This is a genomic window from Burkholderia ambifaria AMMD, from assembly GCF_000203915.1.
Lineage (GTDB): Bacteria > Pseudomonadota > Gammaproteobacteria > Burkholderiales > Burkholderiaceae > Burkholderia > Burkholderia ambifaria.
The window spans coordinates 400984-458654 of the sequence record NC_008390.1 but is presented as its reverse complement, the minus strand read 5'-3'; the positions used below and the strand labels follow the sequence as shown (position 1 = coordinate 458654).

At 63.7% G+C, this 57671-nt stretch carries 50 protein-coding genes, 1 tRNA gene and 2 pseudogenes (2 of these 53 only partly in view); 13 read left to right on the top strand and 40 right to left on the bottom strand.

The window, feature by feature from the left end:
* Positions 1–126 carry the 3' portion of a cold-shock protein gene (locus tag BAMB_RS02070; RefSeq protein WP_006477070.1) on the top strand. The gene continues 78 nt to the left of window position 1, outside the view, so 126 of the gene's 204 nt are visible here — the last part of the coding sequence; the start codon falls outside the window, past its left edge; the stop codon is at positions 124–126.
* A gap of 102 nt (positions 127–228) precedes the next feature.
* Here BAMB_RS02070 and BAMB_RS02065 read toward each other — a convergent pair whose 3' ends face one another.
* The 3 genes from BAMB_RS02065 to BAMB_RS02055 all read right to left on the bottom strand — a co-directional run bounded on the left by BAMB_RS02065 (position 229) and on the right by BAMB_RS02055 (position 3815).
* Entirely contained in the window at positions 229–1479 is a 1251-nt protein-coding gene (locus tag BAMB_RS02065) for an Hsp70 family protein (RefSeq protein ID WP_041491314.1), read from the bottom strand.
* Positions 1480–1679: 200 nt separating this feature from the next.
* Positions 1680–2285 (bottom strand): nitroreductase family protein, encoded by a 606-nt coding sequence (locus tag BAMB_RS02060; RefSeq protein WP_011655845.1) that lies wholly within the window; start codon positions 2283–2285, stop codon positions 1680–1682.
* Positions 2286–2531: 246 nt separating this feature from the next.
* A complete protein-coding gene (locus BAMB_RS02055) occupies positions 2532–3815 on the bottom strand; it encodes an MFS transporter (protein WP_011655844.1) in 1284 nt (427 codons plus the stop codon).
* 217 nt (positions 3816–4032) lie between these two features.
* Between BAMB_RS02055 and BAMB_RS02050 the strand changes: the two genes are divergently transcribed.
* Together BAMB_RS02050 and BAMB_RS02045 are read left to right on the top strand one after the other, a co-directional pair.
* Positions 4033–4656 (top strand): TetR/AcrR family transcriptional regulator, encoded by a 624-nt coding sequence (locus BAMB_RS02050; RefSeq protein WP_011655843.1) that lies wholly within the window; start codon positions 4033–4035, stop codon positions 4654–4656.
* An 82-nt stretch (positions 4657–4738) separates the two neighbouring features.
* Positions 4739–5311: a DUF1415 domain-containing protein gene (locus BAMB_RS02045; protein WP_041491078.1), complete on the top strand. Its 573-nt coding sequence runs from the start codon at positions 4739–4741 to the stop codon at positions 5309–5311.
* A gap of 67 nt (positions 5312–5378) precedes the next feature.
* On the opposite strand, the gene BAMB_RS02040 is transcribed toward BAMB_RS02045, so the two are convergent.
* The 4 genes from BAMB_RS02040 to BAMB_RS02025 all read right to left on the bottom strand — a co-directional run bounded on the left by BAMB_RS02040 (position 5379) and on the right by BAMB_RS02025 (position 8608).
* Complete coding sequence (locus BAMB_RS02040) at positions 5379–6269, bottom strand: class I SAM-dependent methyltransferase (RefSeq protein ID WP_041491313.1); 891 nt, start codon at positions 6267–6269, stop codon at positions 5379–5381.
* An 89-nt stretch (positions 6270–6358) separates the two neighbouring features.
* Entirely contained in the window at positions 6359–7492 is a 1134-nt protein-coding gene (locus tag BAMB_RS02035) for a methyltransferase (RefSeq protein ID WP_011655840.1), read from the bottom strand.
* Between the two features lie 139 nt (positions 7493–7631).
* Positions 7632–7964, bottom strand: coding sequence for a YegP family protein (locus tag BAMB_RS02030; protein WP_011655839.1), 333 nt, complete (start codon positions 7962–7964; stop codon positions 7632–7634).
* A 149-nt stretch (positions 7965–8113) separates the two neighbouring features.
* Positions 8114–8608 (bottom strand): LEA/WHy family protein, encoded by a 495-nt coding sequence (locus BAMB_RS02025; RefSeq protein WP_011655838.1) that lies wholly within the window; start codon positions 8606–8608, stop codon positions 8114–8116.
* Between the two features lie 644 nt (positions 8609–9252).
* Between BAMB_RS02025 and BAMB_RS02020 the strand changes: the two genes are divergently transcribed.
* Entirely contained in the window at positions 9253–11421 is a 2169-nt protein-coding gene (locus tag BAMB_RS02020) for a M1 family metallopeptidase (RefSeq protein ID WP_011655836.1), read from the top strand.
* Positions 11422–11554: 133 nt separating this feature from the next.
* Here BAMB_RS02020 and BAMB_RS02015 read toward each other — a convergent pair whose 3' ends face one another.
* Positions 11555–12583 (bottom strand): transporter, encoded by a 1029-nt coding sequence (locus BAMB_RS02015; RefSeq protein ID WP_011655835.1) that lies wholly within the window; start codon positions 12581–12583, stop codon positions 11555–11557.
* A gap of 213 nt (positions 12584–12796) precedes the next feature.
* Positions 12797–13768, bottom strand: coding sequence for a hypothetical protein (locus BAMB_RS02010; protein ID WP_011655834.1), 972 nt, complete (start codon positions 13766–13768; stop codon positions 12797–12799).
* A 121-nt stretch (positions 13769–13889) separates the two neighbouring features.
* On the opposite strand from BAMB_RS02010, the gene BAMB_RS02005 reads away from it, so the two are divergent.
* The 5 genes from BAMB_RS02005 to BAMB_RS01985 all read left to right on the top strand — a co-directional run bounded on the left by BAMB_RS02005 (position 13890) and on the right by BAMB_RS01985 (position 21635).
* Positions 13890–14735 carry a M15 family metallopeptidase gene (locus BAMB_RS02005; protein ID WP_041491077.1) on the top strand — a complete coding sequence of 282 codons (846 nt, stop codon included), beginning with the start codon at positions 13890–13892 and terminating at the stop codon, positions 14733–14735.
* Positions 14736–15036: 301 nt separating this feature from the next.
* Positions 15037–18978 carry a type VI secretion system membrane subunit TssM gene (gene tssM / locus BAMB_RS02000; protein ID WP_011655832.1) on the top strand — a complete coding sequence of 1314 codons (3942 nt, stop codon included), beginning with the start codon at positions 15037–15039 and terminating at the stop codon, positions 18976–18978.
* The gene (gene tagF / locus BAMB_RS01995; protein ID WP_011655831.1) at positions 18975–19964 is read left to right on the top strand and encodes a type VI secretion system-associated protein TagF; all 990 of its coding nucleotides are present in this window, start codon (positions 18975–18977) and stop codon (positions 19962–19964) included. Before tssM ends, tagF begins: the two co-directional genes overlap by 4 nt.
* A gap of 4 nt (positions 19965–19968) precedes the next feature.
* On the top strand, positions 19969–20919 hold the full coding sequence (locus BAMB_RS01990; protein WP_011655830.1) for an OmpA family protein: 951 nt from the start codon (positions 19969–19971) through the stop codon (positions 20917–20919).
* Positions 20920–21059: 140 nt separating this feature from the next.
* Positions 21060–21635 (top strand): hypothetical protein, encoded by a 576-nt coding sequence (locus BAMB_RS01985; protein ID WP_041491076.1) that lies wholly within the window; start codon positions 21060–21062, stop codon positions 21633–21635.
* Between the two features lie 263 nt (positions 21636–21898).
* Here the strand turns inward: BAMB_RS01985 and BAMB_RS01980 are convergent, their stop codons facing one another.
* The 10 genes from BAMB_RS01980 to BAMB_RS01935 form a co-directional block, all read right to left on the bottom strand.
* Positions 21899–22777: a DUF3304 domain-containing protein gene (locus tag BAMB_RS01980; RefSeq protein ID WP_011655828.1), complete on the bottom strand. Its 879-nt coding sequence runs from the start codon at positions 22775–22777 to the stop codon at positions 21899–21901.
* A 50-nt stretch (positions 22778–22827) separates the two neighbouring features.
* The gene (gene tssA, locus BAMB_RS01975; protein ID WP_011655827.1) at positions 22828–23949 is read right to left on the bottom strand and encodes a type VI secretion system protein TssA; all 1122 of its coding nucleotides are present in this window, start codon (positions 23947–23949) and stop codon (positions 22828–22830) included.
* A gap of 39 nt (positions 23950–23988) precedes the next feature.
* Complete coding sequence (tssH, locus tag BAMB_RS01970; RefSeq protein WP_011655826.1) at positions 23989–26658, bottom strand: type VI secretion system ATPase TssH; 2670 nt, start codon at positions 26656–26658, stop codon at positions 23989–23991.
* A gap of 43 nt (positions 26659–26701) precedes the next feature.
* Positions 26702–27802 (bottom strand): type VI secretion system baseplate subunit TssG, encoded by a 1101-nt coding sequence (gene tssG, locus BAMB_RS01965; RefSeq protein ID WP_011655825.1) that lies wholly within the window; start codon positions 27800–27802, stop codon positions 26702–26704.
* The gene (gene tssF / locus BAMB_RS01960) at positions 27766–29601 is read right to left on the bottom strand and encodes a type VI secretion system baseplate subunit TssF (protein ID WP_011655824.1); all 1836 of its coding nucleotides are present in this window, start codon (positions 29599–29601) and stop codon (positions 27766–27768) included. Before tssF ends, tssG begins: the two co-directional genes overlap by 37 nt.
* Before the next feature lie 77 nt (positions 29602–29678).
* Complete coding sequence (gene tssE, locus BAMB_RS01955) at positions 29679–30164, bottom strand: type VI secretion system baseplate subunit TssE (RefSeq protein ID WP_011655823.1); 486 nt, start codon at positions 30162–30164, stop codon at positions 29679–29681.
* 62 nt (positions 30165–30226) lie between these two features.
* A complete protein-coding gene (locus tag BAMB_RS01950) occupies positions 30227–30730 on the bottom strand; it encodes an Hcp family type VI secretion system effector (RefSeq protein WP_006477093.1) in 504 nt (167 codons plus the stop codon).
* 70 nt (positions 30731–30800) lie between these two features.
* On the bottom strand, positions 30801–32291 hold the full coding sequence (gene tssC / locus BAMB_RS01945; RefSeq protein ID WP_006751237.1) for a type VI secretion system contractile sheath large subunit: 1491 nt from the start codon (positions 32289–32291) through the stop codon (positions 30801–30803).
* 15 nt (positions 32292–32306) lie between these two features.
* Entirely contained in the window at positions 32307–32822 is a 516-nt protein-coding gene (gene tssB, locus BAMB_RS01940; RefSeq protein ID WP_006751238.1) for a type VI secretion system contractile sheath small subunit, read from the bottom strand.
* 44 nt (positions 32823–32866) lie between these two features.
* A complete protein-coding gene (locus BAMB_RS01935; RefSeq protein WP_011655822.1) occupies positions 32867–33505 on the bottom strand; it encodes a tetratricopeptide repeat protein in 639 nt (212 codons plus the stop codon).
* A 375-nt stretch (positions 33506–33880) separates the two neighbouring features.
* Here BAMB_RS01935 and tssJ point away from each other — a divergent pair, with 375 nt between their 5' ends.
* The 3 genes from tssJ to icmH all read left to right on the top strand — a co-directional run bounded on the left by tssJ (position 33881) and on the right by icmH (position 36719).
* Positions 33881–34489 (top strand): type VI secretion system lipoprotein TssJ, encoded by a 609-nt coding sequence (tssJ, locus tag BAMB_RS01930; RefSeq protein WP_011655821.1) that lies wholly within the window; start codon positions 33881–33883, stop codon positions 34487–34489.
* Between the two features lie 104 nt (positions 34490–34593).
* The gene (gene tssK / locus BAMB_RS01925) at positions 34594–35940 is read left to right on the top strand and encodes a type VI secretion system baseplate subunit TssK (RefSeq protein WP_006751241.1); all 1347 of its coding nucleotides are present in this window, start codon (positions 34594–34596) and stop codon (positions 35938–35940) included.
* Entirely contained in the window at positions 35937–36719 is a 783-nt protein-coding gene (gene icmH / locus BAMB_RS01920; RefSeq protein ID WP_011655820.1) for a type IVB secretion system protein IcmH/DotU, read from the top strand. The genes tssK and icmH overlap by 4 nt, the downstream gene beginning before the upstream one ends.
* Positions 36720–36810: 91 nt before the next feature.
* Here icmH and BAMB_RS01915 read toward each other — a convergent pair whose 3' ends face one another.
* The 14 genes and pseudogenes from BAMB_RS01915 to BAMB_RS01885 all read right to left on the bottom strand — a co-directional run bounded on the left by BAMB_RS01915 (position 36811) and on the right by BAMB_RS01885 (position 51340).
* Positions 36811–37110, bottom strand: a complete 300-nt coding sequence (locus BAMB_RS01915; protein WP_041491075.1) for a DUF7716 domain-containing protein — start codon at positions 37108–37110, stop codon at positions 36811–36813.
* Between the two features lie 377 nt (positions 37111–37487).
* Entirely contained in the window at positions 37488–37736 is a 249-nt protein-coding gene (locus tag BAMB_RS33275) for a hypothetical protein (RefSeq protein WP_227739462.1), read from the bottom strand.
* Between the two features lie 16 nt (positions 37737–37752).
* The gene (locus tag BAMB_RS01910) at positions 37753–38061 is read right to left on the bottom strand and encodes a hypothetical protein (protein WP_011655817.1); all 309 of its coding nucleotides are present in this window, start codon (positions 38059–38061) and stop codon (positions 37753–37755) included.
* Between the two features lie 397 nt (positions 38062–38458).
* Positions 38459–38752 (bottom strand): DUF7716 domain-containing protein, encoded by a 294-nt coding sequence (locus BAMB_RS01905; RefSeq protein ID WP_011655816.1) that lies wholly within the window; start codon positions 38750–38752, stop codon positions 38459–38461.
* Positions 38753–38775: 23 nt separating this feature from the next.
* Positions 38776–39027, bottom strand: a complete 252-nt coding sequence (locus BAMB_RS33270; RefSeq protein WP_045554947.1) for a hypothetical protein — start codon at positions 39025–39027, stop codon at positions 38776–38778.
* 455 nt (positions 39028–39482) lie between these two features.
* A complete protein-coding gene (locus BAMB_RS33265) occupies positions 39483–40076 on the bottom strand; it encodes a hypothetical protein (protein ID WP_082089589.1) in 594 nt (197 codons plus the stop codon).
* 78 nt (positions 40077–40154) lie between these two features.
* Positions 40155–40550, bottom strand: a complete 396-nt coding sequence (locus BAMB_RS33260) for an immunity 50 family protein (RefSeq protein WP_011655815.1) — start codon at positions 40548–40550, stop codon at positions 40155–40157.
* Positions 40551–40711: 161 nt separating this feature from the next.
* A pseudogene (locus BAMB_RS01900) lies at positions 40712–41220 on the bottom strand (transposase); the annotation flags it as partial.
* A gap of 145 nt (positions 41221–41365) precedes the next feature.
* Positions 41366–41698: a hypothetical protein gene (locus BAMB_RS35120; protein WP_127456376.1), complete on the bottom strand. Its 333-nt coding sequence runs from the start codon at positions 41696–41698 to the stop codon at positions 41366–41368.
* Between the two features lie 376 nt (positions 41699–42074).
* A complete protein-coding gene (locus BAMB_RS33250) occupies positions 42075–42530 on the bottom strand; it encodes a hypothetical protein (RefSeq protein ID WP_011655814.1) in 456 nt (151 codons plus the stop codon).
* Positions 42531–42842: 312 nt separating this feature from the next.
* A pseudogene (locus BAMB_RS36240) lies at positions 42843–43071 on the bottom strand (RHS repeat-associated core domain-containing protein); the annotation flags it as partial.
* A 99-nt stretch (positions 43072–43170) separates the two neighbouring features.
* Entirely contained in the window at positions 43171–43554 is a 384-nt protein-coding gene (locus BAMB_RS01895; protein ID WP_011655813.1) for a DUF2750 domain-containing protein, read from the bottom strand.
* The gene (locus BAMB_RS01890) at positions 43554–48116 is read right to left on the bottom strand and encodes an RHS repeat-associated core domain-containing protein (RefSeq protein ID WP_011655812.1); all 4563 of its coding nucleotides are present in this window, start codon (positions 48114–48116) and stop codon (positions 43554–43556) included. Before BAMB_RS01890 ends, BAMB_RS01895 begins: the two co-directional genes overlap by 1 nt.
* 50 nt (positions 48117–48166) lie before the next feature.
* Positions 48167–51340 (bottom strand): type VI secretion system Vgr family protein, encoded by a 3174-nt coding sequence (locus tag BAMB_RS01885; RefSeq protein ID WP_011655811.1) that lies wholly within the window; start codon positions 51338–51340, stop codon positions 48167–48169.
* Between the two features lie 313 nt (positions 51341–51653).
* On the opposite strand from BAMB_RS01885, the gene BAMB_RS01880 reads away from it, so the two are divergent.
* The gene (locus BAMB_RS01880) at positions 51654–52454 is read left to right on the top strand and encodes a cystine ABC transporter substrate-binding protein (RefSeq protein ID WP_006751250.1); all 801 of its coding nucleotides are present in this window, start codon (positions 51654–51656) and stop codon (positions 52452–52454) included.
* A gap of 82 nt (positions 52455–52536) precedes the next feature.
* Here BAMB_RS01880 and BAMB_RS01875 read toward each other — a convergent pair whose 3' ends face one another.
* From BAMB_RS01875 to BAMB_RS01850, 7 genes are all read right to left on the bottom strand, one after another.
* Complete coding sequence (locus BAMB_RS01875) at positions 52537–52740, bottom strand: hypothetical protein (RefSeq protein WP_006757125.1); 204 nt, start codon at positions 52738–52740, stop codon at positions 52537–52539.
* Between the two features lie 673 nt (positions 52741–53413).
* Entirely contained in the window at positions 53414–54325 is a 912-nt protein-coding gene (locus BAMB_RS35115; protein ID WP_011655810.1) for a hypothetical protein, read from the bottom strand.
* An 896-nt stretch (positions 54326–55221) separates the two neighbouring features.
* Positions 55222–55297 (bottom strand) — tRNA-Thr (locus tag BAMB_RS01870).
* A gap of 19 nt (positions 55298–55316) precedes the next feature.
* The gene (locus BAMB_RS01865) at positions 55317–55838 is read right to left on the bottom strand and encodes a ClpXP protease specificity-enhancing factor (protein WP_011655809.1); all 522 of its coding nucleotides are present in this window, start codon (positions 55836–55838) and stop codon (positions 55317–55319) included.
* A gap of 71 nt (positions 55839–55909) precedes the next feature.
* Positions 55910–56521: a glutathione S-transferase N-terminal domain-containing protein gene (locus BAMB_RS01860; RefSeq protein ID WP_006400565.1), complete on the bottom strand. Its 612-nt coding sequence runs from the start codon at positions 56519–56521 to the stop codon at positions 55910–55912.
* Between the two features lie 94 nt (positions 56522–56615).
* Positions 56616–57374, bottom strand: coding sequence for a cytochrome c1 (locus tag BAMB_RS01855; RefSeq protein ID WP_011655808.1), 759 nt, complete (start codon positions 57372–57374; stop codon positions 56616–56618).
* A 21-nt stretch (positions 57375–57395) separates the two neighbouring features.
* Positions 57396–57671, bottom strand: the final stretch of a protein-coding gene (locus BAMB_RS01850) for a cytochrome b (protein ID WP_011655807.1). The gene runs 1107 nt beyond the window's last position; the window shows 276 of its 1383 coding nt (coding positions 1108–1383); its start codon lies off the right edge, out of view — the gene reads right to left on this strand; it ends in the stop codon at positions 57396–57398.

The window sequence follows — 57671 nt, the reverse complement described above, 5'->3', positions numbered from 1 at the left end:
CTGTTCGCGCACTTCTCGGAAATCCGCGTCGAAGGCTTCAAGACGCTGCAAGAAAACCAGAAGGTTGAATTCGAAGTGAAGACGGGCCCGAAGGGTCTGCAAGCTGCGAACATCCGTCCGGTCTAAGTTCGGCGCGATTAATTCGTGTAAAAAAGCCCCGCTTCGGCGGGGCTTTTTGTTTTATGGCGCGGCAGCGATTCGGCTGCCGCACGTTCGGCTTATCTTCGTTCAGCCGAACAGCCGCTGCGCGTGAATGCCGAGCCCCGTCGCGACGCTGGCGAGGCGATCGCCGAACACCGGCTGCGCGTCCGGAAATGCGCCGGCGAGCGCACCCGACAGAAACGCGAGCCCGGTCGAGCCGCCGGTGAAATACAGCGCGCCGAGGTCGCGCGGCGCAACGCCCGCGAGCCGCACCGTTTCGCGCGCGGCGTCGACGATGCGCGCGGTGTCGTCGACGCTCGCCTTGACGAGGCGTTCGGCGTCGAACGCGATCTGCAGATCCTCTTCCACGTCGTTCAGGTCGATCATCGTCTCCCCGCCCGCCGCCACGCCGATCTTCGCCTCTTCCGCGCGTGCCATCAGCGCATGCCCGAGCCGCTGCTCGACCACGCGGGTGAGCCGGTCGTACTGCCGCCCATCCTGGTACAGGTGCTTCATCAGCTTCAGCTCGCCCAGCCGCTTCGGCGTGTAGACCGTGTTGATCAGGTGCCAGGTCGCCAGGTCGAAGTAGATCCGGTTCGGCAGCTCGCGCCCCTCGGGATCGAGCGCGCGATAGCCGAACGCCGGCAGGATCGCCGCCAGTTCGACGCGGCGGTCGTAGTCGGTGCCGGCGACGTGCACGCCGTGGTGCGCGAGCACGTCGTCCTTGCGCTCGAGGCGCGCCATCCGCTGCGGCCCGACCCGCACGAGCGAGAAGTCCGACGTACCGCCGCCGATGTCGGCAACCAGCACGAGCCGTTCGGCCTGCTGGCGCGACTCGTAGTCGAACGCGGCCGCGATCGGTTCGTACTGGAAATGCACGTCGGTGAAACCGACCGACCGCGCGGCCGCTTCGAGCTGGTCCTGCGCGAGGCGGTCGGCGCGCGGATCCTCGTCGACGAAGAACACCGGCCGGCCGAGCACCGCACGGCCGATCGGCGCGCCCGCGCGTGCCTCGGCCTTGCGCTTCAGGTGCGTCAGGAAGCGCGCGATGATCTCCGTGTACGCCATCGCGCTGCCGTCGCCGAGATCGGTCGTGGTTTCCGCGAGCGGCGAGCCGAGGATGCTCTTCATCGAGCGCATCAGCCGGCCGTCGAAACCGTCGATATACGACGCGAGCGCGGCCCGGCCGTATTCGACCGTCTGCTCGTCGTTGTTGAAGAAGATCGCGGTGGGCAGCGTCAGGTGGTCGCCCTCGACGGGCGCGAGGCGCATTCCATCGCCGTCGGGCAGCGCCACGGCGGAATTGGACGTGCCGAAATCGATCGCGCAGTAAGTCATCGGAAGGTGCCGCAGCATGGCCGGCGCGGAAAACGGAAAGGACGGGCTTTTTAACATGAAGCCCGCCGGATCACAACCGGGGCCGGCCAGCGGTACGGTGCAACCGGCCCGGAGGGGCGGGGATGGGGCGCGCCGGCAGGCGCGTCAGGGGCGACAGGTGCGGTCGGAGGCCAAACGCACCCCGCCGCCTGCCCCGGGAATCAGGCTACCGCTTCGAAACCCTTCTTCCATGCGCCCGCATAGACGACCTCGCCGAGCGCGTGACGCGTGCGGGGCGCCTTTTCGCGGTCGCGCAGCACCGGATCGAGCTTGTCGACGTTGCCGTAGTGGCCGAGCGAGATGAGCGCCGGAATGGCGACGTCGGCCGGAATCTCGAACGCGTCGCGGAACGCCTTCGCGTCGAAGCCGCTCATCTGGTGCGCGGCAAGGCCCAGCGCGTGCGCCTGCAGCACCAGCGACATCGCCGCGGCGCCCGCGTCATACAGTGCGGTCGACGCCGGCTCGCCCTTCGGCGTGAGCGTGTGCGAAGTCACGGCGATCAGCACCGGCGCCGGCGCGTTCCAGGCCTGGTTGAACGGCACCAGTGTCGCGAATGCGCGCTTGAACGCTGCTTCGTCCTGCGTGCGATCGAAGACGATGAAGCGCCACGGCTGCGCGTTGTATGCGGACGGCGCCCAGCGCGCGGCTTCGAGCACCGCGTGCAGATCGGCGGCGCTGATCGGCTCGTCCGAATACGCGCGCGGGCTCCAGCGGCCCGCGATCAGTTCGTGAATCGAAACAGTGGTGGGAGCAGGTTTGACAGACATGCGGTTCCTCGCTGACATCGATGAAGGGGCGCGAACGCGCGCCGAACCGCAAGCATAACCGCTTGAGCCATCACGCGCCCGATCGTCCCGCGCAATGCAAATCAGCGATCCTGCATTGACCGGCCGCCCAACTTCCGTTCGGCCAGAGGAACTCCCGTCTGCCGTCCCGCCTCGGAACGACGGCTCGGCTTCCTCGACGCGGCCGCCCCGGCCGCGCAGCCGCGCACGGGCCGGCCGAAGCGCCGCTCAGGCGGCCTGCGCGGCGGCGCGGGACGGGCCGCGATTGATTCGCAGCACGATCAGCGCGCCGACGATGCAGAGCCCGCCCGAGATCATCGACGCGATCGTATAGGTGCCGAGGCTCGCACGCAGCAACCCTGCGCCGAGCGCCGCGAATGCCGCGCCGAGCTGGTGGCCGGCGACGATCCAGCCGAACACGACCGGCGCCGCGGCCTTGCCGAACACATCGGTGGCGAGCCGCACGGTCGGCGGCACGGTCGCGATCCAGTCGAGCCCGTAGAACATCGCGAACAGCGGCAGCCCGAAGAAATCGATGCCGAACGCATGCGGCAGGTAGATCAGCGACAGCCCGCGCAGCCCGTAATACCAGAACAGCAGCACGCGGTTGTCGTAGCGGTCGGACAGCCAGCCCGACAGCGTCGTGCCGAACAAGTCGAACACGCCCATCGCGGCGAGCAGCGACGCGCCCTGCACTTCGGTCATCCCGTAGTCGCTGCACATCGCGATCAGGTGCGTGCCGACATAGCCGTTGGTGCTCGCGCCGCAGATGAAGAAGCTGAAGAACAGCAGCCAGAAGTCGCGCGAGCGGCTCGCCATCAGCAGCGTGCGGAACGCGACCGCGAGCGGGTTCTCCTTCGTCGCGTCGGGCGCGGCCGGCGCATCGGCCGGCTCGCCGTACGGGCGCAACTGCACGTCCGCCGGCCGCTCGGGCAGCAGGAACGCGACCAGCGGAATCACGATCGCGGCCGCGACCGCAACGACGAGTACGACCGGCCGCCAGCCGTGGCGCTGCGCGATCGCCGCGAGCATCGGCAGGAACACGAGCTGGCCGGTTGCCGTGCTCGCGGTCAGGATGCCCATCACGAGCCCGCGCCTCGCATGGAACCAGCGCGTGACGAAGGTCGCGGACAGCGTCAACGCGACGACGCCCGTCGAGCAGCCGACCATCAGCCCCCAGATCACGACCATCTGCCAGCTCTGCGTCATCATCGACGACAGCGCGACGCCCGCGCCCATCGTCACCAGCGCAGTCAGGATCGTCGGCCGAAGCCCGAAACGCTGCATCGCCGCGGCCGCGAACGGGCCCGTCAGGCCGTACAGCGCGATGTTCACCGAAATCGCCAGCGAAATCGCCGCGCGGCTCCAGCCGAGTTCGCGCTCGAGCGGCACCATCAGCACGCTCGGCGTCGCGCGCGTGCCGGCCGCCGCCAGCAGGATCAGGAAAACCACCGCCGCCGCGAGCCATCCGTAGTGGAAGCGCCCGCCGATTCGTGTCACCGCCCAATTCATGTTGTCGCTCTCCAGTTGCCGGCCCGGCGCCCGCGCGCCCGCCCCGCCTCACCACCAGGCCACCTCCGCCGCACGCTGCGTCGGCTGACCTGGGCCGACACTGGCATTTGTCTGTTGATCCGCTCGGCATTGTTACCGCTCGGTCACAAGTGTGTTGCGATCGTAGTTACCAGTCGGTAACATGTCAAGCAATTCCATCACGCAGTCGAGGGTCATCATGTCGGGCATCGAGGCCGTCAACAAGCCGCCGGCACGCCGCACGCGCCGGCCGATCGCCGCGGCCGCGGCGCACGAACATCTGCTGCGCGCCGCCGAGGAGCTGTTTTACAAGGAAGGGGTGCGCGCGGTCGGTGTCGAGGCGGTCGTGGAACTCGCGGGCGTCAACAAGATGAGCTTGTACCGCCAGTTCTCGTCGAAGGACGAGCTGATCCTCGCGTATCTGGAGCGAATGGATGCGTGCTTCTTCGAGCGTTTCGATTCGAGCATCGCGAAGCATCCGGGCCAGCCGAAGGCGCAGTTGATCCAGTATTTCGTCGATCTCGCGGAGCGCGCGACGCAGAAGGACTATCGCGGCTGCCCGTTCGTCAACGTCGCGGCCGAATTCCCCGATGCTTCGCACCCGGCCCGCGAGCGCGTCGCGCAGAACAAGGAACAGCTGATGAAGCGGCTCGTCGCGTTGTGCGACAGCGCCGGCGCACGGCAGCCGCAAGCGCTCGCCGATGCGCTCGCGCTGGTGGTCGAAGGCATCTACGCGGCCAGCCAGACGTATCGGCACGGCGAAACGCCGATCGGCACCGCGCCCGCGCTGGTCACGCAGCTGATCGAAGCCGGCTGCGCGTGACGGGCGGCGCACGCCCGAACCCCGCCGGTCCGCTCCAGCTACAATGCGGCCCTCGCTGCCGCTTCGCCCGATTGCCTTCGCCATGACCGACACCCGCCCCGACTCGCACGACGACATCCTCGCCGCCACGCGGCACTGGCTCGCGCGCGCGGTGATCGGACTCAATCTGTGCCCGTTCGCGAAAAGCGTCTATGTGAAGGAACAGGTGCGCTATGCAATCAGCGAAGCGACGACGCTCGAGGACGCACTCGCCGACCTCGAAACCGAGCTGCGCGCGCTCGAGGCGGCGGATCCCCAGCAGGTCGACACGACGCTCGTGATCTATCCGCGCGCGTTCGCGGATTTCGTCGACTACAACGATGCGCTGTTCTTCGCCGAGCGGCTCGTGCAGCAATTGCGGCTCGACGGCGTGCTGCAGATCGCGAGCTTCCATCCCGAGTACCGGTTCGAAGGCAGCGAAGCCGACGACATCGAGAACTACACGAACCGCGCGCCGTATCCGATCCTGCACCTGCTGCGCGAGGACAGCATCGCGCGCGCGGTCGACGCGTTTCCGGACGCGTCCGCGATCTACGAGAAAAACCAGGAAACGCTGCGCCGCCTCGGTCACGACGGCTGGCGTGAATGGATGCGCCGGCCGGGCGGCGACGTCTGACGCGTCGCGCGACGGCCGGCCATCGCGCGGCCAACGGGCCGCGCGCGTCAGTCGACCGCAGTCGGCCTCAGTCGGCGGCCGGCTCGACGGCCTCGCCTTCCGCCGCCGCGGGCGCCGGCACGAAGAAGCGCTCGTTCAGTTCGGCGAGCCCGAACATGCCGAGGATCTCGTTCAGCCGTTCGCCGGGCTTGCGGCGCGGCAGGTTCTTGTACTGCGCGATGATCAGCTCGTTCTTCATCGAATGCTCCCAGCCGACCAGCTCGGTCACGCTGACCTGGTAGCCGTGCGCCTCGAGCTGCAGACAGCGCAGCACGTTGGTGATCTGGCTGCCGAATTCGCGCGTATGCAGCGGATGCCGCCACACTTCCGTCAGCGCATTCGCAAGCGACTTGCCCTTGTTCCTGCGCAGCACGCCCGCGACCTCCGCCTGGCAGCACGGCACCAGCACGATGTGCTGCGCGCGCTTCGCGAGCGCGAACCGGATCGCGTCGTCGGTCGCCGTGTCGCATGCATGCAGTGCGGTCACGACATCGACCGTTTCGGGCAGCTTCGGCGACGTGATCGAGTCGGCGACCGACAGGTTCAGGAACGACATCCCGCCGAATCCGAGTCGCGCGGCGAGCTCGGTGGAACGCGTGACGAGCTCTTCGCGCGTCTCGATGCCGTACACGTGCGACGCGAACGCCGGCGTGCCGTGCCCCGGCTGCTGCTTGAAGAACAGGTCGTACAGGATGAAGCCGAGATACGACTTGCCGGCGCCGTGATCGACGAGCGTGACGGCGCCCTTGTCGGCCTGCACGCTCGCGAGCAACGGTTCGATGAACTGGAACAGGTGATAGACCTGCTTCAGCTTGCGGCGGCTGTCCTGGTTCAGCTTGCCGTCGCGGGTCAGGATGTGCAGTTCCTTCAACAGCTCGACGGACTGCTCCGGACGGATTTCGTAGGTCTTGTTCGACATCGTGAAGCGGCGCCGGGCCATGGTCGGGTGACCACGGCCCGGCGGCGTGAATTCGTGAGGAATGGCGACAGTTTACCGAAAATGCGCGATCAGGCCCGCGCGCCGAGCCGCCAGAGCGACGTGAGCTCGGCGCGGCGTGCCGCGTGCAGCGGATCGTCCGCGTCGGTCGACTTCGGATGCGCGGGGCGGATGTCTTCGCGGCCGAGCACCACGAGACCGGCTTCATCGATCCATTGCAGCAACGTTTCACGCGGCCGCAGGCCGAGATGCTCGGCGAAATCGGACAGGATCAGCCAGCCTTCGCCGCGCGGTTCGAGATGGTCGGCGAGCCCGGCGAGGAAACCGCGCAGCATGCGGCTGTCGGGATCGTAGACCGCATATTCGATCGGCGCGCTCGGGCGGGCCGGCACCCACGGCGGGTTGCACACGACGAGCGGCGCGCGGCCGGCCGGAAACAGGTCGGCTTCGACGATGTCGACGCGATCGGCGTGGCCGAGCCGCGCGATGTTCTCGCGTGCACACGCAAGCGCGCGCGGATCCTGGTCGGTCGCGACGATACGCTCGACGCCGCGCGATGCGAGCACGGCCGCGAGCACGCCGGTGCCGGTGCCGATGTCGAACGCGAGCGACGTCGCCGGCAGCGGCGCGCGCGCGACGAGTTCGACGTATTCGCCGCGCACCGGCGAAAACACGCCGTAATGCGGATGGATCGGCGCGCCGCCGAGCGCCGGAATCGGCACGCCCTTCTTGCGCCATTCGTGCGCGCCGACGAGACCGAGCAGTTCGCGCAGCGACACGACCGACGGCGCGCCGCCCGGCCCGTACGCTTCCTCGCACGCGGCGCGCACGTCGGGCGCGCGGCGCAGCGGGATCCTGTAGTCGGCATCGAGCGGGATCAGCAGCATCCCGAGCGTGCGGGCGCGCTGCGATTGCGCGAGCCGATGCAGGTTGAATGCGTCGGCGCCGGCCGCGGCCTTCGCCTTCTTCGGCTTGCGTTCGACGCGGCGGGCCATCGCCTGCACGAGCTGGCGCGCATTCTGGAAGTCGCCCTGCCAGACGAGCGCGGTGCCCTCGCATGCGAGGCGGTACGCGGCATCGGCGGTGAGGCGGTCATCGGCCGGCACGGCGCGCTTCGGCGGCTGCACGCCGGCTTCGGAGCGCCAGCGCACGGCATGTTCGGCGCCGTCGGCGTCGGTCCAGTGGAAAACGGGGAAATCGGTCACGCGAGCTCGGCTACGGTTGGCTTCAGACAGGCGGCGAGAATTCACCGCGCGGACGACACCATACCGCGCTTTGTCCGGCCTCGCAAAAACGGGGGCCGCGGCGCCCGCCCGAAGGCGTTTGCCGCGGCACGATCGTCTATCAGGCGAGATCGAAAGTCTCTGCGACAGGCGCGTCGCGCTTGACGGCAGCAATACCGTTGTCGCGGCCTTGCGTGCTCTTGTACGTTTCACTCGTACCGATAACCTGGCGGTTTGCGGCCTTCAGGTTGAACATGTACTCGCCGTTGTGCGCGACCTTCCGCTCATAACGTTCGTCCAGCGGCGCATTCTCGCGGACGGAAGCGATGCCGGTTTGCGCGCCGCGCTTCTCCTCGTACCGCTCGCTCGCGAGGATGATCTCGCCATTCGCCGACTTCAAATGGAAGAAGTACTGACCGTTCGTCGCCTTTTTGATCTCGAACTTTGCAGCCATGTGGTTACTCTCCTAAAAGAACGTCCGACCCTCGGACATTGACCAGTGTAGGAGCCGCAACCACCACAATCCAACTTCCGCCAAGCAGACTGTTGAAGACTGTTAATTCGTCAACTTTTCGTGACATTTGGCCGACGTTGCCAGCACATCTACCCGCCCCATCCCGGCGTCGCCGGCATGCGCAACGTGCCCGCGTCGCGGAAATGCACGCTGCCGAGCACACCGCCCGCGAGCCGCCCGCGCAACGCGTACGGCAGCTCGCCGCTGGCCGCCGCGCCGGGCAGGTTCCACGCCTGCCGCGCGGCGGCGAACGCCGAGACCGAAACGGGCACGTCGATCACCGCCTCGCCGAAACGCGGCACGACGCCCGAGCGATCGCTGACGCCGCTCGCGAACGGCGTGCCGTTCAGGTCGAGCGCGACCGAAATGCCGTCGTATTCGATCGGCGTGTCATTCGGGTTCTGCACGCGCAGCTTCAGGCTGAAGCGCATCTCGAGGCCCTGCCCGACCAGCGGGTCGAGCCCGGCGACGGACACGCTCACGGGCTCGCGCGTGAAGCCCGCGCAACCGCCGAGCACGAAGGCGGCGGCGAACAGCAGCAGCACGGCGCGCAGCGGCGCGATAAGGAACAGGGCTCGTGGCATCGGCTGGCCTCCTTGCGGCAATCGATCGACAGGTTGTCGATGCATTGTACCGAGCGCGCCCCGCCACCCCGGAATTCGTAGTTTTCGCGTAGCGCCGAGATCGTTAATAGATTAAAACTACGGAAAGCGGGAGCTAAACGGAAAGTGAATTAATGCCTGCCTGCATTCAATGGCACACGAAAAACTCAATCGAGCCACTTTCTAATTTTTTCGTTTCCTTAACCCAAAACCATCAAGTATATTTACGCATCCTTCGAGCAGGCCGACAAACCTTGATGCCGCATGACGGCGATTTTACGGAACGGCGACACGCCGTCCTTCCGTCCGGCGGCCTGGTACGGCCAGCCCCGTGGGTCGTCGGTTCAAAGGGAATGCACGCCCGTGCAGGGCGGGCGGCCGCGTGTCGTGCGCGCGAAATCAATTCAGTACAACACGCGCACGGCCATTTTGAACCGGCAAGTTAACCGACATCCGGAAACACAGAGGGGGCAGTAAACGATGATTACCTTCACGTAGTCGACTGACCGTCTTTTCGAATAATCCGTCATTGGCATTTCTCATCGCCGCTGATTAACGGCGAGGGATTGTCTTTGCCGGCGTTTTCGCAGCACTGAACGATTCTTTCAACAATCGAGGTTTCAGTCATGTCGATCAACATTCACAAGATGCGTTATCTACCGCTGGTCGCCGCACTCGCACTCGCCGGTTGCGGCGGCGACGACGGCGGCGTGGGCTCGGCTTCCGCACTCAGCTCGGCCGGCGCGCCGCACTCGGGCTCGGCGCCCGCCGCCAACACGCCGCCGAGCGCGTCCAATGTCGACAAGAGCGTGTCGCCTGTCGAGCTGCCGGACACCGTGGTACCGGTCAACTACCGGCTGTGGTTCCGCCCGAACGACGCGCTGGACGCGTTCGACGGGCGCGCCGACGTCGAAATCAAGGTGCTGAAGCCGGTCAACAACATCGTGATCGCCGGCCACCGGATCAAGTTCACGAACGGCCGCATCACGCTGCAGCCGGGCAACATCCAGCTGATCGCGACGCCGCAGGACAAGGGCGACTTCTACCAGCTGCGCCCCGTGGCCGGCACGATCGCGCCGGGCAACTATTCGCTGCACATGGAGTGGTCGGGCATCATCAACTTCAAGTCGTACGACGATCCGGCCACGCAGACGGGCGGCAGTTGCGGCGACGATCCGTATCCGGGCTGCTCGGCCGCGGAAGGCGTGTTCCGCGTCGACCTGAAGGGCACCGACGGCAAGACGAGCGGCGCGATCCTCACGCAGGGCGAAACCAACCTGTCGCGCCAGTGGTTCCCGGGCTGGGACGAGCCGGCGTTCCGTCCGACCTATGAAGTGACGGCCGAAGTGCCGCAAAGCTGGCGCGTCGTGTCGAACGCGGCCGAGAAGCCGGCGACCAACGTCGGCGGCGGCTACAAGCTCGTGCAGTTCGAGAAGACCCCGCCGATGCCGTCGTACCTGCTGTTCTTCGGCGGCGGCATGTTCGACACCTACGAGGACGATTTCTCGAGCCCGCTGCCGGGCGGCAAGGGCGGCCTGCACCTGCGCGTGTTCACGCCGCCGGGCATGAGCGACTGGGCGAAGCCCGCGATGGACCGCACCAAGCAGGCGCTCGACTACTACTACCGCTACACGGGCATCCCGCTGCCGCTGACGAAGTTCGATACGGTCGCCGCGAACGACGCGTTCAAGGAGCAGAAGGACCTGAACTTCGGCGGGATGGAGAACTGGGGATCGATCCTCGAGTTCGCCGACGACATCCTGCCGCAGCCGGGCCAGCCGATGTCGCGTTACGGTAACGAGGTGCTCACGCACGAAGTCGCGCACCAGTGGTTCGGCGACCTCGTCACGACCGACTGGTGGGACAACGTCTGGCTCAACGAGTCGTTCGCGACGTTCTTCGAGACGAAGACCACGATCCAGTTCTTCCCCGACGAGTTCAGCTGGCTCGACCAGGTGAAGAACAAGTACCGCGTGATCAATCGCGACATCGGCCCGAACGCGTTCCCGGTCGCGCCGAACTTCAACGACTGGGCGTCGAACGACTTCGTGCTGAGCGCGAGCGCGTTCACGTACGACAAGGGCGGCCACGTGCTGAAGACGCTCGAGAACTATCTCGGCGAGCAGACGTTGCGCCAGGGCCTGCAGCAGTATCTGGTCGACTACTCGTTCGGCAACGGCACGCCGAAGCGCCTGTGGGATGCGCTGTCGAAGGCGAGCGGCCAGTCGGTCGGCCCGATCGGCGACAGCTACGTGCGCCAGACGGGCGTGCCCCTGATCTCGCTCGACACGCAGTGCGACATGACGAAGAACCAGACGATCGTCACGCTGAAACAGCAGCCGTTCCCGAACAAGAACGCGTATCCGGGCCTGCAATGGACGGTGCCGATCACGCTCGCGTACGGCCAGGGTCTCGCGAAACACACGACGCTCGCGCTGAAGGATACGCAGGCGCAGACGCGGATCGACGGCTGCACGGGCGTGGTCGCCGATCCGAGCGGCCTCGACTACTACGTCGTGAACTACAGCGACGCCGCGTGGAGCGGCCTGCTCACGCAGGTCAACGGCTCGACCGATCCGGTGCTGCTCGCGAACCTGAAGAGCGAGGCCGCGCTGCTCGTCGCGAACAACCTCGCGCCGGCTTCGCGTTCGACGTCGATCGGCTCGGTCGCTTCGCCGGCCGCGATGAAGCTGCGCCAGACGCCGAGCTTCGGCGGCATCGCGCCGACGGCGAAGGAACGTCCGTCGCTGCGCTATCAGGGCATGTTCAAGCCGCGCAAGACGCTGGTTCAGTAACGTTGTCCGGCCGGCCGGTGCCGCGCGGTTCGCGGCGCCGGCCGGCGTTCAAGTCCTCACGTCCTTCGGCAGGCCCCGCATGCGGGGCCTGTTTTTTTGTCGGTATCGTTCGCGCCGCACCGGCAAGGACTAGCTAGCGATCGTCGCGCCGACGAAACGCCCACCACGCGGCGAGCGCGGTAAAGCCCGCGACGAGCAGCACCATCAGCCAGAAGCCGTGCTTGTTCTCGGAGAACGGCACGCCGCCGACGTTCATCCCGAAGAAGCCCGCGACGATGTTGATCGGCAGCGCGATCACGGTCACGAGCGTCAGCGTGAACAGCGTCCGGTTGTTCTGCTCGTCGAGGCGTGAGCCGATCTCTTCCTGCAACAGCTTGATCCGCTCGTTGAGCCCGGACAGATCGGCGAGCACGAGCGAGAACTCCTCGGTCGACTCGCGCAGCTCCTGCACGTCTTCGGGATGCAGCCACGCGGGCGGTTTCGCGAGCAGCCGGAAGATCGAGCCGGGCTCGGGCGCCAGCATGCGCTGCAGGCGCGTCAACGTGCGGCGCATCGCGCCGAGTTCGACGCGATTCGACGTGAGCCGCTGCGACAGGAAGCGATCCTCGATGCGATCGACGTCGACGCTCGTGCGCCGCATGATCTGGATCAGCAGGTCGGCCTGGTCGTGCAGCAGGTGCACGAGCAGCTCGACCGGCGACCGGAACCGCTCGCCGTCGCGCACGCCTGCGCGCAGCGTGTCGACCGAGCGCAGCGGCTTGAGCCGCGCGGTGACCATGATGCGCCGTTCGACGTGCACGAACAGCGTCGCGATTTCCGACGGCGTCAGTTCGAGATTGAACATCACGTCGTTGACGATCGCACGCAGTGCGCCGTCCTCCTGCTCGATGCGCGTCGAACGCGACCCTTCGTGCAGGAATTCGAAGAAGCTGTCGGGCAATCCGAGGTGGGTGCGCATCCAGCGCTCGCTCGCGCCGTGCGCCAGATTGAAATGCAGCCAGACGAAATCGTCCGAGGCGCTCGCATCGCGCGCGCGGCACGTGCGCAGCCATGCCGCGGCCGCTTCGGCGTCGAGCATCACGCCCGCTCCGCCCGGGACGAAGCGGAATCCGCACACCATGCCGGACGTATCGGCACCGTAAGTCTGTACGATCAGGTCCATCGTGTCGAAGGTCGTGCGGCGCGCGCCGCGCCGCGCATCGCGCCTCGCGGCGCCACGCCGGGAAATGAAACGAAACGTATGCCCGACGGATGTGACGTTCTCGTGACACTGTCACATACGCACCGTCCCGGCCTCGTCAGCCTATCCCAAAAAGCAATGCGCCGCCCATTGGGCGGCGCATGTGCGATAAGCGAGCCGGCGCGAAGCCGAAGATTACTGCCGCGGCTCCGACTGCGCGGCGGTCGGGCAGGCCGGATCCTTGCCCCAGTGGCCGTCGCAGACGCGCCAGCGGCACAGCTGATCCTCGAAGAAACCGCGCTCCGAGCAATCCTTCACGCGCGATGCGAGCGAACCGCCCGTCGTGGCGGCCGTCTTGGTCGGCACGGCCTGCCCCTTCTGTGCGGCGGCCTTCTTGTCGGCCGGCTTCGTGCGGGCGACGAGCGCGGCGAGCAGATCCGCATCCGGATCGTCCTTGCCGGACGCCTTCGCGCTCGCGGTACGGGTCGTCGCTTCGCGACGCTTCTTCGCCTGCGCGAGCTCCGCCTGCTGTTCCTTGTGATGCTTGCGGGCATCCGCCTTCGTGTCGGCCTTCGCATCGGCCTTGCCGTGTGCGGCGACCTTGTCGCCCTTCGCGGTGTCGGCCTTCGCCGTTTTCGTCGCCGCTGCGGCGGCGGCCGTGGCAGCGCCTGCTGTGGCGGCGCCTGCCGTGGCTGCGCCCGATGCATCGTCGGCACCGCTCGCGAGCGCGCGCGACAAGCGGCTGCTGTCGGCGCCCGACGCAGGGGATGCGGACGCAACGGTCTGGGACGCGGCATCGTCATTGACAATCGTCGCGGGTTGCGCGGCGGGCGCGGCCGACGCTGCATTCTGCGCGACCTGCGGGGCGCCGCCGCTGGCCGTCTCGACCTTCGCCGGTGCCGGCACGGGCGCGGCGGCGACGACGGCCTGCTCGCCCGATTGCTGCTGCCAGCGCCACGCGCCCCAGCCGCCGACGGCGACCACGAGCGCGACGACGGCCGCGATCGGCCCCTTCAGCGAACGGCGCGGGGCCTCGGCTGGCGGCGTGACACGTCCTTCCAGATTCGCGAGAATGCGCGATTGCTGCGGCCCGCCCCCGCCTGCCGGTTTGGTATCGGACAGCAGGCTGGGCGGGGTTTTCGAATTTGAATTTTCCGGCGCACTCATTCAGCGTCTCATTGAATCCTGGTTTAATTCACCGCGATAATATAGCCCGGCCTCTCAAGGCAGCCTGATTCTAAGAGCAAGCATTGCAAAACACAATCAATTCCAATTTCCGGGGATTTCCTTGATTGCCGTCGCACTCGTCGCCTATTTCGCCCTTGCCGTCGCGGTCGCGGCCCTGTTGCTTTTACCGGGTATCCGGGCGACCGTTTTCGAATCGGTCGCCCAGTTTCACGGCCGCATGACGCGCCGCGCGAACGATCGCGCCGCACGCACGCGCAGTCAAATTGTTAAATCGGCAACCGCGACGCGCGGCGCATTAAGTGGCGTGCAAAATTTACTGGTTCGGCGGCGCTTGATGATTATGGTGTCGGCAGGTATTCTTGCGACGCCGCCATTGGTGGCCATTGCGTTACGCGGTCGGCAATTATTTCAGTACGACGACACGGCGCGCGTGCCAGACGAGAAGATCGCCGCGCTGCTGCAGGGCGAACAACTCGTGCCGCCGCCGCCGTTGCCGCCGGAAGTCTTTGCCACGAAGGAAGTCGAACAGGTGCGGCCGGCGCTGAAGGATGCGAGCCGCGACTGGAACCTGCTGGATCCCGATTTCCGTACGCGTTTGCTGCTGGTCTACAAGATCATGCACGAACAATATGGTTACGAGATGGCGCTGCTGGAAGGTTATCGGAGTCCGGAACGGCAGAACCGGCTCGCGCAGATGGGCACCAACGTGACCAATGCGGCGGCCTTCCAGAGTTACCACCAGTTCGGGCTCGCGACGGACAACGCGTTCCTGCGCGACGGCAAGCTGGTCATTTCCGAGAAAGATCCGTGGGCGATGCGCGGCTACCAGTTGTACGGCCAGGTTGCCGAGCAGGTCGGACTGACCTGGGGCGGCCGATGGAAGATGATGGATCTCGGGCACGTGGAATACCATAAACCCGGTTTTAAACTGGGACGCGGCAGCTAGTCACGGCTGCCGGACAAGAAATAATGAGGGCGGCATGGGGCTTTTTAATCACCCGGCAGGAAACGATTTGGGCGGCGCAATCGATCGGGCATTCCGGTGCGCGATTTTTTCAGGCCGCCGCATCCGTTTTAATTCTCACAGCGTCCTTTCGTTATTGCGCGCGCCTTCTCCGATGCCGCGGGCGCATTGATGCCAGCCCCCTTCATCCCGTTTGACAGCATGGCGACACATCGCAGCGCCACCCTTGCCGCTCGGCGCGCCTGCGTCGCCTCACTGAATCGCACCGGAACCTGAACGTCCTATGCAACGCATCCTCAACGTGCTGACTCATCCGCGTACGCTCTCGATTGTCGGGATCGTCGCGCTAGCGGCGATTCTCTTCATCGTCGCCGACATGCTGCAGCTGCCGCTCCTGTGGGCGGCGCTCGCCTTCGCGGCGATCCTCGTGCTGTGGCTCGGCGTCGCGTTGTGGCGCCGCTGGCGCGTGAAGCGCGCGAACCAGCAACTCGGCCAGGTGCTGGAGGAGCAGGCGGAAACCGGCAAGATCGCCGCGCCGGCCGCGGCCGCGCTCGCGCCCGACTCGAAGACCGCCGACCTCGACGTGCTGCGCACGCGCCTGTCCGACGCGGTGAAGACGATCAAGACGTCGAAGATCGGCCAGGTGTCGGGCGGCTCCGCGCTGTACGAACTGCCGTGGTACATCGTGATCGGCAACCCGGCCGCGGGCAAGAGCAGCGCCGTGCTGAACTCCGGCCTGCAGTTTCCGTTCGCGGACAAGAACAGCGCCGTGATCCACGGCATCGGCGGCACGCGCAACTGCGACTGGTTCTTCACGACCGAGGGGATCCTGCTCGACACGGCCGGCCGCTACTCGGTGCACGAGGAAGACCGCAGCGAATGGCTCGGCTTCCTCGGCCTGCTGAAACGCTACCGTCCGAAGGCGCCGATCAACGGCATCATCGTCACCGCGAGCATCGCCGAACTCACCGGCAACCGCCCCGAATTTGCGATCAACCTCGCGAAAAACCTCCGTCAGCGCGTTCAGGAGCTGACCGAAAAGCTCGAGGTGTTCGCGCCGGTCTACGTGATGTTCACGAAGGCCGACCTGATCACCGGCTTCACCGAATTCTTCAGCAGCAGCGACAAGCACGAGTACGACCGCGTGTGGGGCGCCACCCTGCCCTACGAGCCGGACGAGAAGCGCGACGTCGTCGCGCTGTTCGACGAGCGCTTCGAGGAGCTGTACGAAGGGCTGAAGGAGATCAGCGTCGCGCAGCTGTCGCTGTCGCGCGGCAACCAGCTGTCGCCGGGCCAGTTGAGCTTCCCGCTCGAATTTTCGACGATCAAGCCGTCGCTGCGCGCGTTCCTCGCGACGCTGTTCGAGAACAACCCGTTCCAGTACAAGCCGATCTTCCGCGGCTTCTACTTCACCAGCGCGCTGCAGGAAGGCGAAACCAACAGCGCCGCCGCGCAGCGCATCGCGCACCGCTTCGGCCTCGACGCGAACGCGCTGCCGAAGCCGCACAGCGCGTTCTCGAAGAACGGCTTCTTCCTGCGCGACCTGTTCTCCAAGGTGATCTTCGCGGACCGCCAGACCGTGCGCCAGTTCGCGAGCCCGACCAAGACCCGGCTGCGCTACGCGACCTTCTTCGGCTTCGTCGCGGCCCTCGCGCTCGCCCTCGGCGGCTGGACCTGGTCGACGATCGGCAACCAGCAGCTCGTCGCGAACGTACAGGCCGACCTCGACAACGTCACGCGCCTTCAGCAGGGCCGCAATGACCTGCAGTCGCGCCTGCAGGCGATGGACATCCTGGAAGACCGGATCGAACAGCTCGAGCAGTTCCGCCGCGACAAGCCGGTGTCGGTGTCGCTCGGCCTGTACCAGGGCGACCGTCTCGAGCAGCATCTGCTGACCGAGTACTACAACGGCGTGCGCCAGATCCTGCTCGCGCCGGTCTCGCAGAACCTGGCGTCGTTCATGAAGGACGTGAACGCGCACCCCGAACAGCTCGTGCCGATGACGCGCCCGCCCGAATCGGGTGCCGTGCAGGGCGGCGCGGTGCCGGTCTCGACCAACCCGCCGGGCGCCGCACCGCCGGCCGGCGCCGCGCAAGGCGCATCCGCCGCAGCGGCCGCCGCGCCGCAACAGCCGGCTGCGCCGCAGGGCGGGCTGTACAGCGACGCGTCGCCGACCAACGTGCAGGACGCGTACAACGCGCTGAAGACCTACCTGATGCTGTCCGACAAGCGTCATGTCGAACAGGCGCACCTGACCGACCAGCTCGCCCGCTTCTGGCGCGGCTGGCTCGAGACGAATCGCGGCAACATGCCGCGCGACGAGATGATCAAGAGCGCCGAGCGCATGATCTCGTTCTATCTATCGCGCGTGACCGACGACGACTGGCCGATGATCGACGCGAACCTCGCGCTCGTCGATCAGACTCGCGAGAACCTGCGCCGCGTCGTGCGCGGCATGCCGGCCCGCCAGCGCGTCTACGAGGAAATCAAGGCCCGCGCGTCGACCCGCTTCGCGCCGATGACCATCGCGCGCATCGTCGGCGACGGTAACCAGGGGCTGGTCGCCGGCAGCTACGCGATTCCGGGCACGTTCACGCGTGAAGCCTGGTTCGACTACGTGCAGCCGGCGATCCGCGACGCGGCGACCAAGGAGCTGCAGGCGAAGGACTGGGTGCTGAACACGTCGACGCAGGACGACCTGACGCTCGAAGGCAGCCCCGAGCAGATCCAGAAGACCCTCGTCGGGATGTACAAGACCGAATACGCACAGCACTGGCAGAAGTTCATGCAGGGCATCGCGGTGCAGGGCTTCAGCAGCTTCGGCCAGGCCGTCGACGGGATGAACCGCCTCGGCGATCCGCAGGATTCGCCGATCCGCAAGATCCTCGAGACCGCGTACGACCAGACGTCGTGGGACAACCCGTCGCTCGCAAACGTGACGATCAAGAAGGCGCAGACGGGTGTCGTGAACTGGGTCAAGCAACTGTTCACGCGCTCGCAGGCCGGCCAGATGGCGGCCGCGAACATCGACATCAACGGCAATCCGGCCGAGGTGCCGATGGGTCCGATCGGCCAGGAGTTCATCGGGCTCGCGCGGATCGTCGCGACGCACGACGGCACGTCGATGCTCAAGGGCTACATGGATTCGCTGTCGAAGGTGCGCACGCGCTTCAACGTGATCAAGAACCAGGGCGACCCCGGCCCCGGCGCGCGCCAGCTGATGCAGCAGACGCTCGACGGCAACGGCTCGGAACTCGCCGATTCGCTGAAGTTCGTCGACGAGCAGATGCTGACCGGCCTCACCGATTCGCAACGCAAGTCGCTGCGTCCGCTGCTGGTGCGCCCGCTGATGCAGGCGTTCTCGGTGGTGATTCAGCCGGCCAGCGCCGAAGTCAACAAGGTGTGGAACGCGCAGGTCTACCAGCCGTTCCAGAGCTCGCTCGCGACGAAGTACCCGTTCGCCGCGAATGCGAAGGTCGAGGCCGGCGCAGGCGAAATCGCGCAGGTGTTCGGCCCGGACGGTGCGATCGCCAAGTTCGTCGGCACGACGCTGGGCCCGCTCGCGGTGCGCCGCGGCGACACGCTCGCGGCCCGCACGTGGGGCGACATGGGCATCGGCCTCACGCCTGACTTCACGAACGGCTTCGCGCGCTGGGTCGCCCCGCTCGCCGGCGGCGCCGCAGGTGGCGCGGCCGCGGCGGCCGAACCGCAGACCGTGTTCCAGATCCTGCCGCAGCCGAGCACGGGCACGACGGAATACACGATCGCGATCGACGGCCAGCAACTGCGCTACCGCAACACGCCGCCGCAGTGGACCAATTTCGTGTGGCCGAACCCGCAGGGGTCGCCGGGCGCGACGCTGTCCGCGACGACCTTCGACGGCCGCACGGTGCAGCTCGTCAACGAGCCGGGCCGCTACGGTCTCGAGAAGCTGATCAACTCCGCGCAGCGCAAGCGCCGTCCGGACGGCACCTTCGATCTCACGTGGATCCAGGGCAGCGTGAACGTGTCGGTGACGATGCGTATCATCAGCACGTCGCAGCCGACGGGCGGCGGCGGCGACCAGCCGCAGCAGCAGAGCCTGCGCGGCCTGCAGCTGCCGTCGTCGGTCGCCGACGCGAGCGCGGGCGCGGCACAGAACGCGACGCAGGCCGGCAACGGCGCGCCGGCCGCGGCACCGGCCGTCACGGCCGCCACCGCAACGAATGCACAGGGGGCGCAATGACGCAAACCGTTCAGGCGCAGATCGCCTACTTCGGCAAGATTCCGTCGCGCGGCGACTTCGTGAAGAGCCCGCACAATCCGCAGTTGCTGCAGACGCTCGATCGCTGGATCGCGCAGGCGCTCGAACTGCTCGCGGAAGATCCGCGCTGGAAGATCGTCTACGAGGATGCGAAGCCGATGCATTTCGCGTTCCTCGGCTCGCGCAGCAAGCTCGCGATCGCGGGCCACATGGTCGCGAGCCACGACGTGTCGATGCGCCGCTTCCCGTTCCTCGGCGCGACCGCGCTGGAAGTCGACCGGCCGCTCGCGTTCCTCGCGCGCAGCCCGCTCGCGTTCGCGCGGCTGTGGTCGCGCGTCGCCGCGCAGATTCCGCCGCTGCTGGCCAAGGAGGAACCGCCCGGCGCGCTGCAGGCGCTCGGCGACACGCAGGTGCCGATCGACGTCGGCGGCCCCGGCACGTCGCATGACGGCACCTTCAACGACTTCATCGAACACCAGTCGCTGTACGGCCTGCAGCAGATGCTGCTCGAAAGCGGCCATCCGGTCCGGCTGCGCGGCGCGATGCTCGCGCTCGGCTCGCTGTTGCGGCCCGTGATGCAGAGCGGTTCGTCGCACATCGAGCGCGGCCTCACGCTGCCGCTGCCGGTCGATCCGTTCTATCGCAGCCTCGTCGCCGCGTTCTGGCTCGAACTGATCGCACCGTTCGTCGCGCAGGCCGACTTCGAGCTCGCGATCTTCATCGGCTCGATCGCCGAGCGCGAGCGGTTGATCATCGGCTTCAACGGCGCGTCTTCGAAGACGCTGCTGAGCGTCGTCGACCCGCAGACCTACGCCGCCCACAACATCGACATCGACGATCCCGAGTGGATCGACGCCCATGCGCAAAACGATCAGCAGATCAGCAAGCTCGTCAGCTACCTCGACCAACCGCAACTCTCGCTGCGCGTCGCCATCGACGCATTCCGCGAAGCGTTCATCGGAGGCTGACCGGATGCAACGCACGATTCACATCCGCCGCGCGCGCTTGTCGCCCTTCGTGGCCGCCCTCGTCGTCGCCGGGCTCGTCGGCAGCGGCGCGGCCTACGCGCAGAACACGGGCGGCGCGACCGTCACGCCGGTCGGCAACGGCACGGTCGCGACCGCCGCCCTACCCGCGAATACCAACCCCGCCGCCGCGCCGGCCGCGGGGTCCGGCACGGTGGTGCACGGCACGGCCGGCACGATCGCGCCGCCGCCCGCGAACGCGACGCCCGGCCAGGTGGTGGCCGGCGGCAAGGTGCCCGACGAGGCGACCAAGGCCGCCGTGTTGCAGAAGCTGCGCGACACCTACGGCGCGGCGAACGTGGTCGACCAGATCGAGGTCGGCGACGTCGCGACGCCGCCGAACTGGAGCGCGAACGTGCAGAAACTGCTCGGCGCGCAGCTCAAGCAGATCAGCAAGGGCCAGTTGAAGATCAACGGCACGCAGATCGAGGTGAAGGGCGAGGTGCATAACGAAGCGCAGCGCCAGCAGCTCGCGAGCGACATGGCGAACACGCTGAACCCGACGTATACGATCAAGAACGGGCTGCGTGTGTCGGCGTCCGAGCAGGGGCTGCTCGACCAGACGCTCGCGAACCGCACGATCGAGTTCGAGACGGGCAGCGCGACGCTCACGCCCCAAGGCAGGCAGATTCTCGATCAGATGGCGGCCGCGCTGTCGAAGTTGCAGAACCGCACGGTCGACATCATCGGCCACACCGACAACTCGGGGAACCGGACGTCGAACATCGCGCTGAGCCAGGCGCGCGCGGATGCGGTGAAGGGGTATCTGATCACGAAGAGCATCCCACCGCAGCAGATGACGACGACGGGGGTCGGGCCGGATCAGCCTATTGCGCCGAATGATACGGCGGACGGACGGGCGAGGAATCGACGGATCGAGTTTCGGGTGGGGCAGTAAGCGGCGATTCCGCGACATGGCGAGCCGGGGGCAGGATACCGGTAGACGCGTTCCGCGGATTGCGCACGCCCCATTCTGCTTCCGCAGTGTCAACAAGTCGGTCGCCTGACCGACCGACTACTGAATCCAGCCATATTCCAGTGAAATACGCACTGCGCTGCTTGCGGTCGGCCATTCTTCTGGTCGTCGGTGGGTTCTTCGTGCTGGCGGGTGCAGCTGCCACGATCAATTCGGCCATCCTCGTTCGCGCTCGTGCGTGGCCTCACGTCCCCGCCGTTGTCGAGCGATGTGAGGTGTCGCTGCGATATGGCAAATCCAGTGTGACATGGGAGGCGCGCGCCCTCTTCCGCTATGGCGTGGGAGAGACGCAGCAGTACGATACGACGTGGCAGCCTGCCGGGTCGCCGGTGTATTCGCGTTCGGCCGCCTCGAACATCAGCCACGAACAGTTTGTCGCGTTCACGAAGACGTACTGCAACGCGGCCGCTAACGACGGCCTGCGTGTTTCATCGATGTTTCCGGGTATTGCCCGGCGCAACGACGCGGTGGTGGGCGGGGCGTGGGTACGGGAAATTGGATTCGGTCTGTTCGCTGTGGTCGGCGGGTTGATGCTGTGTGCGGTGGGTATTTCGCTGCTGCCGTGGATCGAGGCGCGCAAAAGGGACGCGGCAAAGCGCAGAACGCGGCGAGTATCCAATCGCGTCAGCGGCTCATGACGCATACGGAAAGACTGGTTTCGGATCACGCTTGGTCGCCTCGAACGCGTTGCATCGAGAACCTTCTTGCCGATCATTTTCCCCGCTGCGAGGTAGGCATTGAGCCGGACGTTCGACTTGGTATCCGCGTCGGATCCGTCCCGGGGCGCGAATAGTAGAGCTGGAACCAGAACTGATTCACGGGACGGTGGTGCGCATCACAAAGACGCGAGATGTTCGAGTACAGCCTGCTCTCCGGATCGAGTCGAATGGCGTCTCGATCGTTAGCTCCGGCCATGGCTATTGTCCCCCCGTCGCGGCGGCACCAGCCCCGCTGGAATCGACGGCACCGCAACCGCCTGGAATCGGTTCTGCCCAAGCTCTTTCACAACCGTCGGCGACAGGACGGCGGCCGCCTTCGCGAATGCGCCCGGCTTCCCCTTGCTTGACTGGATGAGTTTCTGCACCTCCGGGTGTGCGTCGAACCGGGGGTTCACCAGAAGCGCGTAATACGCGTATTGCTCGAGATCGCCGCGATCGGTGAAGCGGTACTTGATCCACGCTTCCGCAACGGTTCTCGAAATCCGGCGGTGCGACTGGGCGTCGTTGTCCTGATACTTCTTGTCGAGCTGCTTGCCGTATCGTTTCGCCAGATCACGCGACACGTCCACGATTGGCAACCGTGTACTGCCCAGCATCTCGCCGGGAAATGCCAGTTCGACATGACGGTCGGGGTAGAAGTGAACCTCGAGAATGCGCGAGCCGATCGAATCCGGCTCCTTCGTCGGCGGCAACGACACGTCCGTCTCCGCCTGCTGTTTCTTCACCTGCTCGCCCGGTCGCCAGTCGTCCGCATCGTAATAGGTCCACTGAACCTTGAAATCAGTGCCCTTCAGCAAGTAACAGCAGGCGATGCTGCCTTCACCTGCCCCAGGTTCAAGATCACCGCCACCGCGTGCCTTGTTGCCAAACTGATCGGTGATCGTGAACCGAACAAGGTTGTACGGCAGGTAGTTCAGCGCCTCGGTTGAAATGCTGGTGTAGGTCGGATCGGACTTGCTGCACGCCGCCATCGACACGAACAGCAAGCCTGCCGCGGCAACTCGCAACGCGGCGGAGAACGGTCCGCGAGCGGCGCGTGCACCGCGACAGCCCTCGTTCATCGCGAACCCGCCCGCGCTCTCAGGTCTCAAAGCCGTCGCTCGCGACTGCCTCACGACTGCTCATCAGGCCTCACACCCAGCAGCTCGCGGATATGCGACAGCGACCCGTCGTCCTTCACGACGCTCTCGAGCCACTTGTGCAGCGGCATGTCGGCCCATTCGGCGGCCTTGTCCGCGAGATACGCGACCGGGCTGTGCGGCTCGGTCTGCCGGAAGTAACGCGCGACGGCGCGCAGCTGGTCGACGGCCTGCGCGCGGTTCTGGATGCCGGCGATCATTTGCGTCATCGGAGGACGCGGAGCGGTCTGCGACTGCACATGGGTCTCCTGGATGGGGAACGCGTCGCCGAAGCTCGGCTCGAGGCGCTCGGGCTGCGCCTGCGGTGCCGACGGCGCATGCGGCGCGCTGCCCGTATAGCCCTGCTCGCGCGCAAAGCGCTCGGCGAGCCGGTACACGGTCTCGAACGCGTCTCGCGCCTGCCGGAAGCTCGGCGCCGAATCGCCCGCACGTTCGACGAGCCGCTCCTCGAACGCATCGAGCGAGAACTCGAACGCCTTCAGATTCGCGAGCAGCGTCGTGTAGAACGCGATCGGCGTCACGCGCCGCGACGCATCGACCTGCTCGACCGACGGTTTGCCGCGTGCGATGTCGTCCGCGTGTTCGGGGTCGCGCTTCACGGCCTGCGCCACATGCTGCGCGACTTCCCAGTCGAGCGTGGTGAACGCGTTCGACGCGCCTTCCGTCACGGGGATGCCGCGCAGCAACTCGGCCGTGCGGCCGGACAGCCACGCGACGTTGCCGAGCCGGTATTCGACGTCGTCGCCTTCCGGCAGCGGATGTACGGTGTCCCAATAGTCGCGGCACAGGCCTTCCAGCAGCGCATAGCCTTCGGTGAGGCCGGTGATGCCGTCCTCCAGCGCGAGCGCCTCGGTCAGCCACACGGCGAGCCGCAGGTCCTTGGTGCGCGTGCGCAGCAACTCGCCCGCGTGATCGACGACGAAGCCCCAGTCGGCCTCCTTGATCTCGGTCACCCACTCGCCCTGGTCGAGCGTCGGATCATCGTAGCGCCGCGCGTCCTGGATCGCGTCGAATTCGTTCGAGAACAGCAGGTCGTCGCCGCTGGGCGACGCATCGCTGATCGGCGTCAGCAACTCGGGAAGATTGATCGGCATGGTTCGGTCAGTTCATCAATGCGTGTTGCGCGGCGGTGCTCATTCGACGGTGTAAGCGAATTCGCCGGCCTCGTCCGCGCGCACCGCGATGCGCGCGATGGCCGCGCCGTCGGCGATCCGGCCGAGCACGTGGCCCGCGATCTCCGGCAGCAACGTGCCGTTCAGGATGTGGTCGACGTTGCGGGCGCCCGAGTCGACCTCGGTGCAGCGCGCGAGCACCGCATCGACGAGCGATTCGTCCCACTCGAACGCGGCCTTGTGGTTCGCGTCGATGCGGCGGCGGATCCGTTCGAGCTTCAGCTCGATGATCTCGGCCAGCACGTCGTCGGAAATCGGGTAGTACGGCACGACCTTCATCCGGCCGAGGAACGCGGGCTTGAACGTCTTGTACAGCTGCGGGCGCAGCGCCTCGGCGAGCGCGTCCGGATCGGGCAGCTCCTCGGCCGGCTTGTTCAGGCACGCCTGCATCACCGCGGCCGACCCGACGTTCGACGTCAGGATGATCAGCGTGTTGCGGAAGTCGATCTCGCGCCCTTCGGCGTCGTCCATCGTGCCCTTGTCGAACACCTGGAAGAACATCTCGAGCACGTCCGGGTGCGCCTTCTCGACTTCATCGAGCAGCACGACGGAATACGGGTTGCGGCGCACGGCCTCGGTCAGCACGCCGCCTTCGCCGTAGCCGACGTAGCCCGGCGGCGAACCCTTCAGGCCCGACACGCTGTGCGCTTCCTGGTACTCGCTCATGTTGATCGTGACCATCTTGCGCTCGCCGCCGTACAGGATGTCGGCCAGCGCGAGCGCCGTCTCGGTCTTGCCCACGCCCGACGGCCCGACGAACATGAACACGCCGCGCGGCTTGTTCGGATCCTCGAGGTTCGCGGTCGCCGTGCGCACGCGCTGCGCGATCGCGTCCAGCGCATGGTCCTGGCCGATCACGCGCGCACTCAGCAGCGGCTGCAGATTCAGCACGGTGTCGATCTCGTCCTTCACCATACGGCCGAGCGGAATGCCGGTCCACGCGGCGACGATCTCGGCGACGACATGGCCGTCGACCTGCAGCGGCACCATCGGCTCGCCGCCCTGCAGCGCGTGCAGCGCCGCGACGCGCTCCGTCAGCTTCTCGCGAGTGGCCGACACGTCGACCGGCTCGCCGTCTTCCGACGGGCCGCGCGCCTTGTCGAGCGCATCACGCAGTTCGGTGATCTCGGCGACGATCACGCGCTCGGCTTCATAGCGCGCCTCGTCCTCGGCCAATTGCGCGAGCGCAGTGTCGCGCGCGCCGCGCAGTTCGAGCAGCCGCTCGTCGTGCGACGCGCCGCCCGCCGATTCGCGCTCCAGCGACGCGATTTCCGCGTCGATGCGCTCGATGCGCTTCTTCGTGTCGTCGATCGTCGCCGGCGTCGCGCTGTGCGCGAGCGCGACCTTCGCGCACGCGGTGTCGAGCACGCTGATCGCCTTGTCCGGCAGCTGGCGGCCGCTGATGTAGCGATGCGACAGGCGCACGGCCTCGGTGATCGCATCGTCGAGGATCCGCACGTTGAAGTGCTTCTCCATCAGCCCGGACATCCCGCGCAGCATCGCGGCCGCGAGCGGCTCGCTCGGCTCCTCGACCTTCACGACCTGGAAACGCCGCGCAAGCGCCGCATCCTTCTCGAAGTACTTCTTGTATTCGCTCCACGTCGTCGCGGCGATCGTGCGCAGCTCGCCACGCGCGAGCGCCGGCTTCAGCAGGTTCGCCGCGTCGTTCTGGCCGGCCTGGCCGCCCGCGCCGATGATCGTGTGCGCCTCGTCGATGAACAGGATGATCGGGTGCGCGCTCTTCTTCACCTCGTCGATCACGCTCTTCAGACGGTTCTCGAACTCGCCCTTCACGCTCGCGCCGGCCTGCAGCAGGCCCATGTCGAGCACGTGCAGCGCGACGCCACGCAGCGGCGGCGGCACGTCGTCGGCCGCGATCCGCAACGCGAGGCCCTCGACGACCGCCGTTTTGCCGACGCCGGCCTCGCCGGTCATGATCGGGTTGTTCTGGCGCCGGCGCATCAGGATGTCGATCGCCTGGCGGATCTCGGCTTCGCGACCGATCACCGGATCGATCTTGCCGTCGCGCGCACGCTGCGTGAGGTTGGTCGTGTACGTGTCGAGCGCGGGCGTCTTCGACGGGCCGGCCGCGGGCAAGGCGCCGTTGGCGGCCGGCGCGACGTCACCCTCTTCCGTATCCAGCTGGCGCGGCTCGGCCTCGCTCGAGCCGCCCATGATCTCGTCGAACTTGTGCTTCAGGTCCGTCACGTTCATTTCCGCGAACTGCGGCGACATGCGCTGCGCGAACTGCGCGAGATCGGGCGCGGTCAGCAGCGCGAGCAGCAGGTGCCCCGAGCGGATGCGGCCGAGCTGCGAATCGAGCGACGCGATCAGCCATGCCTGCTCGAACAGCGCGATCAGATGCACGGAGAAAACCGGCGTGCGCGTGTTGCCCGTCTTCAGCCGCGTGAGTTCGCGCTCGAGATCGGCACGCAGCGCATGCGGATCGACGCGGCTCGCGCGCAGTGCGAGCGGCAGGTCGCCCGTCGCCTCGTCGAGCAGCGCGAGGAACAGGTGCTCCAGATCGACCTCGTAATGGCCGCGCGCCAGGCACGCGCTCGCCGCACGCTCGGTCGCGTGCCGGCACAGCGGGTTCAGTTTCGTGATCAGGGTCTTCAGAGGCGTGCTCATGGCGTCGATCTCAGGTTCGATTGGTGTTTATTGTCGTTTGGAATCAGTGAATCACGTGCAGTTCGTAGCGGGCGTCCGAGCGGTCGTCGAGCGCGTCGCGCGTGCAGAGGAACGCGTCCCAGCCGAGCCGCGAGCCTGCGCCGAGCACGCTCGCGCCCACCTCGGTGCGCTTCAGCACGAGCTTCACCTCGTATTCGAGCGTGACGCCGGCGAGCAGCGTCAGCATCCGCTCGAGCGCGACGGCGTGCGCGCCGCCGGGCAGGAATGCTTCGTAGTCGCGCTTGGACAGCGGGCCGACGACGATCCGCGCGCGCATGTCGCGCTGCCACACACGTTCGCCGACGAGCGCCGTCGCGCCGAGCACCGCGTTGACCTCGCCGAGCACGCTCAACTGGTCGGGCGGCACGTCGTACCATTTGCCGACGAACTGGTCGATCTTCACCGGCACGCGGAAGTAGTCGGACAGCGCGCGCTGCAGGTACGCGGCCGACATCGGCCGGTGCCGCGCGGCGAGCGCGTAGCCGGCGACGGCCTCGTCGAGCACGCCGCCCGCGCCGGCCGCGAGGTTGTCGCGGATCTCGTCGCTCGGCACGCCGGCGATCGCGAGCAAGAGCGGCAGGTAGCGCTCGTCGCGATCGAGTTCGTAATGGAACGGCAGCCGGTATTTCTTCCACGCCGCGTAGAACAGCGCGGTCGCGCGGTTCGAGAACACGTCGAAGAACGCGCGTGCCGCGTGGTCGCGCTTCAAATGCTCGCGCGCGACGATCTGCTCGGTGTAGTGCAGCGGCAGCGCGCCCTGAGCGCCGAGCAGCCCGAAGAACGCCGGCGTCAGCTCGACGTGACCGAGCTCGCCGGCCGCGAGCGCGGCGCCGCGTTCCTCATCCGAATCGAGCAGCGCGCCGCCGTCGTGGAACGACCGGGCGCCTTCGATCTCGCTCGGCGGAAAGCCGAGCGACAGCGTGTTGCGGAATTCGATGTGCTGCGCGACGACGTCGCCCTGCCGCCATGCGCCGGGCGCATCGGACGCCTGCCGCGCGAACAGCCCTTCGAGCACGCGCACCGCCTGGAAGAATTCGAAGCGGTGCGGCTCGTCGAGCAGCGCGTCGACTACGCCAGGATCGATTCGCCGGTTCGGGGCTTGCATCGGATGATCTCCTCGCCGGTGCGCTTCGACACCACGACTAGTTGAACGAAACTGTTGAGGTGGACATACAGCCCGAAGAAGCTGTCGAGCACGCGCACGAACGACGCGAGGCTCGCGCCGACGAAGTGCTCCTCGTCGATCGTCAGCCGGATCTCGATGCCGCGCACGAAGGTCGCGAACGGCTTGCCGGGCAGCCACTGCACGGCGCCGCGCTGCTCGACGCCGGCGAGGCCGTCGATCTGGCGCATCGACACGGCGGTGCGCCGCAGATCGTACAGCGTCAGCATTTCCTTGAGCGGCGCGAGCCCGTGCGCGACCAGCGACACGTGATTCAGCGCGAGGTGCGACACGAGCCGCCAGTGCGCGGCGCGGCCGCGCTCGAAACGCACGCTCTGGGTCGGGCGCCGCAGCAGCGAGATGCCGCTCGTCTGCGCACCGCCTTCCTGGAACAGGTCGCCGCCTTCGAGGCCGAACGCGAGCATCGACGGCAGATCGCGGTTCGTGCAGGTGAGGTCGAGGCTCAGCGTGTCGGTCTGCGGCGACGTCGGCTCGAAGTCGATGTCGACGATCGAGATCTCCGTTTCGTATCCGGGGCTTTTCTGCGCGACCCAGTCGTTGCGGCGCGCGAACCAGTAATGACCGATCCGCGCCGATTCGCCGTGATGCAGCGAATAGAACGGCCGGAACTCGATCACCGATTCCTCATGCGCCTGCTGCCGAACGAGCTTCACCGAATCGATCGAGTACACCTCGTACGCGAACGCCCGGCGCGCTTCGGCGATCACCGGATACGACACCGCGCGGTGCGTGATGCGGATCGGCTCGCCGTGCTGGCGGAACAGATTGACGATCGGCGTGCAGAACAGCCGGAAATGGCTGGCCGTCAGCAGCTCGAGCAGCCGCGCGACGTGCGAATCGCTGCGCACGTCCTGCAGCACCAGATGCAGCGTCGCGCGCTGGCAGCGGCCCGACGCGCGCGCGATCGCCGCGACGTCGAAATCGACGAAATCGAACTTGTCGGGGAACGCGAAGTATTCGGTGAGCAGGCGATAGGCGGGGTGCGACTTCGCCGGGTAGTCGATCAGCGCGTCGTCCTCGTCGAAGCCGGCGTGCGCGATCGGCAGCTTGCGCAGCGCGGTCCAGCGGCCGTTGCGCTCGGGCTCGACATACGCGCCGAGCACGTTGACGAACAGGCAGTCGGTCAGCGCGGCGACGAACGACTGTTCGCCGTGCAGGTGCGCGCGCAGCGTAGGCAGCTTCAGCGCGCCGAGATCGAGCTGCGCGGCGAGCGATTCGAACGTGATCGAGATCACGCCCGTCGCGTTGGACGGCAGCACCGTCGCGCTCGGCGCGAGCGCGACCGGCATGTAGCGCGCTTCCGAAATGCGGATCGGCGCGAGCGTCACGTCGTACGCGGTGCGGAACCGGCACTGCACGCCGCGGATCGGACGGCTCTTCAGCTCGGTGCCGCGGTCGATCACGACCGGTTCGGTCTGCTGGCCGGGCGAAGCCGGCGTGAATTGCGCGATCGAGCACGACGGGAACGGCCGCAGGTAGTGCGGATACAGCACTTCCAGCAGCGCTTCGGTGAATTCCGGGTAGTCGTCGTCGAGCTTCTTGTTGATGCGCGCGCCCAGCAGCGCGAACGACTCGATCATCCGCTCGACGTGCGGATCCTCGCAGTGCTCGCCGGACAACGCGAGCCGCGCGGCGATCTTCGGATAGCGTTCGGCGAAATCTCGCGAATAGCGCCGCAAAAACGATAATTCGCGCTCGTAATACGGCAGCAATTCTTCCATCGACGACCCCGAACCTCAATATTTCCTGCCGGACCCTGTTCCTCCACCGGGCGGTCCGGCCCGCTCGGCGGCTTGACTCACAGCATTCTTGCCGCGCGTGTGCGCGTGACCGAATACTGCAGCGTCGACGGCTGCAACATCGCGTCGAAACTCACCGGCTCTTCGGCCGGATGCACGACGAGCAGCGCCTGGATCGCGAAGTAAAGCGCGTTGGTCGACTGCTCGTTCAGCTCGAACGTCACCTGCACCTGCTGCAACCGCGGCTCGTGGCGCGCAATGGCCTGCTGGATCGACTTGCAGATGAACGCGCGGTCGTAATGACTCGCGAGGCTCAGCCCCGCGAAATCGTTCAGCCCGTAGGTCAGCACCGACTTCTGGCATTCCGGCAGCTCCGCCAGTTCGAGTTCGGTGTGCGCGATACGGCTGTTGAGGATCGCCTCGACGTCGCGGGCGACCGTGTTCTTGAGCTCGTCCAGCGACAATTGCCGCATCGCTGCCGAGGCCGGCAGGTGCGGTTCGTCGTCGAACAGCTTGTCGAGAAAACTGGGTTCGAATCGTTTCATCAGCCGGCTCGCACAGCGAAAACGGCAACGGGACGCAGCGCGCCCCGTTGCCGCAACCGACCTTAGACCGCGTAGGTCTTGTCGTTCTTCGTCAGACTCCAGGCGCCCTGCGTGTTGCCGCCCTGGTTGCCGCCGATCTTCTGCTGGGTTTGCTTCCACTGCACAGCTGCGTACTTCAGCGAGAACGTCTCGAGCGGCAGACCTTCCTCGCGAACGCTCGGGGCGATGCTCGAGATGATCACGTACTTAAGCTTGACTTCCAGATACTGCACGCGCTTGCCTTCACCGTCAGCGCGCGAGAAATGGACCGTCACCTCGTCGAACGTGGTGCCGCCCGAAGCGTGTTGGTACAGCAGCGGGCTCGACGAATCGATTTCCTTCGTGAAAATCATGTCGCCGTGCTCGCAACGCGTCATCGTGTGACCGCCAGCGGTCGATGCGGTTGCCGAACGCGGTTGAACGATCGAGTGATCCCACGATTTCAGCTCGATCCAGCCCTGGTGGTCCTTGTCCGCGGACTCGCCCTTCACCGCGGGACTACCAAACTGCAAGTGCATATGTAACATGGCCCTTCGACTCCCCAAAGAGGTGGTTTTAACGTCCTACCCAGGCGGCCCGCCCGGGCGATTTGCTCGCTTATGAATTTGCCGGTTTGGGCAGATCAGCGACAAGTCGCAGAGAAATCGAGAGTTCGTCGAGCTGAAAGTGCGGGCGCAGGAACGCGACCGAACGATACGAGCCCGGCTTCCCCGGAATCTCTGACACTTGTATGGATGCCTCGCGCAGCGGGAATTGCGCCTTCTGTTCCTGCGATGCGTTGTCGTCGAGCAGGACGTACTGCGAAATCCACCGGTTGAGGAAAGTCTCCACGTTCTGCGCCGATGCGAAGCTGCCGATCTTGTCCCGCATCATCGCCTTCAGGTAGTGCGCGACGCGCGATACCGAGAAGATGTACTGAAGCTGGGCGGACAGGACGGCATTCGCATTCGCGCTGTCGGTGCTGTATTTTTTCGGTTTCTGCACCGATTGCGCGGCGAAGAACGCAGCGTAATCCGAGTTCTTGCAATGAACGAGCGGGATGAAGCCGAGGTCGCTCAGCTCCTTCTCGCGGCGATCGGTGATCGCGATTTCGGTCGGGCACTTCAGCGCGACTTCACCGTCGTCGGTCTTGAACGTGTGGGTCGGCAGATCCTCGACGAGGCCACCGCCTTCGACGCCGCGGATCGCCGCGCACCAGCCGAAGTCGTCGAACGCGGCGGTCAGGCGTGCCGCGAATGCCCACGCCGCGTTGCACCACAGGTACTTGTCGTGCTCGGTGCCGTCCACATCCTCGACGAAGTTGAAGTTCTCCGCGGTCTGGCCGTCCTTCGGATTGAACGGCAGGCGGCCGAGGAAGCGCGGCAGCGTGAGGCCGACGTAGCGCGAATCCTCGGAATCGCGGAACGACTTCCACTTCGCGTATTCGACCGTGTCGAACACCTTGCCGAGATCGCGCGGCTTGCCGAGGTCGGAGAACGACTCGAGGCCGAGCAGCTCCGGCGACGCCGACGCGATGAACGGCGCATGCGCGGCGGCCGCGACGTGCGACATCTGCTCGATGAAGTACATGTCTTCCGGCTGGCGCGAGATCTCGTAGTCGCCGATCAGCGCGCCGAACGGCGAGCCGCCGAACGTGCCGAACTCTTCTTCGTAGACCTTCTTGAACAGCGCGCTCTGGTCGAACTCGCTCGCGCCCTTGAAGTCGCGCACGAGGTCGCGCTTCGGGGCGTGCAGCGCCTTGATCTTGATCGTCTGGCCCGTGTTGCTTTCCTTGACCAGGTAGTCCATCCCGCGCCACGTGCTTTCCAGGCGCTGGAATTCCGGCGCGTGCATCACCGCGGAGAGCTGCGTGGAGATCAGGCGGTCGAGCTCCGCGACGCGCGCGTCGATCGTCGCCGACAGGTTGTCCGACACGATCACCGTGCCGTCGAGCACCTGGTGCACGAGTTCGCCGATCAGGTCCTTCGCACGCGCATGCTCGGAATCGGATTTCGCGACCTTGCTCTTCTCGACGATATCGTCGAGCAACGAAGTCCCGGCGGCGTATTCCGCGCCGCTCGCTTGGGCCGCAGCCGTTTGCTGGTTCATCTCAATACTCCGTCGTCATTCGCCGTCTTTGTCGCCGCCCGTGCCCTTCGCGAGCTCCTGCAGCTGCTGCGTGTTCTTCAGCACTTCCGACAGCAGATCCTCGAGCTTGTCGTTGCCGGCGAGCTTGTTGCGCAGGTCGGCGAGCTTCGAACGCGCGTCGAGCAGGCGGCGCAGCGGCTCGACCTGTTCGACGACTTCGTCCGGGCTGAAATCCGACAGCGAACGGAACTTCAGGTCGACCGCGAACTTGCCGCCTTCCGGGCTCAGGCGGTTTTCCACCTGAAACGCGGCGCGCGGCTCGATCGCCTTCATCACGTCGTCGAAGTTGTCGCGGTCGATATTGACGAACTTGCGGTCGCGCAGCTTCGGCTGCTCGATTTCCGACTGGCCCGCCAGATCGCCGACGACCCCGACGACGAACGGCAGTTCCTTCACCTCGATCGCATCGCCCTTCTCGACCTCGTAGGTCAATTGGACGCGCGGCGGCCGAATTTTCTGCAAGCTTTTCTGAATGCTTTCTTTCTTGGCCATCTCGACGGCTCCCAGGTTAGTTGTGGTTATCGCGTCAGTTGCGGTCAGTTGCGCAGCGCGCTGAATGGATCGGCCCCGCCCTTCTGCCCGGCGGCGGCCTGCGGTGCCGCAGGCGGCGTCGGCGCGGTCGTTGCCGCTTCAGCGGCCGGTGCCGCACCGGCCTTCGGACGATGAACGATACGGCGCGGCGTACGCGCCTTCGTGACGCGTTGCTCCGGCGGGAACAGCGCCGATTCGCCGAGCGTGTCACGCAGCTGCTTCGCGAGCGCCTGCGCGTCCGACTTCGCGTCGCCCGCGAGCGATGCGTCCTGGCGCAATTCGCCGAGCGACTGCGTCGCGATCCGCAGGCCCGCGACGGCCAGCACGCTCTTCGCCTGGCGGTCGGTCGCGTCACGCTGCAGCGCTTCCTGCGCGGCGACGATCGCCTGGCCATAGTGGTTCTGGGCAAACTGGATCTGCGCGATGCGCGACCACGGCTCCTCGCGCGTCGGATCCGCCTTCGCGAGTTGCTGGTACAGGCCGAGCGCCTTGTCCTGGTCACCCGACTTCGCAACGGCGTCCGCATCGGCCAGCGACTTGTTGAACACCTCGGCAGTCGGCGCCGGCGGCTGGCTCGCGCAACCGGCGATCACGCCGCAAGCCAGCACTACCCCAGAAAGTTTTGCGAAGAGACGGTCTTTCATCTTATATCCACCGGCGCGTGAGTATTAAAATCGTTGAGAATCTGGTTCTTTTGCTTTGCATGAAGCGCGCGGGTATAGTACCGATCAATTTTTCATAATTCAATCGCTGCGTGCAGAGTAATTCCTTTTAAAACCGAGCGCTACCCCTCGAAACGCCTCCGGCAAAGGCCCGGCGGCGGCTTTCCCGTCGACCGGAATGCGCAAGTTTTACTTGGCCAGCCAGGCGTCGCCGGGGCGACGGAAAAATTTTCCGGAGGCGCGCTGCGCCGCACGTTTGCTTAATAGTTGAACACCAGATAAGCCGGACAGGCGCGGAGAGCGCGGAAAGCCCGGTAGTTTTGACAGGGGAGTTAAAGGCGGCACGCCGGAAATACGATGAGATCAATGATTCGCTATGCGCTGCCGCTCATTGCCTGCGCGCTCCTGGCCGGATGCGCGGCCGCCCCGTTGCTCGGCTCCGCCGCGAGCGCCGTGCTGCAGGCTGCCGGCGTCGGCAAGCCCGATCTGCCGGATGCCCAGAAGCCCCCGCGCAACATCGGGCTCACGCTCGCCGCCGCGCCCAACCTGAATGCCGCGAACGATCGCAAGCCGCTCGCATTAGTGGTAAGACTCTACGCGCTGAAGGATCCGACTTCGTTCCAGCAGGCGCCGTTCGACGCGTTCACCGATCCGACCAAGGAAAAGGCCGCGCTGGGCGCCGATCTGCTGAACGTGCGTGAAATCACGCTGATTCCGGGCCAGCGCTATATCGCGACCGAAAAGGTATCGCGCGAAGCGCAGGCATTCGGCATCGTCGCGCTGTTCCGCGATCCCGCCATCCAGCGATGGAAACTGACGTTCGACCCGGCGAAGTCGGAGAAATCCGGCATAATCATCGGCCTGCATAATTGCGCGATGACGGTCACCGATGGCTCCGTGATCGCCCCGCAACAAGGGGCGCCTTCGCAACCGCTGAATTTGCTTTCGTCGGTCAGCTGCGGTTAAAGACATGACGCGCGAATGTCAATTAACAAGAGTTAACAATTGGCGAGTTAATTCGGGCATGACCAAATCGATTACATCGCAACGCCACATTAACCGGATTTGACATGAGTTATTCGGCCAAGGTGCTGTGGGGGGAAGGGCTGTTCCTCCGGCCTCAACACTTTCAGCGGCAGGACGCCTACCACGAGGCGCGCCTGTTCGAATCCATCCAGGCGATCCAGCCGTACAACTGGGGCGTGCGCTCGGTGCGCATCGATCGCGATGCGCTCGGCAGCAACGTGCTGCGCGTGGCCGAGCTCGCGCTCGTGTTCCCGGACGGCGCGCTGTATGCCGCGCCGCAGGCCGACGACTTGCCGCCGCCGATCGCGCTCGACACGCTGCCCGACGGCATCAACGAATTCGTGTTCTACCTCGCGCTGCATCCGCTGCGCGAGAACGGCACCAACTACAGCGACGATCCGGCCGCCGGCTTCATGACGCGCTTCGTCAGCGAGCAGACGAGCGTCGCCGACAACTTCACCGACGCCGCCGAAGCCGACATCACGTTCCTGAAGACGCAGGTCAAGCTGATCGCGCACAGCGAGCCGCGCGACCAGCTGCTGTCGGTGCCGCTCGTGCGCGTGCGCCGCACCGCGACGTCCGGGTTCGAGATCGACGACAGCTTCGTGCCGCCGTGCCTCGCGATCGAGGCTTCGCCGATCCTCCACCAGCGCTTGCGCCAACTGGTCGACGCGCTGCAGGCGAAGGTCAACGCGCTGTACGGTTTTCACCGCGAGCCGTCGAAGAACATCATCGAGTTCCGCTCGGGCGACATCGCATCGTTCTGGCTGCTGCATACCGCGAACGCCGCGTTCGCGACGCTCGCGCACTTGCACCAGCATGCGGCGCTGCATCCGGAACGACTGTTCCAGGAACTGCTGCGCCTCGCGGGGCAACTGATGACGTTCTCGAAGGGCTATACGCTCGCCGATCTGCCCGTGTATCGCCATGACGATCCCGGCCCGAGCTTCGCGCGTCTCGACCTGATGCTGCGCGAGCTGCTCGACACCGTGATTTCGACGCGCTACTTCGCGATCACGCTCGACGAGGTGCGTCCGTCGTTCCACCTCGGCCGCCTCGATTCCGGCAAGATCGACGACAAGACCGAGTTCTACCTGGCCGTGTCCGCGGACATGCCGAACGTCGAGCTCATCGATGCCGTGCCGGCCCGCTTCAAGGTCGGTGCGCCCGACGACGTCGACAAGCTCGTGCTGTCGGCGATGCCCGGCGTGCGGCTGTCGTACACGCCGCAGGTGCCGCCCGCGATCCCCGTGCGGCCGGGCGCGTGCTATTTCTCGCTCGATTCGCGCGGCGCGTTGTACGAGCGCATGCTGCAGGCCCAGTCCGCGATGATCTACGCGCCGACTGGCATCAATGACCTGAAATTCGAACTGATCGCGGTCACCTCATGAGCTACGCGCCCTCCCTGTTCGGCGACAACACGCCGGCACCGCTGCAGACCCCGGCGTCGACCGACGCCGCGTTCCAGGCCCGTTCGCTGGTCGACCTGCTGTACGACGGGTTCTTCATGCTGTTCCTGCTCAAGAACGGCCGCGAGCCGGACAGCGCGAGCGAGTTCAGCACGAAGATCCAGGAATTCCTGTCGGATTTCGAGCGCGGCGCGAAGAAGCTGAATATCGCCGCGGAAGACGTGTACGCCGCGAAGTTCGCGTATTGCGCGGCGGTCGATGAAATGGTGCTGTCGTCGCAGTTCAAGATCCGGACCGACTGGGAGCGCCGGCCGCTGCAGCTCGTGCTGTTCGGCGAGCAGCTCGCGGGGGAGAAGTTCTTTCAGTATCTCGAGGAATGTCGCGCGCAGGGCGCGGCGCGGTTGCAGTCGCTCGAGGTGTTTCATATGTGCCTGCTGCTCGGCTTCCAGGGCAGGTATCTGCTCGAGGGGCCGGAGAAGCTGGCTTATCTCACCGCGCGGCTAGGCGACGAGATCGCGCATATGAAAGGCAAGCGCGCGCCGTTCGCGCCGCATTGGCCGCTGCCCGATCAGATCGCGCATCGGTTGAAGCGTGAGGTGCCGGTGTGGGCGATCGGGGCGGTGTTCGCGCTCGTGGCGCTGCTGGGGTTTCTCGGGCTCAATACGTATCTCAAGGACAAGACGCTGCAGGCGTTGGCGCCTTACTCGCAAGTCGTCAAGGTCGGACCGGAGTCTGCGAATTTGACGATTTCGTTGCCTTGAGGGGCTGGTCTCGTTCTGCGCTGATGCTTCATCGAAAAAGGACCGCTCGGCGGTCTTTTTTCCTGTGGCGCGCGGCACGTTGCGCGCGTCGTCAGAGCAGGACGAACTCGTCGTTGTCGACGTAGAACACGAATGCATCGAACAATTGCGCGACTGTTGGTTCGTCGACCTGGTCATGGGCGTTGATCACGATGTCTTCGAGCGTCGCGCTGTTCAGCGTCACGCGCCAGCCGGGTTGTGTTGCGATCGCGGACGGCGTGGCGGCATCGGAGAACGCGCCCTCTGTCTCAAGCGTCCATGGCATCGGCGGCAGACAGAGCCATCCGGAGAAATCGCCCGGGCTTTCGAGAATGTGTTTCAGCGACGCTGTGGTCGCGACGGTGGTCGACATGGGTTGCACAGTTGTAACGGGAAGTGCTTTGCGGGGCGCCGCAGGGTCGCTTTGGCAAGTCGTCATTATGCCAACTCCGCACGCATGAGGTTGGACCTACAACCGTTGTCGACTCATGCTCCGCCGCCCATCAATCGAGGCACAGCGTGATCGCCTGACTCGCGAAGATCTCCGTCAGCCCCTGCTTCAGGCGTTCGAGTCGGTGGGAAGGTCATGGTCCGTGAAGCCGACGATGGGGACGCCGTCCTCGAACGTGTAGGTCGCGACGTTCGCAAAGAAAGAATCTGAAGTCCATTGCGCGTGGCACCTTACGGACGAACACGCCAGTTCCATCGAGCGCCTCGAAGGAAATATCCTTGCCTAACAAGAATCATCCGTTATCCGAAATGAACGAATGGAGCATCTCCAAAACTTCCTCTCTCGAATAAAAAAAACTCTTCTCCTACGCTCATCCCCCCGAGCACATCAAATATTTCATTGAGCCTCTTATCCCCATAGCGATACACCCTCGCATCGAGGGACTTTAGATACACAAATTTCGCAAGCACTTCAGGATCATAGGGTTGTTCAACAACGAAATCGATTACCTCACGCACCAGTTGCAATTTCTCGTCACGATCATTCATTTTCAGCACCTACCGGTCAGGCAATTCTGCTTTGATACTCGCCAAAACACTTGGCGCAAACAGAGACAAGCTTGTCGAAGACAGCCGCATGTTTCTCCTCGAAATCCGGTCCAAACGGCGCATCACCAGGCTCAGGCAGACTAAATTGTTTCGCGACCTCCGTCGAGACGAAGTACGAAATGTCGGGGCGTCCGTCTCCCAGCCAGTCGATGTCGTAACGGAGCATTTCCAGGCGCCCTGCATCCGTTTTCATGTCGGCCGCGATATCGCTCGAAACGTGTATCACATCGGTCGCGCCATGCGATTTACAAAGTATCCTGCCCATGCCTCATCCTATTGACGTTTCCCGTTCGCAATTATCCACTTGATGGTTTCGCGCGTTGTGGTTGGTACATTCTGCGCACCGCCCGCTCGCAAGATGTCTCCGACGTGCGTCACGCAACTGTTGGTATTTTTTGTCATACCCGCCATCGGGATGTCCCAAACGCTTGGTTGCTCTTTGTACGTTGCGGTAGCATCCGGCAAATCGACGTGGATCGTGTTCTGAACCGTAGACGCGGGCGCCATATGCTGCCCAGTAATAACAGTATTGTGCTCAGGACTGAGTCCCGTGCAATACAGAACTCCGTCTTTGGGCGCCTAGCCTTTATTCGTCCAACTTCGTGGGGTAAGTTCGTCGGCGGTCTTTTTTTCCTGTGGCGCGCGGCGCGGTGCGTGCGTCGTCAGAGCAGGATGAACTCGTCGTTGTCGACGTAGAACACGAATGCATCGAACAATTGCGCGACCGTTGGTTCGTCGACCTGGTCATGTGCGTTGATCACGATGTCCTCGATCCTCGCGCTGTTCAGTGTCACGCGCCAGCCGGGTTGCGGGGCCGTGGCGGGCGGCATGTCGGCTTCAGTGTGGTCGGCGCTTTCGGTGAACGCGCCCTCTGTATCGAGCGTCCATGGCGTCGGCCAGCCGGAGAAGTCGCCGGGGTGTTCGAGGATGTGCTGAGGGAAGCGACTCGCCGACAACACCCTTGGAAGCCCGCCATCTTCTAGCACGTCAAAATCCGAGCAATGTCCTCAAGCTCATCAACGGAAAAATCACTCACAGCCTCAAGAGAAACTCCGTAATCCAGATCAAATTTCACATTGAACTGCTTTCCCATATACTCACAACATAAAACATCAGCCTCCGGCAGACGGACGACTTTTTGGAGGGAAATTCCCCCCTTCCCCACCAGCAATGCACTGCGAACGCTCTCGAAATCCAGAGCGTCCAAATTCTTCGAATTAAATTCCCGCATCGTTAAGTACCTTATCGCAGTCAAGATCCCCGATCGTCTTCCAATACCGGACTCGATCGCTTGGACGACCCGATTCTGTAGTTGTACACGCCTTCACCTTGCCCGGCTCGAATGCGAGCCTGATTACGCAATTTATGTGCAAGTCGCGCACGCCCACTCTTTTTAAGTTTGCATAGTTGCACAATTGCTGGGCGATTCCATTTTCCTCACGCTTACACCAACAGCGGGTCCGAACGTCGCTTAGCGATCCCCCTCTCGAATCTGTTCCCTGAGCCCTACCAATCCCAAGACATCCGTCCACTCGAGAGGATTTTGCGCATACGCGTTACCTGCGCCCGATTCGCCGGTGGATAAAGGCAATCTTGTTGATCAGCATTATTGACGCCGCCGACCAAACCGAATGGGGATTTCGATAATGAATAATCTGATACGGACAATTACCTCCCATCAAATCTTTACCCCAATTGAAGGAAAAACCTCCCAAAATCACCCCCATCATCATAGCCACCATCTTCCGATAAAAACAAATACCCCACCCCATCAGACAAAATACCGGTCGTTAATGGAAGCGCCAAATCGAGATCACCGCCGTATATCGAAAGCCGACGCCGAAACCTTTCGATATTGATCGGCGACTGGAGCCAAGCATCGACACCATCAACCTTGGACGCTAAATTTCCATCATCGTCGATTTCTTTACTCATCGCCCTCTCCATTCTTCCACGTTCCAGCACAATACCCTGGCTTTCGCGTCGCTCAGAATCACCTTCATCATAAGCAATCACTACTGCATCAGATCGCCCGTCTCGCGCGCGAAGTTTTCTGTAATGAGTCACAGTGCGCATCTCATAAGGAATAGACACGGATATCCATCGCGCACCGCTCACTTGATCGGAGAACCATGTTGCCGGCACGCTAAATAGGTGGACCAAAGGCTGCTCGTCAGCGCCAGTTGGCCATTGAATGCCTGAAGGAAGCTTGACGCCGCCGCCGACATATCCATCTCCTGGCCTAGGTCCCTTGTTGCTAAAGATCACTTCGGTATACATATTCGCCACCCCATATCATTCGCCAAATCAACACTTGAGCCACCTCAAATATGTGACCGAAATCGATTGATTTATCAATTAATGGCTCCCGACATACCCCCAGGCAACGCCCTCAATACGAATCCAATCGCATGAGAATTTCAACGCAACTTGGTTCTTGCAAGAAAACCGAACGGACACCCGATCATCAATATCCTTTAAATCAACCTCTTCCACGATATTTTTTTGCCCCCATTGGAAAAACGAAAAATCGCACACCCCAACAAACGAAATTCCGATATAAATCTCATCGTAATTTTGCGGCCACCGCGCAGGGTGCTTTATCGGTCTTCGTTCCGTTGCAAACCTAACCGATATCCTTGGCTCGTCTCGAGCGACACGAACCTCGGTTAGCTCTGCTCCGATAAGAGAAGGAAATTCTCCATAAATTGAAGTGATCGCCTGGGGATTCATCACTTTCGTTGTCGTATTCATTTCCTGTTTTGATAGTTGCAGCAGTAATGATCATCCATATATTCGCGCACCAGATTGCCGACCGGATCGAAGAAGAACTGCACGCGGCTGTATCGATTCACCGCGTCGATCAGCCTGCCGCTCCGATCGTAGACCAACCGTTCCTCGCTTGCTCCCGCGTTCTGCCAGCTCAATGCCTCGACCATCACCTCGCCGGTGACCGAACTGATGAAGTCGGGCGACACCTCGGTGCCATAGTGCTCGGCCAGAAATCCCTGAATCTCGCGCACGCTCATGCCGCGGGCGTACATCGCGATGATGCGTTCGTCGAAGCCGGTGAAACGGCGCTCTTGCTTGGGGATCAGGATCTGCTCGAAGCTGCCGTCGCGGTCACGAGGCACGTCGACCCGGAGCAGGCGCGATCGGTGATGACCGTCTTGCCACTGGCTCCATTGCGCTCGTTGGCTTGCCCGGGCGGCTTGGGTTGGCCCGGAGGGTAGCCCAGACGCAGATTCATCTTGGCGCCCATCGCGCGCTCAATGATCGTCTTGTTGAATGCCAGCATCAGATCCTCTACCTCGGCCGGCGTCATCGGCCCCTTGACCAGTTGGTCAAGTAGTTCCTTGGGCAGTTCGGGCGGCGGCCCTCGGGCCGCTGCCTGACGCGCTACAGTTTGTCTTTTCTTCTTCATCGGCATATCCATGACCTTTACCTCTCATGATATGCCCCGCCCACAAAATGACGGATAGGTCCGCCCCTCCGCTGACCTATTCTTCTTAGTTGAGTTCGGCGACCCATGTTGCAGACATGCTCTAATCGACCGCACGAACTGATCGCTATCCTGCAAATGGAACGATCTTTGAGGTGCCCCGCTCCACAAACTCACACCCGACTAGCTTTCCGTCCAGTACAAAGCAAGAACCCGTATATACCCCGTTCTTAATCCCATAATTCTGCAATGGTGTATCGGGCGGCAACGCCTCCAGCTCCGTTATCAAACTAGCAAGTCCAAACGTTTTCAATTTGAGACTCGCAGTATTGGTCTGGCGCGACTTCGCCTGAGCAAGGACAAAAGACGCTCGCTCAACGCGAGGATAGCCAGGAATTTCAACCACATCCGCAGAGATCAGAACGGAATCTAGGGCGCCCTTCCATTCGTTGGCGGACATGTTCGCCAACATCCTCGTGATGCGTTCGATTCCGCTCGTCATCGACATCGCTCCCGCGAAACATGCACACTTGTACGGGTACCTGTTTGCAACATTTCTGCCTCAATCATTGATATGCGTCCAGCCCCATGTCCAAGAATCGCCATGCGCAGGCGCTCCGGCACCGCAACCGGCAACGTCCTTTCCGGCCGCACCGGGCTCGGACGAGAGGCCGGCGTCTCCCTAGTCTGCACCGGATCGATGATGTTGCTCGCAGGATCGAACGCGAACCGTTGCTTCGCGACCGGACTGATCGCCCCGATCAACCGTCCTCGCCATCAAGCAGCATCCCGTGCACATGCCCGAAACCGTACATCAACCATGTCGACCAAATGCCCTACAAACCAATCAAGTACTTCGAGACTTTCGGATACTCGCTCATGAATTCGCTAGATTTCAGAAACGAAATAAATCCAGCCCTCTCTTCGCCGCTCGACTGCAGCACATTTCTCATCAAAGAATCAAAATCTCCGTATTCAAATTCAATCCCCACAATCGTAACTGCCCATTGTTTTTGAGGAGCTCGATCAATTATTCCACCAATTTCACGAATCAATGCGGGGTAAAATATGTGGCGATCGGTCGCCTCCACGACATTTCGAGTTCGATCTTGAATTCCAAAATCGTCTGCATCCGAGAACGTTCTAAGAAGTTCCACTACAACTTCATAGCTCATGTTCTCCTCAGCTGCTTTCAATAGCCCTAAGAATTCATCGCATTTTTCTTCGCTTGCGAAATCCGCACAGGCATGTAAACAGTCACGCCATCGGTCAAAAGAAAAATTCTCCGCCATTGCATCGCCTCACTTTTTCAACGTACCTCGGCACTTTGCATATGCAAGCACTTCTTGCATCGCTTCGTTGTACTTGATTGGATCTCCGACGGAGCGAACAACACGTCGAGGGTCGAGAATTTCGGTGGCCATCGCCTGCCGATAGTTGCCGGACGCACTCCTAGTTCGTCAAGCGATCTCGATACTGTTGAGAGGCCGCAGAATTCTTATAGCTCGAAGTCGGCGTGTCAGTGGGGTGCATGGGAATGCTGGGCCATCCCTATAACTTCCGGTACTCACTTATATGGTTTTCGCCCACTGCCCCCTAATTCGCATTTTTTGCAGCGGATCGTCCTCTCGCACATAGCGGTCGGTACTCATCCACTCCGGCGCGGTGCCCCCCTCGACAGGTTCTGCCACATCTACGCCAGCGGTACCAACGTCCCCGGCTCGCAGATATAGTGCATCCCATGCTCACCATCGCTTTCGTACGCCAAGGTGTCACCATCCCGCCCCCGAACATCGTCCGCTCGCCGTTCGCCTCCTTCGCAATACGGCGACCGAGCCCCGGATCCTTGGCGACGGACCGTCTCAAGTCCGGACGTACTACCGAGGCGGTTTCGTGCAACTTCGTCTCATAAGGATGCATTCCTTCGCCGTATTACTCGTATTGCTCCAGTTCCAATCTGATCAATCTTTCGAGATCCATCGGCGCCATGAGTGTCCCGCGATCACTCGGTGCCGCAAAGACAGCACAAATTCGCTGATCATGCGCCATCCCTGGCAGCCATCGCTCTAGAAAATCGTCTAGAGCAATCGCCTTTGGACGAAATCCTTGCCATTCATCAGTCGCGCACAACTTTGCGAACTCCTCCTCAGGCCAGAAAGGCACCACTGTCGTCGCCCCCGTGCGAGCAGTGGCCCACCCCTGATCAAAGAGGCTCCAGACAACTTCAAAATCGGCGACCTTGCGAATGAAATATTCGCATCGGGATTGCGCATCGAGTCGCAGCACGTTCTCTATCTTCTTTAGATGTGCTGTCATTAGTAACCTCCGATTTGATGCTGAGTCTTATGTAGGTCGGCGTCTTGCAACTCAGAATGTCTGTAGCAGTAACCATTCTTTGCTTCAGTCTCCCGCCCGTGAGCAAGCTCCTTACCAGGCGTCCGGGAGTTCCGTGAATTGCCAGGTAGCCGAACCGACGTACGATTGCCGGTAGCGATGTGCCTCAATTCATTTCGCACCCACCCTCTTACCCAACTTGGTTGCAACGGATCGTCGGCTAGGGCCTTCAGTCTTTCCTGCTTGTTGGATCGCCCGTGTGATCCGTCACAGCAAAGAGGGCACAAAAGCTTCGATGCGAGACCAAGCGGATCCGTCCACACGACAGGATTTTCCGCATATTGGAAAAGGTTGATCCCCCCTTGGAGCCCTATCGGATCGTTGCTGACAAACCGGCCGGTACTCGGATCATAGTACCGGTGCCGGTTATACGAGAGCCCCGTCTCATCATCAACCTGCTGCCCCTGAAACCGCAGCGGGTTCTTCACCACGATCCCCGCCGCCTTCGACGCCCGCGCAATAACCTCGCGCGCTTCCCCCCAAGCCTTGTACGAAGCCTCCCACACCACGTCACCATCGCCATCAGTCAGCAGCTGCGGCGTGCCGATCTGGTCACAGTGATAATAGAACAGCACCGCGCCGCCTCGCCGCTCCGGCACCTTCTGCAGCGGATCCTCCTCGGGCACATACCGATCGGTACTCTTCCACTCCGGCGTCGCGATCCCGTCGACCGGCTGCGCCACATACTGCGCCAGCGGCACGAACGTCCCCGGCTCGTAGATATAGTGCGTGCCCCGCCCGCCATCGCTCTCGTACGCGAGCGTGTCCCCATCCCACCCGAACACCGTCCGCTCGCCGTTCACTTCCTTCGCAATGCGCCGACCGAACGCGTCATAGAAATACCGCGCCTGACTCTGCCGCGACGTCTCCGCAACCCGCGCAGACAGCAAGCGATTGAACTCGTCCCACTCGTATTCCTGCTCACCCGCCGGCGTACGCTTGCGCACCAGATTCCCGCGCGCGTCGTACTCGAAGTGCATCCCCGCATAGGCCTTCAGCAGGTTGCCCAGCACCTTGGGCACCTCGACCGGCAACGTGCTTTCCGGCCGCACCGGGCTCGGACGAGAGGCCGGCGTCTCCGTGGTCCGCACCGGATCGATGATGTTGCTCGCCGGATCGAACGCGAACCGTTCCTTCGCGACCGGACTGATCGCCTCGATCAACCGTCCGACCGGATCGTATCGATAGTCGATCCCACCTTTGCGGCTATCCTCGATGCGCGACAACTGCCCCGCCGCGTCATAGCGATACCGCCGCTCGGCAAGCGGCGCGGGCGACGTCGACCGTTGAATCGTCTGCTGCAGCACGCGCCCTGCCGGATCGTAGTGCGTGCGCTGACCGATCTTGCTCGACAGCACGCGCACCGTCTCGCGATGAAGATCATCGCGCTCGAACTGCACACGTTCCTCGCCATCGAGCAGCATCCCGTGCACATGGCCGGAACCGTACATCAGCCAGTCGACGGCATGCCCATCCGGCCGCACGGTCCGTCGCCGGTTGCCGAGTTCGTCGTATTCGTGATGCCACACGTAGCTGCGTCGTTCGCCGAACAGATCGTACGCGTGATGCTCGCGCACCAGATTGCCGATCGGATCGAAGAAGAACTGCACGCGGCTGTATCGATTCGCGGCGTCAATCAGCCGGCCGCTCGGGTCGTAGGCAAACCGCTCCTCGCTCTCCCCCGCGACCCGCTTCAGCAGACGGCCGTTTGCGTCGACATCGATCGACGTCACGCAACCCGCCTCATCGACCGAAACAAGGCGGCCGCTGTCCGGATCGTATTGATAGCGCGTCGACTTGCCGTCGAACGCAACTTCCTCGATCAGCCGCCCGGCCGGATCATAGTGGAACTGGTACGTCGCGAAGTTGGCATCGGTCAGCGCACTCAACCGGCCGAGACGATCGTAGCGATACGCAATCGTCTGCCCGAGCGCATCCGCGCGGCTCGCAATGCGGCCAACCGCATCGTAGCCATATCGCGTCGATCGATTGAGTTGATCCGTATGCGTGAGCATTCGCCCTTCGGCGTCGTACTGCACGTGTTCGACACCGGCCGGCGAACGGATTTCCGTCAATTGGCCATTCGCGCCATAACCGTACGCAACCACGCCACCGGATGCGTCCTTGGTCTCGATCACGCGGCCAATATCGTCGTACCGCCACTCCGTCTTCTTTCCGGAGCAGTCGGTATAGCGGGTGACCTGGCCCGCCTCGTTGTACTCGAGTACCTTCGAGCCGCCCTTCGCATCGGTGATCTGCGTCGGCAATCCCTTGTCGCTGTACTTGTACTTCGTCGAGTGCTCGAGCGGATCGATTTCCTCGACGAGGTTGCCCGCATCGTCGTACTTGCGCTGCCACACGTGTCCGTTCGGATCGACGAGCCGGATCATCTGATCCTTGTCGTCGTATGCCATCGCGACGACGCTGCCGTCCGCACGCTCGTGCAGGACCAGATTGCCGCGCGCGTCGTATTCCCGCCGCTCGATGCTGCCATCCTGGCGGATATGCAGCACGAGGTTGTGATGCGCATCGCGCCGGAACCACTCCTGGTTGCCGTCCGGGTACACGATCCGGTACACGTAACCATGAATATTGAAGTAGTAGCGCGTCATCTGACCGAGCGCGTCGGTCACATAGGTCAGGCGGATATTCGGGTTCCACGCGAGCCGGAGTTCGAGGCTGCCGTCATCGGCATATTCACGGATGCATTTCGCGTTCGCGTTGTCGTCGGCATCCGCACCATCCCATTCGAGCGTCATCCCGCGGCCGGTGCGGTCGGTGTACCGCGTCACAAGGTGACGGCGATATTGATACGTCCGCGCATTGCCGTGCCGATCGACCGCGCGCACGAGGTCGCCTGCCGCGTCGTACTCGTAGCTCGCCAGCGTACGGCGTGCACCGTCCTTGAGCACGTGCTCGATCTGCAGGATCCGGCCATGCTTGTCGTGCTCGAACGCGAGCACATTGCCACTGGAGTCGATCAGGCGCGCCAGGCGATCAAGCGCATCGTAGTCGAGCGTGATCGTATTTCCGGCGCGGTCTTTCTGCATCGCGAGCCGGAACGCGTCGCCGCGGCGCTCGTACACATGCAGCACGGCGTGGCCGTATGCGATCGTCACCCACGTATCGTCGAGCCGCGACAGCGTCAGGTTCTCCGACAGATCGTCGTGCACCGCGCCGGCTGCAAGCGCCGGATACTCGATGCTGCGCCCTTCCGCATCGCGATAGATCCACTGACCGTTCTTGATGTCGATTCGCGTCGTATAGGGGGTAATCCACCGCGCACCCAGTTCGCCGTCGTCATACGCGGAAAGCCGGGAACGGTACGTCCGCTCCCACACGAGCGGCAGCGCGCCGGGCAGGTCGAAATCAACATGCGAGAACGTTTCGTCACCGAACGCGAAATCGATGGATGCGGGCGATGCCCCGACGCCACAAGACTTGCACGCGCTCTTCCCCGGCCCTTCGGATGGGGCTTGCCCGTTGGTTTTCTCCAGCCCCTCCTGCCCGCGCGTCTTCTTCGCCTGGCTCGTCCCCGCCGCCTTGACGTCCGCACTCTGCTCATGGAGCTTCGCGCGTGCCTTGACGCGTGCGACAGCCTCCATCAACTGCACGACCAGCCACATCATCTTGCCTTCTTCGCTGCCGGCGAGCGAACGGATCGACGTCGCGATCTTCGGCGCCTCGGTCCGCAGGAACGTCACCGTGCCGCGAAACGGCTCGAGCCATGCGTCGGGCGCGAGCGTCGCCATGGTGCCCGCCGTCTTGTTCACGGCCTTCTTCCCGAGCGCCTTGGTGCCTTCGTACGCGAACTGGATGCCGTCGCCGACGCGGCTGGGGCTGTACCACGGCCGGGCGTCCGCCAGCTTTTTGGCGAGCTGCTGCTGGCGCCTCAGATTGGCGTTGGCGTCGAAAAGCTGCCCGTGCAGCGCCTTGTCCATGCCCGTCGCCAGCGCGAGCATGATCTCCTCGGCTTTCGATGCGCATCCGTCGAGCAGCTCGACGAGGCCGGCCTTCAGCTTGTTGAGAAAATCCTCGATCTCGGTCGCGCAAGTCGCGTTGATATGCGTGACCAGCACGGAGATGATCGCCGCGCCGAGATTGCTGCGTGTCGCCAGCAATTCGTGACGGACGAGCGCGAGCAGCGGGCGCGCCGACATCCGGAACGGCGCGAGCGTCGGCGGAATCGGAATGATGCCGAGCAGGTTGATCGCGAGGCTCATGTAGTCGAGCACCTGACCGCCGCGCTTCTCGACGATCTCGGCAATATCGCCGAGCGCGTCGACCATCGCCATGATGTTGCCGACGATCGGCACCGCGCCAGCAAAGGTCTTCACGTCCTCGAACGTGATGTGGTTGCCGCTGATCCGTCGCAACCACGCATCGAAGCGGTTGCCGCCCGCGGCGACATCCTTGGGGGAAACATCGCTGAGCCAGGTAACGGCCTGTTCCTTCTCGGCGCCCGGTGGAAGTTGTTGTGCCATGTCGTTTTTCGTTCAATTCGTTTTTTTCAGACGGCTGACAAGCCGCCCTCTCAGGATTTCAGCGGTCCGCCAAACCCGGGGGTCGGCAGCTTCATGCCGCCCGCGGCTGACGCCACCGTCGTGGCGCCCTTGCCCGAGATTCCAGCGACGCCGGGTAACGCTCCCTGCAGCGCCCCGGACGCGGCATTCGCGGCCGGCGCGGCCAGCGCCGCAAGTCCACCCTGACGTGCGGCCTGCACCATCCCGGCCACCTGCTTCGCTGCACCGCTCAGGCTGGACGCCGTCCGCAACGCCGACACGACGCCCGCCCCACCGAGTGCACTCGCGGCAGCCGGCAATGCGGAACTCGCGAGGCCGCCAAGCACAGCGCCCGCGCTGCCGCCGCTCGCGAGCCCCATCGCCGCCGTGGTCGCCGCGGGCGCCATTCCCTGCAACTGGCTCGCAAGCTGCCCGCTCGCCGCTGCCTGCGCGGCTTCCGGCGACGGCTCGACCGGCTCTGCCGGCCACTTCACCTGCTTGAAGTAATTCGCCGGCTGATCCGACTCGCGCGGGTCCTTCCCGAACTCGACGCGTACCGCGCCCGGCGGCAAACCGCTCACGACCGTATAGCCACTGTTGTCGAGCGCGCCTTTCTTCAGCACGGCGCCGTTCACGTCTTTCACCGTGAACAACCCACCCTTCACCGCTTCGCCGTTCACGTACTTGTGAATCAGCTCGAGCTGCCCCGGCTGATCCGGCCGCGGGCTCGGCAGCGGATAGCCCATGCTTGCCGGCCCCGCGAACGTATGCGACGCGCCCTTCACGTCCACCGCGCCCGGCGTATGAATCTCGATGTTGCCGCCCTGGATGCGGATATACCCGCCGCCGCTGGTCAGCAGAATTCCCTGATCAGCCGCGATCTCGATCCGGTCGGTTGCGGACACAACCTTCACCGCCTTCTGCGCGGTCACCTCGACGTTGTCCGACTGCGCCTGGATCTCGACCTTGCCCTTGCCAGCGAACAGCTTCATCCCCGCGTTCTGCACGAACACGCTCAGCTTCTGCCCAATACTGCCGATCAGCGACTTGCCCGCCGCGACATGCACGCTCTGTCCGCTCGCGACGTTCACGTGATCGTTCGCGACCATGTGCAGCGACTGTTGCGTCGACATCCCGATCCCTGACGGGCTGCCGAACAGCATCACCGGCTCCTTGAATGCGTTCGCGCTGCCCGTGCCGCCGCCTGCCGTTCGCCCGCCCGACGTGCTGCCCGATACGTTGTTCTGCGTTGCGTCGGTGAACGCGCGCATCGTGTCTTGCGCGTCCTTCAGGCTCTCCGCCTGATGCTGCTCGCTGACGCCCGACATCGCCTCGACCAGGCTCTCCCCCGTCACGAGCTGCTGCTGCGCCTCCTTCACGTCGAGCGGCTGGCTGTTCGGCGCCTTCGGATGGGTGGTGACGTACAGGCCCTGGCTCGCCCGTACCGCGCCATACGCATCCGAGCGCAGGTCGAACCCGCTGCCCAGATACGAGCCGCGCGAATTGCCGTTCTGGTCGATGATGTAGCCCAGATGCAGCAGGCTGTTCGCGCTGCTGCTCATCAGTTGCACGCGGTTCTGCCCGGTCGCGTCGTCCATCACGAGCTGGTTGTAGCCGCCGCCCGAATACTCTTTCGACCGATATCCGGACAGAATCCCGTCGCTATGCCACTGCGGCTGGTTCGCGCCGTTGTACACGCGTCCGACCGCGAGCGGCCGGTCGCAATCGCCGCCGACATAGTCGATCAGCACTTCCTCGCCGATGCGCGGCACATGCACGCCGCCGTAGCCGCCACCTGTATCCGACTGCACCACGCGCACCCAGCACGACGCGTTCTCGTTGCCCGGGTTCAGACGGTCCCACACGAACTGCACGCGAATCCGGTTCAACTCGTCGGTATAGACTTCCTCGCCCTGCGGCCCGACGACGATCGCCGTCTCGAGATGCATCTTCGGCTTCTCGTGTTCGAACGGGCTGCGATACGGCACGCTCACGCGCTGCGCTTCAACTTCGACGAGGTAGAAGCCGACCGAGCCGTCGTCATGCGGCACGCGAAACGCGGGATCGGCACCGTAGCCTTCCTGCGCTTGCGTCAACGCTTCGCGCAGGCTGTACGGAAAGTCCGCGCTGCTGCTTGCGACGGGCAAGTTGTTCTCGATCCACCACTCGACACCGATCGCCGCGAACTCGCGCTGGTCTGCCGGATCGCGATCGTGCTCGGGATGATCCGACAGCACGAAGCGCCGGCCGGCATCGATCGCGCGCACGCCGCCCGCGCCATGGAAGCGCTTCGCCCGCGACTCCCATTCCTCCATGCGGATCTTCGTCAGATGGTCGCCGCGCGTCTGGTCCAGATACGTGTACGCCCCGGTGTACTCGTAGACTTCGAGCTGGTCGGGCAATTCGCCCTGTCCGCCCATCGTCGGCAGCGTCGTGCCCTTCGGGTTCGACGGTTGCGACGGATTCTTGTAGTCGAACGTGCGCGTCGTCCGCGTCACGCTCTGCAGCGTGCGCGTGCCCGACCATTGCGTGAACGCGTCGGCTTCGCTCGCCGCGCCGCCGCGATAGAAGCGCACGGTCTCCGGCGACAGCGACGCGAACGCCTGCAGGTTGTCGGTGATCACGAGCGTATGGGACTTGCCGTCGTCGGCCTGCTGCCACGTGCTGTAGAGGCCTTCGCTCTCCATCAGCCGGTGCACGAAATGCCAGTCGGTGTCGTGCTGACGCGTGTATGACCGGCTCGGCAGCGGCTTCGACAGCGCAAACCGAAAATGCCCCTGCGCTTGCGGATGCTGATTCAGCACGTCGCTGATGATCTGGTCGACGGTCGTGTCGTTCCAGAGGCGCTGGTCGCGACGAAACTTCAGGAAATGGGTGAAATCGGCGAACGTGAGCTGATAAGTCGTGAGCCCGCCGTCGGCGCCTAGGCGGCGCGCGGTATGGACGTAGCCGTTGACCGGCCGGTAGCTGCGATCGCCTTGCTGGATCCACAACGTAACGGGCTGCGCGATCAGTTTTTTGAGTTCCAGATCGCCATCGACCGACAGCACGTCGAGCGTGAATTCGTATGCGCGCCCGATGCGGGCACGGCCGGCCGCCCGCTGCACGGTCAGCACGTTGGCCCCCAATGGCGTATCGAGCTTCAGCAGCCGGTCCTGCTGAAGCAACCCGCCGCGCAATGCGGCAATCGTGTTCTGCATGTTCATGGCAACGGCCTTTTCTTCTTGTGACGCGCCCTCGGATGGCGCGCAATGCGATTTCGCTCGCGCGATTTTACAGACAAATTACGGCATGAAAGGAAAAATGGCCCTGATTTAAAAGCGCATTTCTAAACGCATCCCATGCCGCGTCGTCACGCTGCACCGCACCGCCGCCCGCTGAAATCGATTGCAATCAGGGCCAATTCGACTTTCGGCGCGCGCTGGTTGCGAGTAGTGTCTACGTGCCCGTATGCCGGCCCAGCCCGAGCACGCTCGATGCCCGGCGCACCATTACCACACTGAACACTGGAGATCTGCGATGAAACGTTCGAAGTTTCTGCTGTCGGGGCTGCTGCTCGCGTCGGCCCTCGGTTTCACGGCCGTCGCCGCGCACGCGGAAGACCTGCTCGACTCGGTGAAGAAAGCCGGCGTGCTGCGCGTCGGGCTCGAAGGCACGTATCCGCCGTTCAACTCGCGCGGCACCTCGGGTCAGCTCGAGGGTTTCGACGTCGACGTCGCGAATGCGGTCGCCGGCAAGCTCGGCGTGAAGACGCAGTTCATCCCGACCGAATGGAGCGGGATCATCGCGGGGCTGCAGGCCGGCAAGTTCGACGTGATCGTCAACCAGGTCACGATCACGCCGCAACGCAAGGAAGTGCTCGACTTCAGCCAGCCGTACACGTACTCGGCCGCGCAGCTGATCCAGCGCAAGGACGACACGCGCAACTTCAAGTCGCTCGAGGATTTCAAGGGCAAGAAGCTCGGCGTGACGCTCGGCACCAACTACGACCAGATGGCGCGCAGCGTGCCGGGCATCGAGGTGCAGACGTATCCGGGCGCGCCGGAAAAGCTGCGCGACCTCGCCGCGGGCCGAATCGAGGCGACGCTCGACGACCGCCTGATGCTGCCGTACATGATCAAGACGTCGAATCTGCCGCTGCGCTCGGGCGCGGTGCTGAACGGCGGCAAGCAGGAGATGGCGATCCCGTTCCGCAAGGGCAATCCGAAGTTCGAGAAGGCGATCAACGATGCGCTGGATTCGCTGCGCAAGGACGGCACGTTGAAGAAGATCTCGATGCACTGGTTCGGCAGCGACGTGACGGTGCCGCTCGCGCAGTAAGCGGTTCGCCGCGCTTTCATCGCGTCACGTCCTTCGCTGCGGCGAAGGCGTGACGCTCTTCCGCGGGTCTGTTCGTTTGCCCTCAGGCAGCTTCGTCGAAGCGCGCGAGCAGCAGCTGTCCGATCGGCGTCAGCGCCGGGCGTGCAGCCACCGCATTCACGCGTACCTGCGTATCGTCAACGAGCCGCTTTTCGACGAGCACGGCGAAAGCCGGGTTCGACGGGTCGACGCTGTCCGGCGCGCGAGCAATGCGCAGCAGCATCGAAAATTCATGTGGACTCAGCATGGTCCGTGTCTCCTGATCGTCCGCGATTCAACTCAATCGGCGTCGATCGTGTTTTCAAATGGAATGGCGCGGTAAATGGTCGGTGCGCTGTCGGGAGCGAGATCCCGGTTGGCCGCTTGCGCGACGCGGGCACGGCGTCGCGTGCGGGGTGCGCACGCCCGGATCGCGACGATGGTGCCGCGACGGGAATGTGCAACGTTAGGGGCGCAGCGTGACGCGGGCGTGACAGGGGAAGGGGGTGGAGTGAGGTGGGCTGGGTGGTGGGATTGTCCGGCGCGGGAGGCTCGCCCATCAGTGCGACGTGGCAGATCGAGACGGATTGCGCCGAAAAGAAAAGGGGTTACGGAAAAATTCCGTAACCCCTTTTCGGATTTGGTGCTGCAGGAGTCGAGCCTGCCACCTGATGATTACAAAGCTTCTCGGGCTTACTTCCAGATCAATGGTTAGCTAATGACCAGTTCTACAGATGTGGCGAATGAGTATCTCTGAAACACTGGTCGTTGCTAGCGGCTGCAGGGGATTGTCGAACTGTAGAAACCCCGTGTGGGGATCAAAAATACTTAATGAATTTTCTCGGCATCCAAGCTTGCAAGGATCGCAATTTGAGGCGTCGTGATGAAAACTGCGCGTTCCTCAATAAGGGAGGACAACCCAACTTCAGAGAAGTCCGATATCAATCAGGCAAACAATGCTCGTATTTTTCCGGGAGCAAGCTGTAGGCTCCCCACGCGTCTATTTTACATGCAAGGATTCCATCATTCTCTTTGTAGAGGCTCGCATAGAACAAAAGCATGCGCCCAATGGCGGAACTAGAGATCTTCTTGCGATCATTGTGTTCGGGCCATGTATATACCTTTACTTGAATACCTTCGTCGGATTCTAGGGTCAGCTTGTCGCGGCGGTTCAGGCGAGACACGGAACGCACCCGGCCATAGAACAGGTGAGCGTTCGGTGGCGGCTCGTCCGTCAAAAGGGCGATGTCAAAAAGTTTGTCGACCAGAAGCGTTGCGTACTGGCTATCTGGGAAAAAGAAGCCGCGCGCAAGGTTTCTATCGAAATTTCGGCAGATAGCCAGTACCGTGGACAGCTTACTTGGCAAGAAGAAGCGTTCACCGGTGTGCCGACCTAGCGGAACTTCAGTGAGAGGGCCGTCGGGATCTTCGATTTGTGTGAGATTGTATGCACCATCGGGATCCATTTCGTCGATTGGTTGCACGGGGGGTTGATTCTGCCACCCTCCAACTATGACCAGTTCCTCGCTCTGGGCGGCGCGCTTCAGCTCTTCTTCAGTGGTGTAGTGCAACCCTGGGCCACGTTTTGTGCGCAGACTGCACGGTACGTCCTTAAACGCAGGCTGGTGCTTGAAGTGCGCTGTTCGGCTGTTTGTAAACACATCCGCCGCCTTCGGGGTCCTGCTCAGGGGAGTCGTGCAGGCCGGACAGAATATTTTGCCGGCCATTTCCGGACGATATTCGGGCGGCTCGATGGGTTCCCCAGTGCTCCGCAATTCTTCCGCGCTCTGCGTTCCGTATACCCAATCTTTGTGGTGTAACGCGTACGGGATACGATGGCTGCCCTCTTCCACGACGTCCTCCGAAGGTTCAAATGACAATGCGAGCCGCTCTCATAATTTAGGTTGGCATTATTTGTCTAATCAATCAAGCGCGAAGCCACGCGATGGTTGCAGGAAGGTCACAAATGCCCCTTCAAGCGACAAAGTGCTTGCACGGTCATAGCCATCTTGATTAGCGAAAAAAATGCACCGGTTTCAGCTAATCGGGAAATCGCGCTTTTCCCACATCTTCAATAAGGCACGCGGACAGGCGTGACTGAAAAATCGAACCGTATGCGGTGTACGCAACATAAGGAGAGCGGTCGCGACGTGTATGCGGATGATGACGTCTATCGCGCTGTTCGAGAGATGGTCGGTTTACCGCTTCGAGAGGTAACGGATCTAGCTTACTTGACCGGTCAGCGGCCTGCAGACGTTTTGACTATTGATGAGCGTGGCACACGTGTCGAAGTAATCGCAGTACGTCGAACAAAACGGGACCGCGATTGCGCATCGAGATAGTTGGGATGTTGGCTCCGTTGCTGGAAAGACTCACGGCTAGAAGGCGAATCACAATCCAAGGTCGACAAGGAGGGCCGCTTGGACGAGTCGCGCTATGCAGCTTGTCGACAGAAGGAACAAATTGCAATGTCGCATCGATGTCGCTGCACAGGTAAGGTTCTGGCAGCAAACGCGTCCGCTCTTCTTGATAATCAGCGAGGCGCTGACCAGCGCTGTCCAGGTCTTGGCACTCACCAAACGTGGAATGCCACCCGCTTCTGAGAATTCAGTTAGATCTCCCAGCAAAAACTCTTGCAAGGATTTGGTGGCATGTGTGCCCCCCCGATCGGCCGTCGATATGTCTTTTTAACATCTTCTTTTTGTAGAACAAAAAAAGCGGGTCCCATCTCTGGGACCCGCTTCGGTATTGGTGCCGGCTGCAGGACTCGAACCCGCCACCTGATGATTACAAATCAACTGCTCTACCAGATGAGCTAAGCCGGCGTAAGCGCGAGATTCTACCTCATTTCACGATCTTGAGGCGAGGTCTGCTGCCGCCTTTCGAGCCGTCGCCGTCGGTTTTCGGCGGTTCGTCGGCACCTTCGGACGGCTCCTCGTTCGCGCCGATATCGACGACAGGCGTCAATACCGCAGGCGACTCTTCACGGGATGCCTCGTCGGCCGGCGCGGCATCGTCTTCGAACGCACCCGAATCCGCGCCCTCGCCTGCCACCGCATCGACCTGGAACGCCATCCCTTGCCCGTTCTCCCGCGCGTAGATCGCGAGCACGTTGGCCACCGGAATCTCGATCTTGTGCGCCTTCCCGGAGAACCGGGCGGTGAACTCGATCCACTCGTTACCCATCTGCAGCTGGCTCGTCGCCTCGAAGCTGATGTTGAGCACGATCTCGCCGTCACGCACGAACTGACGCGGCACGCGCGTCGAGTTGTCGACCCTCACCGCGATATGCGGCGTGTAACCGTTATCGGTGCACCACTCGTACAGCGCGCGCAGCAGATATGGCTTCGTTGAAATCTCTTGCATCACAATCCTCGAACCCGGAGCGGGCACGCGGCACGCCGCGCCGCCCGCTCCGTCATGCCTTCATTGCATCATCAACGACGCATGACCTTTTCGGACGGCGTCAGTGCTTCGATATAGGCCGGGCGGCTGAAGATCCGCTCGGCATACTTCATCAGCGGCGCAGCGTTCTTCGACAGCTCAATGCCGTAGTGATCCAGACGCCACAGGAGCGGCGCGATCGCGACGTCGAGCATCGAGAACTCCTCGCCGAGCATGTACTTGTTCTTCACGAAGATCGGCGCGAGCTGCGTCAGGCGATCGCGGATCGCGAGGCGTGCCTTCTCGTGATTCTTCTCCGCCGCCTTGCCCTTCTCGTTCTCGAGCGTGCTGACGTGAACGAACAGCTCCTTCTCGAAGTTCAGCAGGAACAGGCGTGCACGTGCGCGCTGCACCGGGTCGGCCGGCATCAGTTGCGGGTGCGGGAAGCGCTCGTCGATGTATTCGTTGATGATGTTCGATTCGTACAGAATCAGGTCGCGCTCGACCAGAATCGGCACCTGACCGTACGGGTTCATCACCGAGATGTCTTCCGGCTTGTTGAACAGGTCGACGTCACGGATCTCGAAATCCATGCCCTTCTCGAACAGCACCAGCCGGCAACGCTGGGAGAACGGGCAAGTTGTGCCGGAATACAGAACCATCATATTTGCGTTTCCTCAAAAAAGCCGAGGGCCGGCACGCGGCGCAACCCCTTTCACGGGTTCCGCCTTGCGCCGGCCCCACGCCGGTCAGGCGTGTTTACTTGATATCTTTCCAGTACGCGGCATTGAGCCGCCAGGCCAGGAAAGTCAGGACACCGAGAAAGATCAGCACCCACACGCCGAGGCGTTTGCGGGTCTGCTGGGCCGGCTCGGACATCCATGTCATATAGGCCACCAGGTCGGCCACCGCAGCGTCATAGTCCGGCGGCGACAACGTCCCCGGCGTGACCTGCTGGAAGCCGACGAGCGTGTGGACCTTCTCGCCCGTCTCCTCGTCCGTCTTGTCTTCGAATTTGGCAGTGCGCCGCCCCTGCAGTTGCCACAATACATGGGGCATGCCGACGTTCTCGAACACCGCGTTGTTCCAGCCGGTCGGCCGCGTATCGTCGCGGTAGAAACTCCGCAGATACGTGTACAGCCAGTCGCGGCCGCGCGCCCGTTCCTCGACCGACAGGTCGGGCGGCAGGGTGCCGAGCCAGTTCTTCGCGTCTTCGGGCCGCATCGCGACGGACATCGTGTTCCCGACCTTGTCGGTCGTGAACAGGAGATTCGTTTCGATCTCCTTCTGGGATATGCCCAGATCCGTCAGACGGTTGTAGCGCATCAGGTTCGCGCTGTGGCAGTTCAGGCAATAGTTTACAAACAATTGCGCGCCGTGCTGAAGCGAAACGAGATTTTCCGTGTTATCGGGCGCCCGGTCGAGCGGAAAATTACCTTCCGCGCGCACGGCCGGCGCCGCCAGCAGCGCAACGGCCGTCGCCCCGATCAGTGCGAGCGTCGAAAGCAGTTTCTTCATGTCGTTCTCTCCTCGCTCACATTAATGGGGCTTGAAGCGCACCCGCTCCGGCGGCTGCTTGAACGTGCCAAGCGGCGTCCAGACGGGCATGCCGAGGAAGAACGCGAAGTAGATCAGCGCACAGCCCTGCGCAATCAGCGTCGCGACCGGCGATGGCGGCCGTGTGCCGAGGAACGCTAGGGTCAGGAACGCCACGACGAAGATCCCGAGGAACACCTTGTGGAAGAACGGCCGGTACCGGATCGACTTCACCGGGCTGCGGTCGAGCCACGGCAGGAAGAACAGCGTGATCACCGC

Bases quoted from the DNA above. Each gene is read 5' to 3' on its own strand.
- BAMB_RS33265 (WP_082089589.1), bottom strand. From the start codon at position 40,076: ATGTATACCGAAGTGATCTTTAGCAACAAGGGACCTAGGCCAGGAGAT.
- tssC (WP_006751237.1), bottom strand. From the start codon at position 32,291: ATGAACCAGCAAACGGCTGCGGCCCAAGCGAGCGGCGCGGAATACGCC.
- BAMB_RS02010 (WP_011655834.1), bottom strand. From the start codon at position 13,768: ATGAGTGCGCCGGAAAATTCAAATTCGAAAACCCCGCCCAGCCTGCTG.
- BAMB_RS01910 (WP_011655817.1), bottom strand. From the start codon at position 38,061: ATGGGCAGGATACTTTGTAAATCGCATGGCGCGACCGATGTGATACAC.
- tssE (WP_011655823.1), bottom strand. From the start codon at position 30,164: ATGAAACGATTCGAACCCAGTTTTCTCGACAAGCTGTTCGACGACGAA.
- tssA (WP_011655827.1), bottom strand. From the start codon at position 23,949: ATGCCGATCAATCTTCCCGAGTTGCTGACGCCGATCAGCGATGCGTCG.
- BAMB_RS01860 (WP_006400565.1), bottom strand. From the start codon at position 56,521: ATGATGGTTCTGTATTCCGGCACAACTTGCCCGTTCTCCCAGCGTTGC.
- icmH (WP_011655820.1), top strand. From the start codon at position 35,937: ATGAGCTACGCGCCCTCCCTGTTCGGCGACAACACGCCGGCACCGCTG.
- BAMB_RS01935 (WP_011655822.1), bottom strand. From the start codon at position 33,505: ATGAAAGACCGTCTCTTCGCAAAACTTTCTGGGGTAGTGCTGGCTTGC.
- BAMB_RS02045 (WP_041491078.1), top strand. From the start codon at position 4,739: ATGACCGACACCCGCCCCGACTCGCACGACGACATCCTCGCCGCCACG.
- BAMB_RS01880 (WP_006751250.1), top strand. From the start codon at position 51,654: ATGAAACGTTCGAAGTTTCTGCTGTCGGGGCTGCTGCTCGCGTCGGCC.
- BAMB_RS33260 (WP_011655815.1), bottom strand. From the start codon at position 40,550: ATGAATACGACAACGAAAGTGATGAATCCCCAGGCGATCACTTCAATT.
- BAMB_RS35120 (WP_127456376.1), bottom strand. From the start codon at position 41,698: ATGTCCGCCAACGAATGGAAGGGCGCCCTAGATTCCGTTCTGATCTCT.
- BAMB_RS33270 (WP_045554947.1), bottom strand. From the start codon at position 39,027: ATGCGGGAATTTAATTCGAAGAATTTGGACGCTCTGGATTTCGAGAGC.
- BAMB_RS02055 (WP_011655844.1), bottom strand. From the start codon at position 3,815: ATGAATTGGGCGGTGACACGAATCGGCGGGCGCTTCCACTACGGATGG.
- BAMB_RS01915 (WP_041491075.1), bottom strand. From the start codon at position 37,110: ATGTCGACCACCGTCGCGACCACAGCGTCGCTGAAACACATTCTCGAA.
- tssB (WP_006751238.1), bottom strand. From the start codon at position 32,822: ATGGCCAAGAAAGAAAGCATTCAGAAAAGCTTGCAGAAAATTCGGCCG.
- BAMB_RS01895 (WP_011655813.1), bottom strand. From the start codon at position 43,554: ATGACAGCACATCTAAAGAAGATAGAGAACGTGCTGCGACTCGATGCG.
- tagF (WP_011655831.1), top strand. From the start codon at position 18,975: ATGACGCAAACCGTTCAGGCGCAGATCGCCTACTTCGGCAAGATTCCG.
- BAMB_RS01875 (WP_006757125.1), bottom strand. From the start codon at position 52,740: ATGCTGAGTCCACATGAATTTTCGATGCTGCTGCGCATTGCTCGCGCG.
- BAMB_RS02060 (WP_011655845.1), bottom strand. From the start codon at position 2,285: ATGTCTGTCAAACCTGCTCCCACCACTGTTTCGATTCACGAACTGATC.
- BAMB_RS01990 (WP_011655830.1), top strand. From the start codon at position 19,969: ATGCAACGCACGATTCACATCCGCCGCGCGCGCTTGTCGCCCTTCGTG.
- tssH (WP_011655826.1), bottom strand. From the start codon at position 26,658: ATGAGCACGCCTCTGAAGACCCTGATCACGAAACTGAACCCGCTGTGC.
- BAMB_RS01950 (WP_006477093.1), bottom strand. From the start codon at position 30,730: ATGTTACATATGCACTTGCAGTTTGGTAGTCCCGCGGTGAAGGGCGAG.
- BAMB_RS02030 (WP_011655839.1), bottom strand. From the start codon at position 7,964: ATGGCTGCAAAGTTCGAGATCAAAAAGGCGACGAACGGTCAGTACTTC.
- BAMB_RS02050 (WP_011655843.1), top strand. From the start codon at position 4,033: ATGTCGGGCATCGAGGCCGTCAACAAGCCGCCGGCACGCCGCACGCGC.
- tssM (WP_011655832.1), top strand. From the start codon at position 15,037: ATGCAACGCATCCTCAACGTGCTGACTCATCCGCGTACGCTCTCGATT.
- BAMB_RS02065 (WP_041491314.1), bottom strand. From the start codon at position 1,479: ATGACTTACTGCGCGATCGATTTCGGCACGTCCAATTCCGCCGTGGCG.
- BAMB_RS01890 (WP_011655812.1), bottom strand. From the start codon at position 48,116: ATGGCACAACAACTTCCACCGGGCGCCGAGAAGGAACAGGCCGTTACC.
- BAMB_RS33250 (WP_011655814.1), bottom strand. From the start codon at position 42,530: ATGGCGGAGAATTTTTCTTTTGACCGATGGCGTGACTGTTTACATGCC.
- BAMB_RS01865 (WP_011655809.1), bottom strand. From the start codon at position 55,838: ATGCAAGAGATTTCAACGAAGCCATATCTGCTGCGCGCGCTGTACGAG.
- BAMB_RS33275 (WP_227739462.1), bottom strand. From the start codon at position 37,736: ATGAATGATCGTGACGAGAAATTGCAACTGGTGCGTGAGGTAATCGAT.
- tssG (WP_011655825.1), bottom strand. From the start codon at position 27,802: ATGCAAGCCCCGAACCGGCGAATCGATCCTGGCGTAGTCGACGCGCTG.
- BAMB_RS02015 (WP_011655835.1), bottom strand. From the start codon at position 12,583: ATGGACCTGATCGTACAGACTTACGGTGCCGATACGTCCGGCATGGTG.
- tssF (WP_011655824.1), bottom strand. From the start codon at position 29,601: ATGGAAGAATTGCTGCCGTATTACGAGCGCGAATTATCGTTTTTGCGG.
- BAMB_RS01980 (WP_011655828.1), bottom strand. From the start codon at position 22,777: ATGAACGAGGGCTGTCGCGGTGCACGCGCCGCTCGCGGACCGTTCTCC.
- tssJ (WP_011655821.1), top strand. From the start codon at position 33,881: ATGAGATCAATGATTCGCTATGCGCTGCCGCTCATTGCCTGCGCGCTC.
- BAMB_RS02040 (WP_041491313.1), bottom strand. From the start codon at position 6,269: ATGTCGAACAAGACCTACGAAATCCGTCCGGAGCAGTCCGTCGAGCTG.
- BAMB_RS02020 (WP_011655836.1), top strand. From the start codon at position 9,253: ATGTCGATCAACATTCACAAGATGCGTTATCTACCGCTGGTCGCCGCA.
- BAMB_RS01885 (WP_011655811.1), bottom strand. From the start codon at position 51,340: ATGAACATGCAGAACACGATTGCCGCATTGCGCGGCGGGTTGCTTCAG.
- tssK (WP_006751241.1), top strand. From the start codon at position 34,594: ATGAGTTATTCGGCCAAGGTGCTGTGGGGGGAAGGGCTGTTCCTCCGG.
- BAMB_RS02025 (WP_011655838.1), bottom strand. From the start codon at position 8,608: ATGCCACGAGCCCTGTTCCTTATCGCGCCGCTGCGCGCCGTGCTGCTG.
- BAMB_RS01855 (WP_011655808.1), bottom strand. From the start codon at position 57,374: ATGAAGAAACTGCTTTCGACGCTCGCACTGATCGGGGCGACGGCCGTT.